This window comes from Pseudomonas sp. GL-B-26 (assembly GCF_019947405.1).
GTDB lineage: Bacteria > Pseudomonadota > Gammaproteobacteria > Pseudomonadales > Pseudomonadaceae > Aquipseudomonas.
Genome location: NZ_JAGYGJ010000041.1, coordinates 1 through 57671, shown reverse-complemented (window position 1 = coordinate 57671; position 57671 = coordinate 1). Strand labels below are relative to the sequence as shown.

Below are 57671 nucleotides of genomic sequence, written 5' to 3'. Positions count from 1 at the left end.
ACGATCCAAGGTCTTGGGTCCTCAAGCTACTGCCCGTGGAGCCGCGGGGCGTAGCAAACGTTCGATGGCTCCACTCACCAGACACTCCAACAACTCAACGCGCTCTCGCTCATCCAGTGAATGTTGCGCCAACCAGCCGGGTGCGCTGTTGAGTAAGTTTGCGATTGCATGTCCGGCGGCCAACAGACCCTGTTCACTGAAGCGGGACCGGGCCCCGAGCATCAGCAGCAATTTGCGCTCGTATTGCTCGCGCAGCTGCCGAACCCGTTCCTGTTGCTCTTCATTCAGGCAGCCGCTGTCGCGTTCTGCCAGACGAAAATGCCAGGGCATCTCCTGATGCAGGTTCAAATGCGCTCGGATAAGGGCATGGAGTTTGTCGCGTTTTGCCGGCGCCTTTTGCTCGATCCGCCCCAAGGTTGCCAACAGCTCTTCGTAGAACTCTTCGATCAGGTCGAGCAGCAAGTGCTGTTTGCTGGGGTAATGGTGATACAACGAGCCGGGAGCGAGCCCCAGGCAGGTCGCGAGCTCACGCATGCCAACCTGTCCGAAACCCTTGCAGGCGAACAGCTCCAGCACCTTGTCCCGGTACTCGGCAAAGCGCGAGCAACGCTCAGGCATAGGCATGGAAGCCACGCCCCGTTTTGCGCCCCAGGTAACCGGCGGCGACCATTTCCTTGAGCAGTGGAGCAGGGCGGTATTTGCTGTCGTTGAAGCCGTCGTAGAAGGCTTCGAGGATCGCCAGCACGGTGTCCAGACCGATCAGGTCCGCCAACGCCAACGGCCCGATCGGCTGATTGCAGCCCAGGCGCATGCCTGCGTCGATGTCTTCGGCGCTGGCCAGGCCTTCCTGAAACACCAGGATCGCTTCGTTGATCATCGGCACCAGAATCCGGTTGACCACGAAACCCGGACGGTTGCCCGCGGTGATCGCGGTTTTGCCGAGAGTGGTCGCCATGTCCAGCGCCAGGGCGTGGGTGGCGTCGCTGGTTTGCAAACCGCGAATCACCTCGATCAGGCCCATCACCGGCACCGGGTTGAAGAAGTGCAGACCGATGAACCGCTCAGGCTGGCTCACGCTGGCCGCGAGTTGGGTGATGGACAGCGAAGACGTGTTGGAGGCAATCACGCAATCGTCGCTGACCTGCGCGGCGATCTGTTGCAGCACGCGCAGTTTCAGCTCGAGGTTTTCGGTCGCGGCTTCGATCACCAGTTGCACGTTCTGCAGGTTGCTGTAGTCGGTGCTGGTGCGGATCTTGTCGAGGGCGGCGAGCTTTTGCTCTTGCGTCAGCGTTTCCTTGGCAACCTGTCGATCGAGGTTTTTGCCGACGGTCGCGACGGCCTTTTGCAGGGCGCTCTCGGAGATGTCGAGCAAGGTCACGTTAAAACCGGCCAAGGCGCAGACTTGCGCAATGCCATTGCCCATGGTGCCTGCGCCGATCACGCCAATGTTTTGCAGATTCATGTTCTGTCCTTCCGATCAAATCCCGCGATACCTTGGCCGCCGTAGTGGCCGAAGGCGTACTATTGGCCGCGAGTCTAGAGCCGGCGGGACGGTTGTCCTATGCCGAAACTGTTCAACGGCACTGGTGTTTTTTGCCATTCGGGTGATGGGGAGAGAAGCGTTCACATGCGGGAAAAGGACTCGGTTTCCGCCTACTTCGTGCAGGCAATGATCCATGGGCTGGGCAACAATCCGCAACGTCAGAGGGCTGCGCTTGAACAGGCCGGCATCGATCCGGCGTTGATGGAGCAGCCCACCGCGCGTGTACCGGCGAGTGCGTTTGCGGCGTTGTGGCTGATCCAGATCCGCGAGCTCAACGATGAGTTCTTCGGGCTCGACTCCCATGGCATGCCGCCGGGCGGTTTCGCCCTGATCTGCCGGGCATTGATTCAGGAACCTGACCTGCACAAAGCCATGCGCCAGTGCCTGGCCAATTTCGCGCTATTCCTCCACGACTTTCGCGGCACGCTGACGGTACGCGGAAAACGTGCGGTGATCAGCCTGCAGAACCACTCGCCAAACAGCGACGTCAGTCGTTTGGGCGAGGAGACGTTCCTGGTGTTGATGATCAGTCTGCTCTGCTGGCTGGGTGGGCGGCGCATCCCCATCGACCGCGCAGATTTTCGCCATGAACGTGTGTCGCTCAGCGATGACCGTTTGCTCTGGGGACCGAACCTGACCTTTGGCGCGGAGCGCACCGAAATCGAATTCGCCAGCCACTATCTGCGTCTGCCGGTGGTTCAGGATCTGGCCTCACTGAAAGTGTTTTTGCGCACCGCGCCGCAATGGCTGGTGATCCGTTTTCGCAATCAACACGGCCTGGCGTCGCAGGTCCACCAGCGCCTGCGTAACAGCCATTACAGCCAATGGCCGACCTTGCAGGCCTTTGCCCTGGAACAGCACCTGAGCCCCAGCACCTTCCGCCGAAAGCTGGAGCGTGAAGGGTGTTCGTATCAGGAGATCAAGGACGAGGTGCGGCGTGGCGTTGCCTTCGAACAGCTGCGCAAGAGCCGAGCGAGCATCAGTGACATTGCCGAGCAGCTGGGCTTTCAGGAGCCGAGTGCGTTCCATCGGGCGTTCAAGAAGTGGACGGGAGAAAGTCCGGGACGGTATCGGGCCCGGTATCAGGGGGAGCTCACGGAGTGACCCCTGTTCTTGATCGTTTCACCTCGTTACTCGACCAGGCGAGACGCGCCTTGCTGCTGGTCTGGGCAACGTCTCGCGGACTGTTTCTGGGATTGGTGCTGGCGACGCTGATCGCCGGGGTGCTTCCAGCGCTGGCGGCCTGGTTAGGCCAACGTATCGTCGATGCGGTCGTCACCGCCATGCAGTTGCACGCACAACAGGGCAGTGCGCCGTTGTGGCCGGTTGTGCGTTACGTGCTGTTTGAAGCGGGCGTACTCGCGTTGCTGTCCGGGACTCAGCGGGCGCTGTCGGTCCAGCAATCGCTGTTGCGGGTGCAGTTGGGGCAGAAGGTCAACACGATGATTCTGGAGAAGGCCCAGACGTTATCGCTGGTGCAGTTCGAGAATTCCGAGTTCTACGACAAGCTGGTTCGGGTGCGCCGCGAGGCTTCGACCCGGCCGCTGGCGCTGGTGATGAAGTCGTTGGGGCTGATCCAGAACCTGATTGTGTTGATCAGCTTCGGCGTGTTGCTGGTGCATTTTTCGCCTTGGGCACTGGTGCTGCTGGTGGTCGGTGCACTACCGGTATTCTTTGCCGAAGCGCATTTTTCCGGTGATGCTTTCAGACTGTTCACTCGCCGCGCGCCGGAGAGTCGACAACAGAATTACATCGAAACGCTGCTCTCCCACGAGGGCTACATCAAAGAGGTCAAATTGTTCGGTTTCGCGCCGCTGCTATTGAAGCGTTATCGCGAGACGTTCGCTCGGCTCTATGCCGAAGACCGGCGCCTGACACTACGTCGGGATGGCTGGGGATTTGTCCTCGGTCTACTGGGCACCGGCGCGTTTTATCTGGCGTATGCCTGGGTCGTGGTCGATACCGTCCATGGCAATATCAGCCTCGGGCAGATGACCATGTACCTGGTGTTGTTCAAGCAGGGGCAGACGGCGGTGAGCAGCAGCCTGAGTGCCATCAGCGGTCTCTACGAAGATGGCCTTTACCTCTCCAGCCTTTATGAATACCTTGCCGAGCCTGTTGTGGCGGATACCGGCAGCCTCACCGTGGGTGCGGTCCCCGGCGATGGCCTGCGTTTCGAGAACGTCGGTTTCCGTTATCCAGGTGCCAGTCGCGCCGCGCTGGAAGGCATCGATCTTCACCTTGTCCCCGGGCACAGTGTGGCGCTGGTGGGGGAGAACGGTTCGGGCAAGACCACGCTGATCAAATTACTGACGCGGCTGTACCGTCCTGATCAGGGGCGTATCCTGCTGGACGGCAGCGATCTGCAAGCGTGGGAAGAAGACGCGCTGCGGCGGCGCATCGGGGTGATTTTTCAGGATTACATCCGCTACCAATTCTCCGTCGGCGAGAACATCGGCGTCGGTGACACACTGGCGTTCAACGATGAACAGCGCTGGCAGGCCGCTGCCGCCGAGGGGATGGCCGCACCCTTTATCGAAGGGCTGGATCGAGGGTATGCCACGCAATTGGGACGGTGGTTCGCCGGGGGGCAGGAGCTGTCCGGCGGGCAATGGCAGAAGATCGCGTTGTCACGCGCCTACATGCGGCGCAACGCCGATATCCTGATTCTGGATGAGCCGACTTCTGCACTCGACCCGGCGGCGGAAGCGGCGGTGTTTGAGCATTTCAGTGAGCACACCGAAGGCCGGATGACGTTGCTGATCTCTCACCGGTTTTCCAGTGTGCGCAATGCCGACCACATCATCGTGCTGGACCAGGGCGCGATCCTTGAGCGGGGCGATCACGACAGTCTGGTGGCCGCGGGCGGGCGCTATGCGCAGTTGTTTGATTTGCAGGCCCGCGGTTACCGATAGCGCTCAAGACTCCCGAGAAACCCGCATCACTGTCGGGCCGGCCATCTGGGGTGGTTTTGTTTTCATCAAGCCGTCGAGTGCCTGGCGATACTGGCTACCACCCAGGCTCATGCTGTTGTTGTGCGTACCGCCGGGTACCAACAGCAGACGCTTGGGTTCGCTGGCGGCATTGAACAACTGCTGGCTGAACCGCGATGGCATGAACGGGTCGGCCAAGCCATGAACCACCAGCAACGGCATGTTGATGTCGACGATCTTGTCGATGGAATCGAATTTCTGCGACAGCAGCCAGCGCACCGGCAACCATTTCACTGGCAGGTTGCTGTCGGCCACTTGCGCCACGGCATCGCCCAGCGAGGTGAAGGTGGACTCGATCACCAGACCGCGCACCGGCACCACGCCATGGTCCTTTTTCGCCTGTGCGGCCAAGTCTGCCGCCAGGTCGATAGCCACCGCGCCACCGAGGGAGTGGCCGTAGATCAGGCGCTTGTTGGCGTCCGGTTGCATCTGGATGAAGCGCTCCCAGGCGGCTCGCGCGTCCTCGTAAACACTGGCTTCCGATGGCAGATCACCCTTACTCTGGCCAAACCCGCGGTAGTCGATGGCCAGTACCGAATAGCCCATGGCGCGCAATTGCTCGATGCGGAACGCCTGGCCCGTCAGGTTCCAGCGCACGCCATGCAGATAGAGGATCGACGGCGCATCGCGACGCGCGGCCGGCCACCACCAGGCATGCAGGCTTTGCCCGGCCTTGAAGCTGGCGGGCTTGATGTCGAATTCCTGAACGTCCTGCGGCAGACCGCGATACCAGCCAGCGTTGCCCGGCTCAATACGAAACAGCAGCTCGCGCTCTGTGTACTTGAGTACGCCGCAGCTCACCGGCACGCCGACGAGTAGCACGGCCATGCACAGCAGCGGCAGCCAGCGTCGGCTTAAGCGGCTCATCACATTCGAAAACATGCAGGGGTCCGGAGGATGAAAAGGAAAGCTCGGGTTTTAACAGAAGCGTGGGGAACGGTGGGGATAAATTCGACAGTCGTATGAATGGCCCGGCGCAGTGCCGGGCGATGACTTACTGGCAACTGCCACCTTTATGGTGCGAGCCGGTGCCGCCGACGGGGTGCGTGCCTTTAGGGCATGCCTGGGCCATCAGTGGGCTGGTGCAAAGAATAACGAGCAGGGTAAGCAGAGATAGTTTTTTCATGGATCCTCCGTGATAGCCACGACGCGTGGTGTCGCAATGATATCACTTCGTCCCGGTTTCGGCGGTGCTGCTTCGGGCCTCATCGTCGGAACGCCGCCCGGAGCAAGCTCGCTCCCACAGGGGAACGCATTTCAATGTGGGAGCGAGCTTGCTCGCGATGGCGTCGTTCCTGCCCACACATCTTTAAAGCCGTGCGCAAAGCCATTCGTCTTTGCTTCATACACCACGCAACAAAAAAGATTGAGTAATCACACAAAATGTTATTTAAATAACAAAATAAAAACGCCTCAAGGTGAAATAGCAATGAGCAAGATCGCAATCATCGGCAGCAACATGGTGGATCTGATCACCTACATCGACCGCATGCCGGCCCAGGGCGAGACGCTCGAAGCGCCGGGGTTTGCCCTCGGTTGTGGCGGCAAGGGCGCCAATCAGGCGGTTGCCGCCGCCAAGCTTGGGGCGGATGTGTTGATGCTCACCAAGGTCGGCGATGACCTGTTTGCCGACAACACCCTGGCCAACTTCCAGCACTTTGGCATCGACACCCGTTACGTGCAGCGTGTCCCCGGCGAGTCCAGCGGGGTGGCGCCGATCTTCGTTCAGGCCGACTCCCACAACAGCATCCTCATCGTCAAAGGCGCCAACGCACATCTCCTACCGGCGGATATCGACGCGGCCGCGCAGGCGTTGCGCGAGTGCTCGTTGATCGTTCTGCAGCTCGAAATCAACGTCGACACCGTTTACTACGCCATCGAGTTCGGCCGCGCACACAACATTCCGGTGTTGCTCAATCCGGCGCCGGCCTTGTCGGGCTTGAGCCGTGAACACCTGGCGCAACTGGATTTCCTGGTGCCCAACGAGTCCGAGCTGGCGTTGATCACCGGCCAGACCGTGGACTCACCGGAGATGGCCCATAAAGCCGCCCAGACATTGGTCGCCAGCGGCATCCGCCACGTCATCGTGACCCTCGGCCAGCAAGGCGCGCTGTATGTCGGCGAGGAGGGCGAGTTTCAGATTCCCGGTTTGTGTGTTGCCGCGCGCGACACCACCGGGGCAGGAGACGCCTTCATCGGTTGCTTCATTCATCACTGGAGTCGCGACCGCGATATCCGCGCCGCCATGACCCAGGCCGTGGCGTATTCCGCCTGCTCAGTCACGGGCCTTGGCACCCAGACGTCCTACCCGGACGCCACTGCATTCGCTGAATTCCAGCGCCAACTCGACGCCTGACGTCGAGCTGATTCACCACTCAACACTCACCACGGAGAACAACAATGACAAAGCCTCCGCTCCAACAGACGCCCGATGGTTTCTACCTGAACCGCACGCCCTGGTTCGCCTTCATTTTGCTGTGCAGCATCTTCGCGCTGTGGGCGGCGGCCGCGAGCATGAACGACGTGCTCATCGCGCATTTCAAGAAGGCCTTTCTGCTCAGCGATTTCCAGACCGCGTTTGTGCAGTCGGCGTTTTATCTGGGCTATTTCTTCGTGGCGATTCCGGCCGCGCTGGTGGTCCGCCGTTTCAGTTACAAGACCACCATCCTGATCGGCCTGATGCTGTACATGTTCGGTTGCCTGTTGTTCTTCCCGGCGGCATCGACCGCCAAGTACGGCATGTTCCTGCTGGCGCTGTTCGTGATCGCGGCGGGGCTGTCGTTCCTCGAGACCGCCTGCAACACCTATTCGACGTTGATGGGCCCGCGTGAAACCGGCACCCGTCGACTGAATATTTCCCAGACTTTCCACCCCTTCGGTGCGATGGCTGGGGTGTATGTCGGCAGCTTCGTGATGTTCAAGGACACCGACGCCACCCACGAGCAACTGACGCAAATGAGCGCCTCGGACGCGGCGATCCAGCAACTGCAAATGATCCAGTCCACGTTGCTGCCGTACAAATGGATGATCGCGGTGCTGGTGCTGATGTTCATCCTGATCGCCATCACCCGGTTTCCCGCGTGCAAAGGCAACCAGCCGAGCAGCAAGAAAACCGCCAGCCTCGGCCAGAGCCTGTCGCGGCTGTGGCGTAACAAGCGGTTTACCTTTGGTGTGTTAGCGCAGTTTCTGTACGTGGGGGCCCAGGTCGGTGTCTGGAGTTTCACCATCCGCTTGGCGATGCAGTTGGGCGGCATGAACGAGCGCAGTGCCTCGTGGTTTCTGCTGACAACGTTTGCCGCGTACTTTGTCGGCAAGCTGATCGCCAACGTGCTGATGCGCAAACTGCACCCGGCCAAGGTGCTGGCGGTGTACGGCATGCTGTGCATCGCGTTGCTGGCCTACACCATTCTGGTGCCGAACATCACGGCGGTATACGCAGCCGTTGGCGTGAGCGTGTTCCTCGGTCCGTGCTGGCCGACTATCTACGGCCTGACGATTGACGGCTTGGGTGAAGACACCGGTGTCGGCGGTTCGCTGCTGGTAATGAGCATCGTCGGTGGCGGGGTGATTCCGATCTTCCAGGGCCTGCTGTCTGACTACAGCGGCGGCAACATGCAATTGGCCTATAGCGTGCCGCTGCTGTGCTTCATCGTGATCGTGATGTACGCGGTGCGTTGCCTGCGTCATTCCGACAGCGAACGGGCACCGGTGGGTGCGGTGGTCGCGTCATGAATACGCGGATCAATCTTCATCCGTCGCAGTTCGGCGAGGGGCGCAAAACCTTGCTGGAATCCGAGGCCTTCACCGTCAGCGCCTGGGTCTATCCCAATGGCGTGCTGGCCGTGGAATTGGCCAACGGTCGCGGCAGTCTGGTGGTACTCCCTTATCAAGGCCAGATGATCTGGTCCGCCGTGTTCGACGGTTGCGACCTGACCATGCGCAACCTGTTCAGCCAACCCAAACCCAGCCCGACGGTGATCGGCACCTATGGCTGTTTCATGTTTCACAGTGGCCTGCTGCGCAACGGTTGCCCGAGTCCCGAGGACGATCATCCGCTACACGGCGAGATGCCCTGCGCGGCCATGGATCGCGCCTGGCTGGAGGTCGGTGAAGACAGCGTGGGTCAATACCTGCGATTGGGTGGCGAGTGCGAATACGTGCAGGGTTTTGGTGACCGTTATCGGGCCAGCCCGAGCGTGACTTTACGGGCTGACTCAGGGCTGTTCGACATTGCGATGCAGGTGACCAATCTCGCGGGCAAACCGATGGACCTGATGTACATGGCGCACATGAATTACGCCTATGTCGAGGGCGCTCGTTTCATCGAACCTTTGGGTTTCGAGCGGGTGCGCTTGCGCAGCAGCGTGCCGGCCCACGTGAAACCGGCGCCGGTCTGGACGGAATACATGCAGGTGCTAACGAAAGACCCGGAGCAGTTCACATGCCTGGATCGACCCGCGCTTTACGATCCCGAGATCGTGTTTTTCTTCGACGGTGTGCGGGCGGATGACAGCGGTCATGCGCATTTTCTGCTGAGCCATCCGGACGGTGCGGCGTTCTACACCCGCTACCGTCCCGACCAGTTCGAGCATGCAGCACGCTGGATTTTGCACAATGCCGATCAACACGTGGCGGCGTTCGTGTTGCCGTCCACTTGCGAGCCGGAAGGCTATCGCGCCGAGTTAGCCAAGGGCCACGTGCGTTCGCTGGCGGCAGGGGCGACGGCTGATTTCAGCGTCACCACCGGTTACCTGAATGCAGTGGAACAACAGGCCCTGATCAGATGATCAACTGCGCGCCGCTGGCGGTAATGGCGTCGCGGTAGGCCTTGGGGATTTTCTTGTCGCTGACCACGAACTGAAAGTCTTCAAGGTTGGCGAAATGCGCAGTGCGCACCGTGTCGAACTTGCTGTGGTCGGCCAGCAGCAGCCGTTGTTGCGCCTGACGCAAGACTTTCTGCTTGACCTCTACTTCATTGAAGTTGAAGCAGGTCACGCCGAAGTCCTGACTGATGCCGGCAGCGGAAACGAAAGCCCAGGTCAGGCGTACGCTGTCGAGGATGCCGGTTTCGGTCTGATTCTCGAACACCTGGTTCTTGCGGTGGAACGTGCCGCCGCACATCACGATGTGGCAGTTGGGCTTTTGCGAGAGTTTGAGCAGCACGTTCAGGGAGTTGCACACGGCCGTGAACTCGAGTTCGTCGGGGATGAAGTCGACCACGAAAGGCGTGGTGGTGCCGCAGTCGAAGAACACCGTGTCGCCCGGCTGGATAAACCCGGCGGCGAGTTTGCCGATGCGACGCTTTTCTTCGACGTGGCGGGTGTCCTGTTCGGCCACGCGGTAATCGCCGGGCTCGCTGCCGTCGTGAATTTTCGTGATGTAGCCACCGAGCAGCCGCAGGTGGTCGGTGTACTTGCTCAGGTCGCGGCGCAGGGTCATCTCGGACACGTCCAGCAACGCCGCCATCTCGCGCAGATGAATGGCGCTCTGGTCTTGCAGAGCTTGTTGAATCAGCTTGAGACGCTCGGCTTTTTTACTGTCCACAGGCATTCCGGGGTTGATTGTTGGTGTTGTTTAAGTAACATTATTTGTTAGTTTTGTAACGTTTTTGCGCGAATCACCCTCGATTGTGGCGCAGGGGCATTTGAATATACAAACAGGAGTTTTTGCGATGGCACACCTCGAACCCCAAGCGTTGGCGCAGTACATCGATCATACCTTGCTGGCGCCTGATGCTTCCCGCGAGCAAATCGCAACGTTGTGCCGCGAAGCAGTAGAACACGGCTTCTATTCGGTGTGCGTGAACTCGGGGCAGGTCCCTCATGCGGCTCAATGCCTTACAGGGCAAAGCGTCAACATCTGCGCAGTGGTCGGCTTCCCGCTGGGCGCCGGTCTGAGCGAGACCAAAGCCTTCGAAGCTGAGCGGGCGATTGCCGCCGGTGCCGGGGAGGTCGACATGGTGTTGAACATCGGCGGGTTGAAAGACGGTTTGTTCGATCAGGTGCGGGACGACATCGCCCAGGTCAAACAGGCCTGCGGCAGTGTGCCGCTGAAAGTCATTCTGGAAAACTGCCTGCTCACCGACGCCGAAAAAGTGAAGGCCTGCGAGATTTGCCGTGAGCTGAACGTCGCTTTCGTCAAAACATCGACTGGCTTCAGCCGCAGCGGCGCCACCGTGGAAGATGTCGCCCTGATGCGCCGCACCGTCGGCGCGGTCATCGGGGTCAAGGCTTCCGGTGGCGTACGCGATTACCCGACCGCGCTGGCGATGATCGAGGCCGGCGCCACCCGACTGGGCACCAGCTCGGGCATCGCGATTATCAGCGGCGCCCAGGCGGTGGGCGAGGGGTATTGATCAGTTAGACCTGCGGCATACCGCTCGTGTACGAGTGGTTATTGATGAAATTGTCGCGGTGTTTTCTGGCACTCGGGACTAAAGCTAAAGATCGCAGCCTCGTTTCACTCGACAGCTCCTACAGGGATTTACGTACACCTGTAGGAGCTGTCGAGTGAAACGAGGCTGCTATCTCTTGATCTTTATGGCATTTCCGGCAGCTCTTGGGGCCGCAGGTCAAACACCAGCACTTCGGCATCCACGCCGTTGCTCAGGGCCAGTACCTGTTCATCGCGAACCCTCACACCATCACCTTCCTGCAAAGGCACGCCGTTGAGTTCAACACTGCCGCGGGCCACATGCACATAGGCATAGCGATTGGCGGCCAATTCCAGCGTTGCGCTTTCCTTGCCGTCGATCAACGCGGCATACACCCGTGCATCCTGACGCACCTTCAGCGAACCCTTCGCCCCGTCGGGGGAGATGATCAGTTGCAGACGGCCGCGTTTCTTCTGCGTGCTGAAGTGCTCTTGCTGATAACGCGGTTTGGCGCCGCTGACTTGCGGCACGATCCAGATTTGCAGGAAGTGCACCGGCCGGGTGGTCGAGTGGTTGTATTCGCTGTGCGCCACGCCGCTGCCGGCGCTCATCAACTGCACGTCACCGGGGCGGATCACCGAGCCGGTGCCCAGAGTGTCTTTGTGTTCCAGCGCACCTTCAAGCACGTAGGAGAAAATCTCCATGTCGCGGTGCGGGTGCTGGCCGAACCCTTTACCGGCGGCAACCCGGTCATCGTTGATCACCAGCAGGTCGGAAAAACCCTGCTCTTTCGGGTTGCGATAGTTGGCGAAGGAAAAGGTATGGAACGACTTCAACCAACCGTGATTGGCCGCGCCGCGATCCGAAGCTTTGCGAAGGGTCAGCATGATGAAACCTCCTGTGGGGACGTTGATTCGTCCGAGTGAGGAGAAGGTTAATGGTTACTGGCTGATGCAATAAGTGGATGGAAACTGAAATACTGTCCCTTTGAGGTTGACAGTAATCGACGCGCAATCAGGTATTCTCCTCAGGCGCTGGCGCCACACTTGGCCATAATGCACAGCATCCTTCTGATACCGACACCAAACCCTGTGGGAGCGGTGTTTGGCAGATGGATTTTCTTTTGACTTCAGTGATTTTGAACCCATGAAAACCGTGGCTATGGTGTTGTTTCCGGACTTTCTGCTGCTCGATATGGCCGGTCCCATGGAAGTGTTTTCCATCGCCAATCGCTATCTGGCAGCGGATGAGCATTATGTGTTGTCGACCATTGGCACCGAGCATGGCGCACTGCGTGCGTCCAACGGCGTCAGCGTCCAGGCCGATTTGCACATCGATCAGGCGACGCAACGTTTTGACCTGTTGCTGGTGCCGGGTGGGCCGGGGGCCTACAACGAAAAACATCCACCCCTGCTTGGCTGGCTCAAAGGTGCGGTCAATCAGGCCGAGCGTTATGGCTCGATCTGCACCGGTGCGTTTGTGCTGGGACATGCCGGTTTACTGGATGGTTATCGCGTCACCACCCACTGGCACTACACCGAACGCCTGATCAAGGGCTTTCCCAAGGCCACCGTCGAGACCGATCAGATTTACGTGCAGGACCGCAACCTCATCACCTCCGGCGGCGTCACTGCCGGCATCGACCTGGCACTGTCGGTTGTCGCCGAAGACCATGGCAAGAAAGTCGCCCAGGACGTTGCCAAGGTATTGCTGGTGGTCATGAAGCGACAGGGTGGGCAGGCGCAGTTCAGCCCGTTGATGGCCGCCGTCGCACCGCAGGAAACGCCGATCACTCGCGTGCAGAACTATGTACTCGAACATCTCGATGAAGCCTTCAGCATCGAACGCATGGCCAGCCTCGCGAACATGAGTGCGCGGCACTTCGCCCGGATGTTTGCCCGGGAAGTAAACATGACACCTATGGAGTTTCTGCAAAGCGCGCGAATTGATTGCGCCAGGAATTTGCTGGAAACCAGCGACTTGCCGCTCAAGACCGTGGCTTTCAAAAGTGGCTTCGGCAGCGTGCGGCACATGCGCTTTCTGTTCAGTGAAAAGCTCGGTTTGACCCCGACCCAATACCGCGAACAGTTCAGCTAGAGCCTTCTTGTCCGTTTTGCGCACCGTGATGGCTGTGACGCTCCCACCGTGGCAGTTGTACCGTCACTGATGCCTGCCAAGATAGCCTGAACGCTTTGCAATGGAGGTGCGGGAGCCTGGAAGGCGGGTGCAAGGGATGTTGTTGCACTGTGAGCCGGGCCAGGTTTCAGCACGTGAATGTGCATGAACAGCCTCAGAAATTTAAACAGCGATGCGGTGCTGCGATTCGGCCCCTATGCATTCCACCTGCGGCAACGGCTGATCCTTGACGGTGATCGACCGCTGCGCATGGGCGGTCGGGCACTGGATATCCTCCAGGTGCTGGTCGAGCGCGCCGGCAACGTGGTCAGCAAGGACGAACTGATTGCCCGCGTCTGGCCGACGTCCGTGGTCGAGGAAATCAACCTGCGCGTGCACATTGCGGCCCTGCGTCGGGCGCTTGGCGACGGGCAGAATGGCCAGCGCTACATCGTCAACATTCCCCAACGCGGTTACAGCTTTATCGCCCCGGTGCAGCCTGCGTCCGCGGGCACGCAGGTCTTGATCGAGACCGTTCAAAAAAATCAGCACAACCTGCCCGCACGACTCACGCCGGTGACCGGCCGAGATTCGATGGTCGGCAGTCTCGTCCGGCAGTTGCCGGTTCGGCGTTTCATGACGCTGGTTGGCCCCGGCGGCGTCGGCAAGACCACGGTGGCGTTGCGTGTCGCCGAACTGCTGTTGCAGCACTATGAAGATGGCGTGTGGCTGGTTGATTTCGCGGCGATCGATGACCCTACGCGAGTGGTCGATCATCTGTCCCAGACCCTTGAACGGGAGATCGGCACGACGCTGGACGGGCTGGCAAACCGGCACACGTTGCTGGTGCTCGACAACTGCGATCACCTGCTGGAACACTGCCAACGCCTGGTCGAGGCGTTGCTGATGTCGGCGCCTCGGTTGTCCATTCTGGTGACCAGCCGCGAGCCTTTGCAGGCAGCAGGGGAAGCGATCCAATGTGTGCCGTCTCTGGCGGTGCCGCCCGTGTCGGCGTTGCACAGCGTCGCCGAAGCCATGGGGTATTCGGCGGTGCAGTTGTTCGTCAGTCGTGCCCGAACCCGTCAACAAGGGTTTGCGTTGCGCGAACAAGACCTCCAGGCGGTCCGTGAAATCTGTCGGCGGCTCGATGGGTTGCCACTGGCCATTGAACTGGCAGCGGCGCAGATCCACGCGCTGGCGTTGGTCGGTTTGCAAGCTCAGCTGGATAACTGTCTTCAGCTGCTGACCCAAGGTCGGCGCACGGCGGTGCCCCGACATCAGACGCTCAAAGCTGCGCTGGACTGGAGCTATGAGCGGCTGAGCCTGCCGGAACAAACCGTGTTGCAGCGCCTGTCGGTGTTCAAACTGTCCTTCACCCTCGATGCCGCGATTGGCGTGTGCAGTTGCGTGGAGCTGAAGCCCGATCAACTGGCGGAACTGGTGAAGCGATTGGTCGCCAAATCGTTGCTCTCGATGGATCAGGTCAACGGCACAACCCGTTATCGCTTTCTCAACACCACGCGCACGTATGCCCTTGAGAAGCTCGAACACAGCGGCCATCTGCGGGTGTTTGAGCGGCGCTATTCGCACTACATCAGCAGAGCGCGCTGGGTCTCAGGCGTGCAGTTGCCCATGGAGCTCGTCGAGTAATCGACGGACTTTGCTCAGGTCCGGTGTAGAAAATCCCTCGGTGAACCGATGGTAGATCGGTGCCAGCAGCTCATGAGCTTGCTGATACAAGCCCTGACGCTGCCAAAGTTGCGCCAGCGAGGTGGCGCTGCGCAGTTCCCACGCCAGGGCGCCCTGATGTTTCGCCACGTTTAATGCCCTGATCAGCACGGCCTCGGCCGCTTCGGTTTTCAGTGGGCAATTCTCGGCCAGCAACGCATCAGCCCGGGCCCGCAGAACTTCCGCCGTACTCCAGCCGGCCGTACCGGTGTCGGCCCGTTGCAACAGGGCGTCATCGACGAAACCGCTATCCAGCGTGACCATGATGTCCTTGATCAGCCCCACGCCTGGCTGAAGAGGCAAGTGCGCCTCGGTGCGGTCGATCACCTGCGCATAGTGCCGGGCCCAGGTGTAGAACAGCAGCACCGAATGTTTCTGTGCTTGTTCCAGCAGCAGGCGCAAGAGTTCACGAGCGGTACGGGTATCGCCGTTGTAGTGAGCGATCAGGCAACCGGCCAGTGCCAGGGTGTAGCAGATGGACGTGCCGTGGTTGATCTGGATCGCAATGTCCAGCGCTTGCCGGGCGGTGCGCCAGGCTTGTTCCGGTTGCCCCTGCAACCAGAGGATGCGCGCCAGAATCGTCAGGGCGGCGACGCTCTGATCGTAGTGCACGCCAAAACCGTAAGTGAAACGGTTGAGGTGGCCGCTCTGGGCCATGCGCTGAAGGACCTGTTCGGCATTCATCCGCGCCTGCTGCTGGTCCCCGGCAAAGTGCAACGCCAGCACCCGCAAGCGATGCGTGCTAAGGGACACCACCGCATCGCCGTGCAGCCCCAACCGATCGAATTGCCGGCTCTGTTCCAGGGCCATTTGATAGTTGGCGCAACAGAGGTTGACCGCCATGTGCCCGGACACCGCCCGCAACTGACCGGCCAAATCGTTGCAATGTTTGGCCAGGGTTCTGGCGCTGACGAACGCCTCGATGGTTTCCGCCGTGCCGACCTGAGTGTGATAACAAGAACTGCCGAGGGCGAGATGCAGGGCTATTTTCAGCTGCGGGCAGGGATCGGATGTTGCATCGAGCAGTGACAGCGCCTTGCGCACGTACAGGCCGTGCTCCTTGAGCAGCGACAGTTCCTGCCACAGCGGCGTGGAAGCTGCCGTCAGGCGGATCGCCAATGCCTGCGGTCCTTGTGCGTTCAAGCCCCAGTCGAGGGCCGAACGAATGTCTTCCAGATTGCGGGCATAACGCTCGATCCACGTGCTTGTCGGGATCAGCTCCCACTCGTGCTGGGCCTGATTCATCAACGCCAGGCAGCGTTCGGCGTGACGTTTGCGGGTATCGGGCCGGTCGGCGGCCTGGTCGAGTTTTTCCAGGGCATAGCTGCGGGTGATGTCGAGCAATCGGTAGAACACCTCTTCGTCACCCACTTCCACGTTCAGCAGCGATTTGGCCACTAGTTGCGTAATCGAGCCAAACACAGCCTGCGGTTCGATGTGTTCGCCGACGATCACCGCCGCCGCCGATTCCAGGGTGAATCCGCCTCTGAACACACCCAGTCGGCGCAGACAGGTTTGTTCGCAGGCACTCAGTAGCTCGAAGCTCCAGTCCAGCGTGGCACGCAGGGTTTGGTGTCGGCCCAACGTGGTCTGGCAACCCTGGGTGAGCAGGCGAAAACTGCCTTGGAGTTGGGTCAATAATCCGTTTAATCCGAGGCCGCTGACTTGCGCGGCCGCCAGTTCGATCGCCAGTGGAATACCGTCCAGACGCCGACAGATTTCAATCGCCAGCGGCAGCTCGTCATCGGTCAGTTCGAAGCTGTCGTGGCCGGCCATCGCGCGTTCGACGAACAACTGCAGGGCGGAAAATGTAAGGGCCTGAGCGCGGTCTGGTACGGCGATGGGGGGAGGGCAGTCCAGCGACTCCAGGCGCTGAACACATTCACCTTCGGCCCGCAGGCTCTCACGGCTGGTGGCCAGGATGTGCACCTCTGGAGCGGCGCGCAGGATGCTTTCGCTCAACAATGCGATGGCGTCTACCAGGTGTTCGCAGTTGTCGATCACCAGCAGCATCTGCCGGTCGCGCAAGAACGCGGCGAGGCCGCTCATCGGCTCGGCGTCGTGCAAGGACAGTTCGAGCAATGTCGCCAGGTGAACCGTGATCATCGACGGATCGTTGATCGGCGCCAGGTCCAGCAGACGAATGCCATCCCGGTAGCGCCCGATCAGTTGTTCGGCGACACGCAGGGCCACGGTGGTCTTGCCGATCCCACCGGGGCCGACCAGGGTAATGAAACGCTGGCGTGACAGCTGGACCATCAGGTTATCGACGAGGGACTGGCGACCGATCATGCGGGTTCGACGAACGGGCAGGTTGTGACCGCTCGGCGCGGGCGCTTCGCTCCCTGGAGGGTGCTCGATGTGCTCCAGCGAATAGGGCGCCACAAAGCTGTACCCGCGCTGCGCCACGGTGACGATGTAACGCTGGCCGGCCTGGCCGTCACCGAGGGCCTTGCGCAATGCGGCCATGTGCACCCGCAGGTTGATGTCTTCCACCACGCTTTTGGGCCAGACCCCGGCGATCAGCGTTTGTTTGCTGACCACCTTCCCGGCGTGTGCCAAAAGGATCAACAGAATGTCCATGGCACGCCGACCCAGGCGCAGGGGCTGGTCGGCCTCCATGACCAGACGTTGTCCGGGATAGATCCGGTAGGGGCCGAAATGGATGGCTTGTTCGGGGGGAAGGGTCAACGTGTCACTCCTGCTTGCCGCCGTCTGGTACGCGGTTTCCGAGCATATTCGTCAGGTTTTTACGGCCGCGCAATGCGCTGGCCGGATGACGCTGCAATGTCCGCCTGGACCGCTGGTTTGCGGCCACTGTTCATGAGTTCCGTATTTATTGGGCGCAGCGGTCTTGAAGGTATCGCTGAGGCTTTTGGCGCACCAGGGAAAATTAACAACATTTAACTCGTCCTGCGTCTGGTCTACGCCCAAAACTCTCCTACAGGGATTAAACATGTCATGAGGACGCCGGAATGAGCAACGTGGTGGTGGTCTTTCACAGTTCTGGGCGAACGAGTGGCGCGGCTGGCTGAACGCATGAGCCACTCACCGGTTTGATTCACCCCAACACTCACTAAGGAGACAGCGCATGAGTACGTTCACGACCCGAGACGGCACCGAGATTTATTACAAGGACTGGGGCACCGGTCAGCCTATTGTCTTCAGCCACGGCTGGCCATTGAACGCCGACAGCTGGGAATCGCAGATGATCTTCCTGGCCTCCAAAGGCTACCGGGTGATCGCCCATGATCGCCGCGGTCATGGCCGCTCCAGCCAGCCATGGACCGGCAACGACATGGACACCTACGCCGATGACCTGGCGCAGTTGATCGAGTTGTTGGATCTGCAAAACGTCGTGCTGTTCGGCTTCTCCACCGGCGGCGGCGAAGTGGCGCGTTACATCGGTCGTCACGGCACCGGGCGCGTTTCCAAGGCCGGGCTGATTTCTTCGGTGCCGCCGCTGATGCTCAAGACTGAAGCCAACCCCGGGGGCCTGCCGATCGAAGTGTTTGACGGCATTCGCGAGGCATCCCTGGCCGACCGTTCGCAGCTTTACATCGACCTCGCAAGCGGTCCGTTCTTCGGCTTCAACAAACCGGACGCCAAGTCATCTCAGGGCATGATCGACTGGTTCTGGATGCAAGGCATGACCTCCGGCCACAAGAACGCATATGACTGCATCAAGGCGTTCTCCGAAACCGACTTCACCGAAGACCTGAAGAAGTTCGACATACCGACGCTGGTGGTGCATGGCGATGCCGACCAGGTGGTGCCGATCGAAGCGGCGGGCATTGCGTCTGCAAAACTGGTGAAAGGATCTACGTTGAAGATCTACCCTGGCGCTCCCCATGGCTTGACGGATACCCACAAGGATCAGCTCAACGCTGATCTGTTGGCGTTTTTGAAGGACTAAGCGTTAATCCCTGGCCCCCCGATCCTATGCCATGGAAGCTCTGTAGCAGCTGTCGAGCCCCGGCGAGGCTGCGTTCGGCTGCGAAGCAGTCGTGAGTTCAGCACCCCGGTGTTTCAGGTAGGCCGCGCTCTCGCATTTTGCGACTGCTTCGCAGCCGAACGCAGCCTCGCCGGGGCTCGACAGCTGCTACAGGAAATGTGTTGGCGGGTCTACGGCGCGTGAAGTTGAGCCGTGTAGGCGGGGCGTTGGGGCAGGGCGCGCACAGCGCGGCAACGCCACGCAAACGGAGTGATGCCTTCATTGCGAGTGAAGATGTGGCAGAAATGCGCCTGATCGCAGAAGCCGCATTCGAGACTGATTTGCGTCAGCGTCAGGTCGGTGCTCTGGATCAATTGCTTGGCGCGGGCGATGCGCTGGTTGCGAATCCAGTCTTGAGGTGAGAGCCCGGTGCTGCACTTGAACGCGCGGGAGAAATGACTGCGCGAAAGGGCACAAGCGCGGGCCAGTTCGGTCACTTCAACGGTTTCACCAAGGCGCTCGAGGATCAGTTGCTTGACCAGGCTTTCGCGCCACGGGGTCAGGCCACCGGTGTTTTTCTTTCGCGTTTCAGTGGCCGTCGCGCGGTCGACGTTTTGCTGAGAATGGGCCATGACAAATGTCCGTGTCGGTGAGCTTCATTTTTGGCCGCAGGGCTCTGGCAGGCGAGTTAAACGTTGTTAATTCCGTCCATGTGCGGTGGTAACCAACAGCGCTAACTCAGCACATTGCTGCAATTTCTACGGGGGCGAGCCGTGCAAAATCGAGGTCATCTGGCGGCGTGGTGTGTGGCCGCTCTTCTGACTCGACCAAGGTGGTGGCATGAAACATTCTCTGGTTTGCACGTTGGGGCTCGCGGTAGCGCTGGCGTCCGGCATTTCCTCGGCTCAGGCCCCGGCGCAAGTCGGCACACAAGTGCCGGGTTACTACCGGTTGGCGGTGGGCGATTACGAGGTGACGGCGTTGTTCGACGGCTACAACGATCTGTCGCCCAAACTGCTCAAGGGCCTGAGTCAAAGTCAGATCCGCGCGCTGCTGGCTCGCCGCTCGATTGAAACGCCGGGCGTACAAACCGCGTTCAACGCTTTTCTGATCAACACTGGCAAGCAGTTGATCCTCGTCGATACCGGCGCCGGCCAGTGCATTGGTGCTACAGCCGGGATGCTGTCAGACAATATGAAAGCCGCCGGTTATGAGCCTGCGCAGGTCGATACGATTTTGTTGACCCACCTGCATTTGGACCATGTCTGCGGACTGGTCGACGGCCAACAGAAACCGATTTTCGCCAACGCCACGGTCTTTGCTGCGAAGGCAGAAGCCGACTACTGGCTTGATCCCCAGGCCCTCGCCAAGGCGCCCGAGGGTGCCAGGCCGTACTTCAAAATCGCCCAGGACTCGACCGCGCCCTACGTCGCGGCGGGTCGCTTCAAGACGTTCGATGCAGGTCAGTCGCCCGTGCCGGGTATGGAGGCGGTTCTCGAGGCCGGTCACACGCCGGGCAGCACCACGTACCGCTTCACCTCGCAGGGGCAGAGCATTTTGTTCATGGGCGACCTGGTGCATAACCTCGCGGTGCAGTTCGAGCACCCTGAAGTGTCGATTGGCTTTGACGTCAACAGTCAGCAAGCGATCAAGAGTCGCGCCAAGGTTTTCAGCGATGCAGCGGCGAGCAAAGTCTGGGTAACGGCGGCGCATTTGCCGTTTCCGGGCATCGGCCATATCGCCGCAGAGGGCAAGCATTTCCAGTGGGTACCGGTGGAGTACGGTCCTTACAAACGTGCGGCCAACGTACCGCTGATCGAATGAAGTCCACCGCTTGGTACCTGGCTGAACACACGAGGGAATCTGCCTGTGAACCGTAACGATTTGCGCCGCGTCGACATGAACCTGCTAGTGATTTTCGAAGCGTTGATGTTCGAAAAGAACCTCACCCGTGTTGCTGAAAAACTATTCATGGGGCAGCCGGCGGTGAGTGCGGCGCTGGGGCGGTTGCGGGATCTGTTCGACGATCCGCTGCTGTTGCGCAATGGCCGCGGGATGGAGCCGACGGGGCGGGCACTGGCGATCCTCAAGGAGCTGCAACCGGCGATGGATGTGATTTCCGGGGCGGTGAGCCGAGCTAAAGAATTCGATCCCGCTACAAGCTGCGATGTGTTCCGCATTGGTTTGTCGGACGACGCAGAGTTCGGTTTGTTTCCGCCGTTGTTGCGGCAACTGCAGGAAGAGGCGCCGGGGATCGTCGTGGTGGTGCGTCGCGCCAACTATCTGCTGATGCCGGCATTGCTGGCCTCGGGAGAAATTTCCGTGGGGGTGAGCTACACCACGGATTTACCTGCGAATGCCAAGTGTAAGAAGTTGCGGGACATCCCCTGCAAAGTGCTACGTGGGGACAAACGACCGGGGAAGCTGACGCTCGATGAATACTGCGAACGACCGCATGCCATGGTGTCGTTCTCCGGCGACCTGAGCGGCAACATCGATCTGGATCTGGCCAAGGTCGGCCGCAGCCGCCGCGTGGTATTGGGCGTGCCGCAGTTCAGCGGGTTGCGCGCGTTGCTTGCCGGCACTGAAATGATCGCCACCGTGCCTGATTATGCGGCGTGCGCGCTGGTTGAAGGGTGTGCGTTGCGGTCTGAAGATCCACCGTTTCCCATCGATGCGGCGCAGCTGTCGATGGCCTGGAGCGGGGTGCATGACAACGATCCGGCAGAGCGGTGGTTGCGGTCGCGGATCAGTGAGTTCATGTCAAAGCCTTTGCCTGTTTCGGCTTGAACATGGCGACCTGACAGCCGATCTGCAATTCACTGTAGATCGGCGCGCGGTCGCAAAAAGAGCACGTACATCCAATTTTTCCCCTCCCCGCACCGGCACTATCGAATGACGTTCCGGCACATCGCTGCCGGTGGTTTTTCATTAGTGCAGGTAGCCCATGAATGCTTCGCGATGGGATGAGCGAGCCCAGGATCTCGGGCTGTTTTTTTTGCGGGTCAGCGGTGGTTTGTTTCTGCTGTGGGTGCACGGTTTGCCGAAACTGCTTAACTACAACGCTCAACTGCAAGTCATCGAAGACCCTTTCCACCTGGGCGCGAACGTCACGCTGATGCTGGCGATTTTTGCCGAGGTGCTGTGTCCGTTACTAATCGTCGCCGGGGTGTTTGTGCGTTTGGCGTGCCTGCCGATTCTGTGTGTGCTGCTGATCGCGCTGTTGATTGTGCATCCGCAATGGAGCCTCGATGAAGGGCAGTTCGGCTGGCTGCTGATGATGTTGTTCACCAGCCTTCTTATCGCCGGGCCGGGACGGCTGGCGCTCAATGTCCGTTTCCCTGGAGCTTTGCGTTATGCCTGAATCCAATCGTTTCGAGGAAGTCGTGACACTGGTCATCAAGCACAGGGTCAAGGCGGGGTTTGAAGTGCCCTACGAAGCCTGGTTGCGCAACATTGTCAGCGTCGCCGGGCAACAGGAAGGGCACTTGGGTGTCGATGTGATTCGCGGCAAGAGTGCCGGTCTTGACCTGTACACCTGCGTGCTGCGCTTCTGCTCGACCGAATCGATGCAGCGCTGGCTCGATTCGCCGCAACGGCTGGGACTGGTCAACGAAGCCACGCCGATGCTCGCTGACGGCGACCAGACCGAGGTCAATCCGGTCAACGAATTCTGGTTCGCGCCGCAAGCCGACGCCGCTTCGCCGCCACCGCCTCGCTGGAAGCAGGCCGTGGTGACGTTGTTGGTGATTTTGCCGCACACCTTGTTGGTGCCGCTGATCTGGGGGCCGCTGCTGCAGCTCAATACCTTCCTGTCCAATTACGTGGTCGCGACGTTCCTGATCACACTAACCATCGTCGTTTCGGTGGTGTACCTGTTCATGCCGATGGCGACGCGGTTGTTCGCGCCCTGGCTGTCCTCTTCCACTCAGCCCAAGGAAACGCGATGAACGCCGATCTGATTTTATTCAATGGCCAATTTCATACCGTTGACCGTGAAAATCCACGCGCCAGCGCTGTAGCGATCAGCGACGGTCGCTTTGTCGCAGTCGGCACCGACGCCGACGCCATGGCCCTGCGCGGTTCGGGCACACAGGTCATCGATCTCAAGGGTCGCTGCGTCATTCCCGGCCTCAACGACTCGCACTTGCACCTGATCCGTGGTGGCCTCAACTACAACCTCGAACTGCGCTGGGAAGGCGTCCCCTCACTGGCCGACGCACTGCGCATGCTCAAGGATCAGGCCGACCGCACGCCGACGCCGCAATGGGTGCGCGTGGTCGGTGGCTGGAACGAATTCCAGTTCGCTGAAAAACGCATGCCGACCCTTGAAGAACTCAATCAGGCCGCGCCGGATACACCGGTATTTGTCCTGCATTTGTACGACCGCGCCTTGCTCAACCGTGCCGCGTTGCGCGTGGCTGGTTACACCCGCAACACGCCGAACCCGCCGGGTGGCGAGATTGTGCGCGATGCCAACGGTGAGCCGACCGGCATGCTGGTCGCCCGGCCCAACGCGATGATCCTCTACTCGACCCTGGCGAAGGGGCCGAAGTTGCCGCTGGAGTATCAGGTCAACTCCACCCGCCAATTCATGCGCGAGCTCAACCGTCTCGGCCTGACCAGCGCCATCGATGCCGGCGGCGGTTTCCAGAATTATCCGGACGATTATCAGGTGATCGAGCAGTTGGCCAAGGACCAGCAACTGACCGTTCGCATCGCCTACAACCTGTTCACCCAGAAGCCCAAGGAAGAGCTGACCGATTTCAAAAACTGGACCAGCAGCGTGACCCTGCATCAGGGCGACGATTACCTGCGGCATAACGGCGCCGGGGAAATGCTGGTGTTTTCAGCGGCGGATTTCGAGGATTTCCTTGAGCCGCGTCCGGACTTGCCGCAAACCATGGAAGACGAGCTGGAGCCGGTGGTGCGCCACTTGGTCGAGCAGCGCTGGCCGTTCCGTTTGCACGCCACGTACAACGAATCCATCAGCCGCATGCTCGACGTGTTCGAGAAGGTCAATCGCGACATTCCGTTCAACGGTTTGCCGTGGTTTTTCGACCACGCCGAAACCATTACACCGCAGAACATTGAGCGGGTGAGGGCGCTGGGTGGCGGTATCGCGATCCAGGATCGCATGGCATTCCAGGGCGAATATTTCGTTGAGCGTTACGGCGCCAAAGCCGCCGAAGCGACCCCGCCGATCAAACGCATGCTGGCCGAAGGTATACCGGTCGGCGCCGGCACCGATGCCACGCGAGTGTCCAGCTACAACCCCTGGACTTCGCTGTACTGGATGGTCAGCGGTCGCACGGTCGGTGGCCTGGAACTGCATGCCGAGGGCTTGTCTCGTCAAACCGCACTGGAGCTGTTCACCCACGGTAGCGCCTGGTTCTCTTCCGAGCAGGGCAAGAAAGGCATGATCAAGGTCGGCCAACTGGCTGACGTCGCAGCCTTGAGCGCGGATTTTTTCAGCGTCGACGAAGAAGCGATCAAGTGGATCGAGTCGGTGTTGACCGTGGTCGGCGGCAAGGTGGTGTACGCCGCCGGTGACTTCGAAAAACTCGGGCCGGCCAGCGTACCGGTGCTGCCGGACTGGTCGCCGGTGGTGAAAGTGCCGGGGCACTGGCGTCCGACCTCACCGATGCAGGCTCAGGTTCACCATTGCAGCGGGCCGTGCGGCGTGCATTCCCATAGCCATGAAAAGGCGCGGTTGTCGAATGCGCCGGTCAGCGATTTCGCGGGTTTCTGGGGCGCGTTTGGCTGCTCGTGCTTCGCCTTCTGACGATCAAAAAAAAGCGCCGACCCTTCGCGTCGGCGCCGTATGTAACACCCATCCACCGAGGAGTTTCACATGAGCAACGTTCCGTACAAACGCCTGAACAAAGATGACGCCGTTGTCCTGTTGGTCGACCACCAGACGGGCCTGATCTCGCTGGTTCAGGATTTCTCGCCGAACGAATTCAAGAACAACGTACTGGCCCTGGGCGATGTGGCCAAGTTCTTCAAGTTGCCGACCATCCTGACCACCAGCTTCGAAAACGGTCCGAACGGCCCGATGGTCCCCGAGTTGAAAGAGCAGTTCCCGGACGCGCCGTACATCCCGCGTCCAGGCCAGATCAACGCCTGGGATAACGAAGATTTCGTCAAAGCCGTTAAAGCCACTGGCCGCAAGCAACTGATCATCGCCGGTGTAGTCACCGACGTTTGCGTGACGTTCCCGACGCTGTCGGCGCTGGCTGAAGGGTTTGAAGTGTTCGTGGTGACCGATGCCTCGGGTACTTTCAACGAAACCGTGCAACAAGCAGCCTGGGCGCGCATGGCGGCGGCCGGTGCTCAACTGGTGAATTGGTTCTCGGTGGCCTGCGAGCTGCAGGGCGACTGGCGCAACGACATGGAAGGCCTGGCGAACCTGCTGTCACCGCGCATTCCGAACTACCGCAATTTGATGAACAGCTACTCGGTGCTGTCTTCGAAGTAAGTTTGCTATCGCACAAAAAAATGCCCGCGAATGCGCGGGCATTTTTGTGTCTGGCGAATGAGCTTTTTGTAGCAGCTGTCGAGCCCCAGCGAGGCTGCGTTCGGCTGCGAAGCAGTCGTGAAATCAGGCGATGCGGTTTTTCAGCAAGACCGCGTATACAGGTTTCACGCCTGCTTCGCAGCCGAACGCAGCCTCGCTGGGGCTCGACAGCTGCTACAAAGGCAGGCAGCCTCGCCACGCATTTCTGTGTGGCGAGGCGAGGGGGCTCAGTTCAGATGCGTCTTGAGTTCCAGTGCCGCCTGGCGAACCGCTGCTTTTACTTGCGGAATCTGGCTCAGTGGGTTGAGCAGACCGAAGTCGTGAATCATGCCGTTGTAGCGCACGGCCGTCACCGGCACCCCGGCCGTGTCGAGGTGGCGGGCATAGGCTTCGCCTTCGTCACGCAACACGTCGAACTCGGCGGTTTGCACCAGGGCCGCTGGCAAACCTTTGAGCTGTTCGGCGCTGGCTTGCAACGGCGAGGCATGGATCTGCGCACGCTCGGCTGTGTCGGTGGTGTAGCTGTCCCAGAACCAGTTCATCATGCCTTTTGTCAGGAAGTGGCCTTCAGCAAATTGCCGGTACGACCCGGTGTCGAACTGTGCGTTGGTCACTGGCCACATCAACAGCTGGAAGCGCAGCGTCGGAGTTTTCTGTTCCTTGGCCATCAAGGCCACGACCGCCGCCATATTGCCGCCGACGCTGTTGCCGGCCACGGCCAGGCGTTTGCCATCGACGCCGATGTCCTCGCCATGCTCGGCCACCCAACGGGTCGCGGCGTAAGCCTGGTTGATCGCAGTCGGGTAGTGCGCTTCCGGCGACGGCGTGTAATCGACATACACCGCGACAGCACCGGAGCCGACCACCAGGTCGTGGATCAGACGCTGGTGAGTCGGGTAATCGCCCAACACCCAGCCGCCACCGTGAAAGAACATGAACACCGGCAATTCACCTTTGACCTTGGCCGGCCGCACGATTTTCAGGTTGATGGTTTGCCCATCGACCTTGATCGCGCGGTCGTTGACGTCCACACCCGCCAGATCAACCTTCACTGAGTTTTGCGCGCCGGTCAGTACTGCACGGGCCTCTTTCGGGCTCAGTTGCTCAAGCGGCTTGCCACCGCCAGGGCGAGGAGGGACGCGGTCAGGGTTTTTTTCACGATGTTCATGGTTAATTCCTTTTTAATTGTGTGTTCGGTTTGGGGTTAGAAGCAGCGGCTGTCGCTGCAGCGTGGACACAGATTAATAAGGTGTCTAAAAAGGAAAAAGCGGCTATAAAATGTTTGACTGTCAACCAAGGCGTGACAATGAACCCATTCGAAGATATGCGTATTTTTTGCCAGGTCATGGACTCCGGCAGCTTCACCGCGGCGGCCGATCAATTGGGCCTGTCCAAGCAGTTCGTCAGCCGGCGCTTGATGCAACTCGAAGAGCGTCTGGGTGTGCGTCTGCTCAATCGCTCCACGCGGCGATTGGACGTCACGCCATTGGGGCAGAGTTATTACGAGTCAGCCTTGCGCCTGCTGGGTGAAGTCGAGCAAGTGGAGCAGGGCATCGCCGGCCAGACCACCGAGCCCCGCGGCACTATTCGTATCAGCGCGCCGTTGTCGTTTGCGGTGGCGCATTTGGGCTGTTTGCTGCCGGTGTTTTTGCAGCGTTATCGCGATGTCACGGTGGAGGTCGACCTCAGTGATCGGCCGGTGGATTTGCTCAGTGAGGGTTATGACCTGGCGCTGCGCATTGGCATTCTGGAGGACTCGACGCTGATCGCCCGACGCATCGCTTCCATCCAGCGGGTGTACTGCGCCAGCCCGGTTTACCTGGCCGAGCGCGGCACGCCGCTCAAACCCGAAGACTTGCACAGCCATGACTGCCTGCCTTACGGCCACGGGCGTCAAGTGCAATGGCGTTTCGAAGGGCAGGGCAAGCCGTTGGTGGTCAATGTCACCGGGCGGATGCGGGTCAACAATGGTGAATTGCTCAGGGACGCGGCGATTGCCGGCATGGGGATTACTTACTTGCCGACCTTCATTGTCGGTTCGGCGTTGAAGGACGGCAGGCTGGTGCCGGTGCTGGATGAATTGCGTCCGCAGCCGCTGACGTTATCGGCGGTGTATCCGCAGCACCGCCAGAGTTCACGGCCGGTGCAGGCGCTGATCGAGTTTTTGCGGGAGCGGCTGGACCAGGCTTAGGGTGGGTTGTAAGGAGGTCGGCCGTACCCCGTGGGGCATCGACTCCACAGACCTCACTACCGCGTCCCCTGAACGTGCTGACACCCCCGGGTTACAAGATTTGAACAAAGACTCAATAGGGTTTTTCAAAACCCTGATCTAGACTCGTGCCGGTCAATCAAGACCCCAGTCTGGAGCGCGCAATGGAAATGCCGACAAAAGAAAAAGCCATCGCCAGCAACCGCGATGCGTGGAATGACTCCGCCCGACACCACAAAGACACCCCCGAATGGCGGGACCGTTTGACGGCAGTTGGTGACAGGGATTTTTGCTGCATGGACGACACCCTCCGAGGTTTGCTGGAACAAGTGGGTGTCGACGGCAAAGACGTGGTGCAACTGGGCTGCAACAACGGCCGCGAAAGCCTTTCGTTGTTTGCGCTGGGTGCCCGCAGCGTTGTAGGCGTCGACCAGTCCGAGGCCTTCCTCGATCAGGCGCGGGAACTGGCGTCACGCTCGCCCCATGCGCCCGAGTTCATCGAGGCAGACATCCATCACTTGCCGACTGAACTTCATGGCCGCTTCGACGTGGCCCTGATCACTATCGGCGTGTTGAACTGGATGCCGGACATCGGCGAATTCTTCCGCCACGTCGCGCAAACCCTCAAGCCCGGTGGCAGCCTGGTGGTGTACGAAACCCATCCCTTCCTCGAAATGTTCGACCCCGAGTCAGCCGATCCGTATCGGCCGGAAAGTTCGTACTTTCGCAGCGAACCTTTCGTGCAGGACCAGCCGATCGTCTACGAAGGCAAAATCGACCAGCAGGCGGCTTCGTCCTACTGGTTCGTCCACACCCTGGGCGCCATCTTCACCGGCGCCATCGACGCCGGATTGCAGATCAGCCACTTCAAGGAGTACCCGCATTCCAACCGCGAGGAACTCTATGATCGGTATGAGCAGCAAACGGCGCAGTTGCCGTTGTGTTTTACGTGGGTGGCGGTGAAGCGATAGGTTCCAGGATCGGGACCAATTCGCGGTGCTGCTGCCGTCCGCTATCCTTGCTCCACGCACATCGAACGGTTTTCCCCATGCTTTCGGTCCAAGGCGTCTTCAAAAGCTACGCCACTCCCCAGGGCCCGCTGCCGGTTCTGCAAGGTGTCGACCTCACCTTGAAACCCGGCAGCAGCCTGGCGTTGATGGGGGAATCGGGCAGTGGCAAGAGCACTTTGCTGCACCTGATTGCCGGGCTGGACAAGGTCGATCGCGGCAGCATCCGCAGCGGCGAACATCGGCTGGAGCAGATGAGCGAAGGGCAACTGGCGAACTGGCGGCGGACCGAAATCGGCCTGGTGTTTCAGCAGTTCAACCTGATCGGCAGTTTGCGCGTGGAGGACAATCTGGCCTTTCAGGCGCGACTGGCGGGGCGCCATGATCCGCGCTGGCAGGCGCATCTGGTGCAACGTCTGGGCTTGGGTGATTTGCTGCAGCGTTATCCGGAACAACTGTCCGGCGGCCAGCAGCAACGGGTCGCGCTGGGCCGTGCCTTGGCGTCGCAGCCGAAACTGCTGCTGGCCGACGAACCCACCGGCAGCCTCGATGAAGCCACCAGCGATGAGGTCTTGAGGTTGTTGCTGGAGTTGCTCGACGACAGTCCCACCACCTTGTTGATGGTCACCCACAGCCCACGGGTTGCCGCGCGGCTGGCCGAAAAAGTGGTGCTCCACGGTGGCCGTCTGGCTGGCGCGGACGAGCGCTGAGGTGCAGGTCTTTCGCGAGACGCTGCGGGCGCTGCTCAGTCATTGGCGGCAGCATCCGGTGCAATTTTTCAGTGTGCTGACCGGACTCTGGCTCGCCACCAGCCTGCTGACCGGTGTGCAGGCCCTGAACAGCCAGGCGCGGGAAAGCTATGCCCGGGCCAGTCAGTTGATTGGCGGCGAACCCCAGGCCAGCCTCAGTTCACCCAGTGGCGCAACCTTCTCCCAACACGTGTTTGTCGACCTGCGCCGTGCGGGGTGGCCGGTGTCGCCGGTCCTGCAAGGTCGGGTGACGCTCAAGGGCCATGAAGACCAGCGCTTGCAGCTGATGGGGATCGAGCCGGTGTCGCTGCCCGCCGGTTCCTCAGTGGCCGGGCAGGCGTTGGCGATTGAGCAGGTTGTCGAGTTTTTCAGCCCGCCGGGCAGTACCTGGATTTCGCCGCAGACGTTGCAGGCACTGGGTCTGCCCGAAGGCGAACGCCCAGTGAGTGTGAGTGGTCAGGCATTGCCACCGCTGCATGCCCAACCCGATATGGCTCCCGGTGTGTTGTTGGTGGACATCGGCTTCGCCCAGCAGATTCTCGGCCTGCCGGATCAGCTGTCACGCCTGCTGCTGCCGAAGGATTTCACCGCGACCCTGCCTGATCAATTCAAGGGGCAACTGCAGCTCAAAACCCGCGGCGAAGAGAACAATTTGTCGCGCCTGACCGAAAGCTTTCACTTGAACCTCGATGCGCTGGGTTTTCTGTCATTCGTGGTCGGCCTGTTCATCGTCCACGCCGCGATCGGCCTGGCGCTAGAGCAACGCCGTGGCTTGCTCAGAACCCTGCGCGCCTGCGGTGTCAGTGCACGGATGCTGATTGCCTGTCTCGCGGTTGAATTGGGTGGTCTGGCGTTGATCGGCGGACTGCTCGGCGTCGCCAGCGGCTACCTGCTGGCCAGCGTGCTGTTGCCCGACGTCGCCGCCAGCCTGCGCGGGTTGTACGGCGCCGAAGTGGCGGGGCAGCTGAGCCTCAGTCCGTGGTGGTGGCTCAGTGGCGTCGGCCTGAGCCTGCTCGGTGCGTTGTTGGCGGGGGCCAACAGTTTGCTGCGGGCCGCGCACCTGCCTTTGCTGGCTCTGGCCGACCCGCAAGCCTGGCATCAGGCTCACGCGCGCTGGTTGCGGCGCCAGGGTTGGGTTGCCGTGATTGCTGCGGTGATCGCGCTGTTGGCGTTGATCTTTGGCGACAGCCTGAGCAGTGGCTTCGTATTGATGGCGGCACTGTTGATCGGCGCTGCGCTGGCATTGCCGGTGGTGCTCAACTGGGTGTTGAACCTGGTGCTGCATCGCAGTCGTTCGGTGCTTGGCCAATGGTTTCTCGCCGATTGCCGTCAGCAACTGCCGGCCCTGAGCCTGGCGCTGATGGCGCTGTTGTTGGCACTGGCGGCGAACATTGGAGCGGGCAGCATGACGGCCGGTTTTCGTCAGACCTTCAGCGATTGGCTCGAACAACGCCTGACCGCCGAACTGTACGTTAATCCGCGCAATCCGGCCCAGGCCAGAGAGCTGCAAACCTGGCTCAAGCAGCAACCCGGACTCACGGCAGTGCTGCCCAACTGGCAAGTGTCGATCCAGTTGCAAGGCTGGCCGGCGGACGTCTTCGGCGTAATTGATCACCCGACGTATCGCCAGCATTGGCCGCTGCTGGAAGCCTTGGGCGACAACCCTTGGGACCGACTGGCCAAGGACGACGCACTGATGCTCAGCGAACAATTGGCCCGTCGGCTGAAGGTGCGCCTTGGCGATCACCTGACGATTGCCACACCCAATGGCGCCTGGTCGCCACGGATCGTCGGCATCTACGCCGACTACGGCAATCCCAAGGGCCACATTCTGGTCAACGTCAACCATCTGCTGCGCGGCTGGCCGCAGCTGACACCCAGCCGTTTCAACCTGCGCATTGACCCGACGTTGATCCCTGGTTTCCTGACCGCGCTGCAAACCCGCTTCACGCTGGAGGACAGCCGCATCGTCGACCAGGCCCGGCTCAAGGGGTGGTCCACGCAAGTGTTCGAACGCACCTTTGCCGCGACCGCCGCGCTCAACAGCCTGACCCTCTGTGTGGCGGGCGTGGCGCTGTTCATCAGCCTGTTGACCCAAAGCCAGAGCCGTCTCGGGCAACTCGCCCCCCTGTGGGCGCTCGGCGTGACTCGCCGGCAACTGATGCTGCTCAATCTCGGCCAGACCTGGTTGCTGGCGGTGCTGACCCTGGTGCTGGCATTGCCGTTGGGGATCGCGTTGGCGTGGTGCCTGGACACGGTAATCAACGTCCAGGCCTTCGGTTGGCGCTTGCCGCTGCGGGTGTTCCCGCTGCAACTGTTGCAGTTGATGGGGCTGGCGCTGTTGGCGACTTTACTGGCGTCGGCGTGGCCGCTGTATTCGCTGTACCGCACGCAACCGGCGGATCTGCTGAGGACGTTTGCTCGTGAAGATTAAGGTCGGCGTGTTGCTATTGGTGTTATTGAGCGGGTGCGATAACTCGGCGCCTGTTGAGAAAGGCTTCGCGGGGCTGGGGCATCAGGCCGCCGCGTTTACGCCGGTGGTGCCTGGTCGGGTGTTCAGCTTTCCGGCGGATCACGGTCCTCATGACGGTTTTCGCATCGAATGGTGGTACGTCACCGCCAACCTCAAGGACGATCAGGGACGCGAGTTCGGCGCGCAGTGGACATTGTTTCGCAGCGCCTTGAAAGCGACGCCCGAAGTGGCAGGCTGGGGTAATCAAATTATCTGGCTTGGCCACGCGGCCGTGACATCGGCGACAGTGCATCACGCCGCCGAGCGTTACGCCCGTGGGGGCGTTGGTCAGGCTGGCGTGAGTCTCGCGCCGTTCAACGCGTGGATCGATGATTGGCGTTTCAGCAGTCAGGGCTCCGACCCTATGGCGGAGCTTCAACTCAGCGCCCGGGACAAGGATTTTGGCTATCGACTGCGGCTGACCTCCACACGTCCCTTGGTGCTTCAGGGCGACAAAGGCTTCAGTCAGAAATCCGAACAGGGGCAGGCGTCGTACTACTACAGTCAGCCGTTTTTTCAGGCCAGCGGCACGCTGGAAATCGATGGCAAAAAGTATCAAGTCAGCGGCCCGGCCTGGCTCGACCGGGAATGGAGCAGCCAACCGCTGACCGCCAACCAGACCGGCTGGGACTGGTTTTCCCTGCACCTGGACAGCGGCGAGCAGGTGATGCTCTACCGCATGCGACAGAAGGACGGCGCGCCATACCTCACCGGCACCTGGATCGACGCTCAGGGTCAGACGCAGCAATTGCACGCCGCCGACATCAGCCTCACCCCGCAAGACACTGCCAAAGTGGCCGGGCGTTCGATGCCGGTGCGCTGGTCGATCAAAATCCCCGACAAACACCTCGACATCTCGATCAGCGCGCTCAACCCCAATGCGTGGATGGCTTTGCGCATTCCTTATTGGGAAGGGCCGGTGCAATTGAGCGGCAGCCATGGCGGGCAGGGTTATCTGGAAATGACCGGGTATTAAGGCACCTCTGTAGGAGCTGGCGAAGCCTGCGATCTTTTGACGTTGATCCTGATCTCCCCGAATTCCCGCCGGAACTCCTCGCGAAGCCCAACCCTCTACCGTGAGAGCCCCGCAGGAGTCCACACATGAGCGACGACCTAAAACCACCAGATCTTGCCTCGTGGCAGCGCCTGTTCGAAGACAAGGCCTACTGGCAACAATCCCCCGACGCCCATTACGCCGAACTGCTGAGAGTGGCAGACGACTTGCTGGGGCAGGGCGCCATCGACCTGGAACAATGGCAAGCCTTGAAGGCCAAGGCCGATCAATCCCATAAAAATTCGCCTGCCGTGAACGTCGCCCAGGAGGTTGACGATCCCGAGGCTTGAGGAGTTCTCCAAGAAATTGCGAACACTCCCGGATCAGCGTCTATGCTCATCTGCGCAGAGGGCGCTGGACGGTGGTTCAGCGATCGTTGCTGCCTACAACTCACAGGGAATGTACCGCTTATGAAACTTCACGCACTGACCAAAGCCATCACCCTTGCGACCCTGCTGTCTGCCGCCAGCCTTAGCGCCATGGCTGCGGACATCCCGCTGTCTGCCGTGGTGGAGGCGGATCAGGTCACCACCAAAGTTGTCTCGGTCGATGCTGCCAATCACCGGGTCGTCTTGGAGGGGCCGGAAGGTCGCCAGGTCCATGTGCAATTGACCGACAAGGCCAAAAACCTCGGCAACTTGAAAGTCGGCGACCAAGTCGACGTCACGGTTACCAGCTCTGTCGCCGCCTACCTCGACACCGATGTCGACAAAGGCCTGCCAGGCACCGTCGAACGCGCTGGCGAAGTCCGCGCAGCCCCCGGCAGCGACAACCCGGGCGGCGAAGCCTACCGTCAGGTGCAGGTCCAACTGAAAATCACCAAAATCGACGTGAAGAAAAACCAGGTAACCTTCGAAAACCCCGCCGGTCAGTCCAAGACTGTTGACGTCGTAAGACCCGAAGTTCAAGCGAAATTGAAAGACCTGAAAGTTGGACAGAGTGTCGTTGTCACCTATACCGACATATTGACAGTGACCAGCAAGCACTGAAGTTGAGTATTAGCTCTATATGATGATTGTTCTTGTACAATTTTTCTGTATAAGAACAATCAGTTTTAATGGTCTAACTGGTGAGTTTGCTGGTCTGTAAAATAGTATTTGGGCCGACATTTAATCGAAAGTTGTTTCGATAAATTTCATGTTCATACACGCGGACATATTCGAGAACTTCAATTAAAATACTTCCCGTTCGCCCAGTGTCAGGGCTCTTTACCGGTGCATGGATTGCCAGGCCATTACACTGGGCGAACACCTTATCGACGTGCGATACACACCTGAAGCAATACGTTAAGATTCGCGGCATTTTGCAGAGCAAGGAAGAAAACGGCTGCCGCCGTTCTGACACGGATGAAACCACTCTCCCTCTACCACCCGGCGCTCTACTGGCTTCGCGTGTGGCAAAAAAGACTGTTCCGGCAATTGGCCTGGCGCTTCTCCCGCAAGCAATACGCTGTTTCGCTGAACACCGTCTCCCGACTGCCATTCCGCTATCTCAAGCACACCTCCAAACTGATCCGCAAACTCGGCAACTCCGATCTTGCCCTGCAACACAACAAAGTCATCAACCTGAAACTGGCCGTCGCTTCGATGAATGGCGTCGTCATCGGCCCTAGCGAGTACTTTTCATTCTGCCGCCTCGTGGGTCGGCCCACCCGCAAACGCGGTTATGTCGAAGGCATGGAGCTGTCATTTGGTGAAGCCCGCAGCGGCATCGGCGGCGGGATCTGCCAACTGAGCAACCTGATTCACTGGATGGCGATTCACTCGCCATTGGTCGTGGTTGAGCGGTCGAACCACAGCTTCGATCCCTTTCCTGACGAAGGGCGGGTACTGCCATTCGGCTCCGGGGCCGCGATCTTTTACAACTACATTGACCTGGTGCTGCATAACCCGACCGATCGCCATTTTCAGTTGAAACTCAATGTCGCCGAGCATCAGTTGGAAGGGGAGTTGTTGTGCGATCAGGTGAGAGAGTTTCGGTATCACGTTTATCAACTTGGGCATCGTTTTGTGCGAGACGGTGGGCGGGTTTTTCGCGAGAACGAGATATGGCGGGAGGTCAGAAGCAAGGGGCAGGAGAGTCAGGTGTTGAAGAGTGAGCGGCTATATAAGAATCGGGTGGTGGTTAAGTATGAGGTTGAGGAAAGTTTGCTGACATGAAGTGCATAAAAAAAACGGGTGATCGTTAGATCGCCCTTTTTTTTGGGGCGTCGGTTGGATAATTTTTCATGGTGAAGCTCTTGAATCAACGGAACCGCAAAGCGGCTTTTGCATGACTTGATCGTATTCGGTCTGTCAAAACTGCTCGCTGAGATTGCAGCGGCAGTATTGCAACAATATTGACGGTTCAGTTCCTGAAATAAAGCTCATCCAGTTGTCGTCTCCGAATCAGCAGGTATTCCTCCCAGACCTTGGGGAAATCCTCATCCTTGGTGAATGGGAACGTCAGATAAATATGCTTGCCTGTCACGCTTATGTACTGGCGCGCGCGTTTGAAGGCAGGTTGTTCGTACATCGAAATGCTTTCATCGTAACCGTCGTGGCGGTGAGAGATCGTTACCCGATGTGGAGCGATCATGCCTCGCGCAAAGTCAATCACCCAGCCGTGATCCAGTCCCGTGGTCAAATAACCGTAAACGCCGTCGCTTGAAAGGCGGATACACGATTTGGCCTGAGAGCCGTCGTCGTCATTCACGACGACGATCTTGTCTTTGAAGTATTGGACGCTTTTTTGATTCGGTCCTTGCAAAACCAGATTCCAGCCTTCGGCTGACATGCTGAATTCTCCTTGGCTTTCGAATTCGGCTATCCAGCCGTTTGAAAGGGTGATTCTATGTTTGTTCACAGGGTGTCCTAATCGTTGAATATCCCAAGCCGTTAGGTGTAAATATCATTTCAGGCTTTTATGTGGCCACTCCACGATCTATCCCTGGTTTAAAAATGAGCAACTCGTCTAACTCGCGATTCCTGCAGCGCTTAACAAATTCCAGCGCGGCGGTTGCGTTGGCCAAGTACAAGTCATAAGTAGCTCTATCAATCTGATAGTACTCATCGTAGTCCATCATGCGATTGCTCACGGGTATCGAAACGTAAGGTTTTCCTGATACCTCTTCGATGCCGATCGTAAAGCGCTCGCCTGTATTGATTTGTGTGTCGTTGAATATCATTTTTTAAATAATCCAATGGGTGTCCATTTTTGGTCCGCTGAGCTCCTCCGTCACCATGTTTTCCTAGTCGTGGTACTCGGCATAACTCGTTAAATACTTACCAGCCAAGTCTCGCACTGTTGCAGCTTTTCGTAATCGTTCATCGCGTGAGATATTTTCTTGTCGATCTCTTTGAGTTTACTTGGTTGGTTTTCTTGATAGAGCATTAACCAACCGTCTCTGCCGTCGTGTTCTATCATGTATTTTCTTTGGTCTTTTCTGACGTTTAGTGACCAGGAAGAAAAAAATCTGGATGATCCGAAAATACCATTACCGTACAGCCGCAACGACCCGCCATGTCATATAAACCGGATTGCTTCATTCGTGACCTCCTAGATGTGCATCAAATGGACCTAAAAGGGAATTTATTTTCGATCTTAACCAAAAGGGGACAGATTTATTTTCGTGATTGCGTGGAATATAAATCTGTCCCGTTTTTTTGCGTTCTTATTCTCTATTCTCTGAGAATTTAGTCTTGGTATTCAAAACTTCCTCGGTATGTAAAGAGATTATTTCTGATTTTAGTGTTTTTGGGGATTCCCGAGAACGAGTAGTCGTAGATTGCAACTATGGTGTCTATAGGCACTTCGGTCAGAGGGGTGTTTTTATTTTTCATGTCAGACGCGATGTCAAGGTCGTATGAGCACCCGTCAATTGCATCAATTAGAGAATTTGTTGGCTCGATTTTATCTGCTTCGACAGTGTCATCGTCAATAAAACCTAGTGAGAAAGCCTTGCTGAACTCAGAGCCAAGAAAGTCTTCGTCGTCAGAATACTCTGGGCTCATCACATCTCGAAGCGTAGACGGTTCCCAATCGGTGTTCGCCGTCCAAATGGAAACGATTTTGTTCGAGCCAATTTTTCTTTTCTTCTTAATTATTTTGGCTTAGTCGCATTGAGTAATAATATATACGTTGTTGTCAAAAGCCTTTGATGGCTGGCCGAAAAAGTACGATTCATTTTGATTGAAGAAGAAGTAATTTCTTTTTTTTCTGTCTTTTTCTCCGCCAAATATATTCATTTCTTTTTGTGGTGGGGCTGCGTCTGTAATGTCAAAAGTCTGGTCGCGTTTTACTTGGAGTAGAAAATCGAGACTTTCACCTTCGTAAGTGGACGGAGCTTCGTCTTCAAGTATCCATTTTGGAGGTAGACCAGCCCAGCCAAAGATTTCTCCATTTTCTTGGGTGGAAAACTCTAGATGTTGAAGTTTTATGCGAGAGGTTGTATTTAATGTTTGTCCTGTTTCTGTTCTAAATAAATATGTTTTGAAAAGCTTTTGATATGTTCTTAAAAAGCCGTTTGGAATAATTGCATTCTTCAGGTCCGTACTCAGCATTTCAGGTATCGTGAAATTTTCATCGAATTCATCTGTAGCACTGAAAAAACTTAACGTGTAGCCGCTGATCGCGTGCGTGGCAGGGAACTCAATGGTAAAGAAAAAAGTTAGTGGTACGTCGCTTTTACTTTTCGGCGCATCGACTCCTGATGGAAGTACAGGATTACCACCAATGTACGAGTTTGTTTTGATATCTGTTTTGACTATAAACATTGGTAGTGTCCTTCAGTTGTCAAATTCTTTGGTGAGTTTTGTGCCGTCTGAGAATTTAATTTTATAGATCAATTTGTACGGGCGAGTATCTTGCCCTTCATAAACTGCAGTCAAGCGGGCACTAGCGCTGACGTCATTTTCAGTTATATGTTCTGCAACACCTTTTTCGAACACTCTAAATTGTCCCCGGTTTACTGAGGGCGCTTGAGGGAAAATGTTGTCCAGCACAGTCCCTGGTCCACCTAGCTTGTTCCCTCTCGCATGTCCTGCGTCATCAGTTGCGTTCCCAAGCTCTCTTGCATGATCCCGAGCGGCCTGATTCGTCGCGCTACCCGTTCCTATGTCATCCGGAGTGACATCAAACTCCCAGTCTGTGATTCTGCCTTGTGCATCTCGAGTGACTTTGGGGCAATTTCCAACTCCGCAGGCCAACCCCAACGGATCCACCCACCCCGTAGGGTTAGGCACGTACTGGTAGTTGTTCAACCCACCCGCAAGCTTGATCGGATCCGGCGTCAAATACCGCCCAGTGCCCGGATTGTAGTAGCGATGCCTGTTGTAATGTAAGCCCGTTTCCGCATCGAAGTACTGACCCTGGAAGCGCAGCGGGTTATCAATTTCCGCAATGTCGAGGGTGGCGAGGTTACCGTAGGCGCGGTATTTCGCCGACCACATGATCTCGCCGCTGTAGTCGGTGAGTTCCTGCGGGGTGCCGAGGTGGTCGAGTTGGTAGTAGAACGGCTCGGCTTTTAGCGGGCCTTCACCATCGAGCATCGCCAAGGGGCGGAAGGTGCCCGGCTCGTAGATGTAGCTGCGATAGCGGTTGTCCGCGCTTTCGGCGATGAGGCGTTCGCCTTGCCACAGGAATTCCGTGGTTTGACCATCGACGGTTTTGGCGATTCGACGGCCGAAGGCGTCGTACTTGTAGCTTGCGACGCTACCGCCGGGAAGGCTGACCCCGATGAGACGGTGTTGGCAATCGTAACGGTACTCGGTGACAAGTTTTTGCCCCGTGCCGCGGCGTTCGCGGATCTGGTTGCCGTAGGCGTCGTAGTCGTAATGACGGTCGCCCTGCATTAGCAGGCGGTTGCCTTTTACGTTGGCCAGGTTCGTGGTTGCCTAGTCGCCTTGGCCGAGGAGGTTGCCTGCCGGATCGTGGGCGAAGCTTTCCGGGGTGGTGCCACGAACATTGAGGATACGGCCAGACTCAGACTGCCGCTTGGCACCACGGACCACAAGACATCGCCGCGGGCACTATCACGCAAACCGATCATTAGCTTGTATTCGGGCATCACCGCATATTGAGTAATGAGCCGGCCAGCGGATACACATGCGATTGCCTCCTCCCAAGGAATATAGCGTGGTGCGGCACCTTTTTTAGGTACGAACACAACCTCACGGCGTTGTCGGTTAAAGCGGATAGGAGGGTGAATAGTGATCTGACGGACGGCATAGCAAAAAATACAACGTATACGGCGGTAAGACACCAGATGAATCCTTGGACAAAGGCGTTTGTAAAAAAATCTATCCAACTAGTCCAAAAAGGTTGCACGTCTCTTCTCAGCCACGAACCAAAGCCGGATACAAAAAGGAAGAAGAGGGTGATGAACATTACCGAGCCGATGCCTGCACGAGCCATGAACTCAAAATTTGCGCGCCCGACAGCGAAGTCTAGATAAACGTCGTTGGTATCTCTATGTAATTGGCGGGCACTGAATGGCGGCATACCTGTAGGGACTGGCTTCGGTGACAGGTAAACAGTCTCTACACCGGACCTGATTTCAGAGTCTCCGGCATGGGGTAGTCGATTGTATTTATGCCTCGTGGACACGGCTAATCAGCTCCGTTCAATCATTTGTTGATTCTTCTGCCTTGGTTTCGTTTAGGTTGGCCTTAAAGTACGTCATGAAATCCTGTCCTTGAGAAAAGGCTTTTTCGATCTTCATGCTTTGCTCATTCAAAGCTGAGCTCGGTTTGGCCCATTGCTCAGACGGTAAAGGTTTGGACCACTCAGCAATAGATGCAGGTAGAGATTTCATGCTGAAACGGTGATCCCATTCTGCTACCCAGTACGGAAATCGCCACAAAGTGATTACATGAGAAAAATACCACCAGCCAACGCTCAGAGCGGAACGCTCGTTGTGTTGGTACCCCTCTAGCATATCTGCCCGCTCTTTATCGAAAGTATGGCGACCCTCGTAAGGTGCTTTATCTGGGCAGTATTGCGTTCCCTTTTCCATGTAAACGCGAATTGCTTCCCACTTACCCAAGCCATGAGTTGGGGTCATTACACCTTGGTTTACAAAGTGCACGGTATCGGCTTTCAGGTCGTCGAAAGCCATGCCGAATGTATAAGTGCTCATGACGCCTACTCCGGTAACACCGGTGCTGACCGAGAGCCAGGACACCATCCCTTCCCAAGGCTGAATCACAGGCTCATCAGATCCGTCCGCAAAAAAGCAGACCTCACGCCGTTGCCTATTGAAGCGAATAGGACGGCTTTGAGATTTTTTTCGTGTCGTGCTTACAACGACGTACAAACCAAGGGCCGCGAATGCTGTTCCCCCCCATCCGGAAATATATAAACCCGACTCAAAGAATTCGCTGAAGTACCAAGAGAAATCACGGCCAAATGGATTGTTGAAGGTCGAAAAACCCATGATAGTAGGTAAAATAAATAGGCAGGAAATTATAAAGCCCATACAAAGGCCGATCATCGCTCTTGCCTGAAATGCCTTGCCAAAGTTGCTGCTACCTACATCGAGATAGGTTTCATTGACCTCGATGAAGCTACCCCCCAGATCCATTGGAGTGCTACCCGTAGGTACGGGAAGTGGAGAAAAGAAAACAGCCTCTCCAGTCGCAAAACTACGAGTTTCACCGGATGCAGGTCTTTTTTTGCTCAGTCCAAGCATATCGTCGCGAGGTGATTGGTTCTGTAAAGGCATCAAATTTCACCGAGGCGTTGGGTGGAGCCAGGCACGTTGAGAAGATCAGTAGTCACGAGCAATGATGGCGTACTGGCATTGCGGACGCGTAGCGCGGGAATAGAAGGAATCGTTTTTTCTTTCCCTGAAAAGCAACAAAAGGGGACACCCATTAGCCGGTCCCAACTCAAGGCTAATGGGCGTCCCCTTTTCCTTTGGTGGCAAAACGACGAGTTTCACCAACGATAGGGCGCTGCTGTTGTATATCGAACTTGTCTTACTGCGGAGAGGTTGGTGTCATGCAGAAAGCCATAAAGTTTGTTCAGTTCTATTCAATTATTTGTTGATTCTTCTGCCTTGGTTTCGTTTAGGTTGGCCTTAAAGTACGTCATGAAATCCTGTCCTTGAGTAAAGGCTTTTTCGATCTTCATGCTTTGCTCTTTCAGAGCGGCGCTTGGTTTGGCCCATTGTTCCGAAGGTAAAGGTTTGGACCACTCAGCAATGGATTCAGGTAGAGATTTCATGCTGAAACGGTAGTCCCATTCCGCTACCGAGTACGGAAAACGCCACCAAGTGATCAGGTGTGTCAGGTACCACCAACCAACTCCTAAAGCGGAACGTTCGTTGTGCTTGTATTCCTCGTGCATGTCCTGTCGTTCTTGATCGAAAGTGTGGCGACCCTCGTATGGTGCTTTACCAGGGCAAAACTCCGGTCCTTTTTCCATGTAGGCACGTATGGCTTCCCATTTGCCTAGTCCATGAACAGGAGTCATGACCTCCTGTGTAAGAAAGTGCACCGTATCGGCCTTGGGATTATCTATGGCCATGCCAAAGGTGTAGCTACTGATTACGCCTACTCCGGTGAATCCTGTGCTGACTGAGATCCACGCAACCGTGTCTTCCCAAGGCTGGATCACGGGTTCGTCGGAGCCCTTCGGGAAGTAACAGACCTCTCGGCGTTGACGGTTAAATCGGATGGGTCGGGCGCGGGCTTTGCTTCTTGTGGTGCTGATAATCGCGTACAGGCCAAGCAGCGCTGCTCCCCCTCCACACCAGAGCGCTAGTGATATTCCGAACTCAAAAAAATCGTTGAAGTAAAACCAAAAGCTTCTGCCGAATGGATTTATGAATGCTGCGAAGCCCATCAAGGTTGGGAGAACAAATAGACAAACGATAACTACGACTGTAGGGAGTGATACAGCTAATCGTGCTTGGAAAGACTTGGTGAGATTGCTGCTACCCAAGTCCAGATAGGTGTCGTTGACGTCAACAAAACTTCCGCCGAGATCCATTGGAATCTGTCCGGTAGGAACAGGTAGAGGTGAGAGGAACAACACTTCGCTAGTGGGAAAACGACGAGTTTCCCCGGCGACGGGGCGCTGCTGTCGAATATCGAACTCGTCGTACTGCGGAGAGGTAGGTATCATGCAGAATAACCATTAAGTGCATCTCCGGCATGAGGTAGCCGATTATATTTATGCATCAAGGACGCGGCTCATCGTTTCCAATCAATTATTTATCGCTTCTTCTGTCTTGATTTCATTTAGGTTCGCCTTGAAGTACGTCATGAAATCTTGTCCCTGAGCAAATGCCTTTTCGATCTTGGCACTTTGCTCTTTCAACGCTTGGCTCGGCTTGGCCCACTGCTCAGTCGGTAGAGATTTTGACCACTCAGCAATGGAATCAGGTAGAGATTTCATGCTGAAACGGTGGTCCCATTCAGCAACCCAGTACGGAAAGCGCCATAAAGTGATTACATGAGTGAAATACCACCAGCCAACACCTAACGCGGAGCGCTCGTTGTGTTGGTACTCCTCAAGCATATCTCCCTGCTCTTTATCAAATGTATGGCGGCCTTCGTACGGTGCTTTACCGGGGCAGTGTTGTGGCCCTTTTTCCATGTAAACACGTATCGCCTCCCATTTACCCAAACCATGAACTGGAGTCATTACTCCCTGGTTCACAAAATGAACGGTATCAGTTTTAGGTTCGTCAAATGCCATGCCAAAGGTATAAGTACTCATGACGCCGACCCCAGTTACCCCCGTACTGACAGAAAGCCAGGAAACCATTTCTTCCCACGGTTGGATGACCGGTTCGTCAGACCCATTAGCAAAAAAACAGACTTCGCGGCGTTGCCTATTGAAGCGTATAGGGCGGGTACGGACTTTGGCTAGAGTAGTGCTGATGACAACATAGAGTCCCAAAACTGTGGCTCCTGCTGCTCCCCAAGCGCCGATTGCAGCGCCGGTGGGGAAAAACTCTATGAAAATATGTGTAAATGTTCTGCCATAGGGATCACCAAAACTCATTAGCCCGGCGATGAAGGGGCCGATTATCAAACTCACAATCAGTATGAGCATACTGCTTGCGATCATGACCCTGGTTTGAAATGCCTTATTGACGTTACTGCTACCGACGTCTAGGTAAGTGTCGTTGATATCAAGAAAGCTTCCCCCCAAATCCATTGGGATCTGGCCGGTAGGGACGGGTAGTGGCGAGAAAAACACTGCTTCGCCAGTAGTAAAACGTCGAGATTCGCCAGCGACGGGGCGCTGATGCTTGAGATTAAATTCATCGTTATTTGTTGATTTGGATGACATGTGATTCAACCGAAAAGTGGTGAGTCGGGCAGCTACAGGAAGTCGCTGTTGACCAATAGCCATGGGGCATCGGTTTTGCGCGACTTTAAAACAGAGACAGCTGAAAATAGCTTGCCATTTTGCGCGTTCAACGTCGTAGTTTCGAAGCGTTTCTCTCGGAAGGATTTATCGCCAGCAATGGGGTGATAGCGCAGGACGATAGCCAAACCATGTTGGGCGTTGGCTTCGTGTTGGAAAATGTCCATGCCTAATTTAAGCGGTTCATCCGGAGCACTGAGCAGGTTGAATTGATAAAGCAGCGGCTCGCTCCATGCCTCCCAATCATTTCGTTGGTGGTTTGTCAGCCAGTAAGCGCTCACGCCAAACTCTACATCATTTAGTTCACGAGCCGTGATTCCCGGTATGCGCAGTACCGCCATAGCCTTGTTGTTTATCGTCTGCAACGCTACCTGCGGTGCTGCCGTTATGTCGGCAAGCAGCAGGCGCTCCTCAATCAGACTGCGGTTGGCGCTCTGCTTACCCCAAGGGCCTTTTTGCAACCAAGTATCCAAAGCTGTTTTGTTGTTTCGGTTGTACAGCCACTCTCCGCCCAATTGCAGACCAGTAAGCACCAGGCCAATCAAGTTGGCTTTGGCAGCAATGCTCAACAGTTGACCACCCGCTTTGACCCAAACCAGTGCACGTGCCTGACTTACGGTGGTAAACGCCTCATAAATGGATTGGCCACTCCTGGCGAAGGCCCATCCATTGAGCGCAAGTTGTCCAGAGTCTCCAGCTAATGTCATGCTGGCGCCTGTCAACTTGGCACCATTCCCTGAACGTAGCGCCTCTGTCCATTTGGCAGCCGATCCTTTTTCACCATACATACCTGTTCCTGCGGCAACTGCACTGAATATGTAGGCAAATGGGCTCAATGCTCCGGTGATTTTCCCTAGCTTAGCGGCCAATTTAATTTTGCCGGCGGCGCTTGTGTAATTTTTGATAGCGACAGAAAGACTTGTAATGGCAATACCCTGTGCAGCAGCCAAACCGCCTCCTACCGTAGAAAATAGGGCGTTAAAGAAAGATAGGGTATCTGCGCTATCCCACACTGCTTTAGAACGTGCTTCGATAAAAACCTGGTAGAAATTTATCGTTTGCATGACAAATGCAGCCGAAGCAAACACATCGCCACCCACTGATTTGAAAACTTCTCCAGTCAAACCTTTATACGGACGCTTGAGCCGATAGTCATCGGCCATCCGCTCAAACTCAAGCACCTGAGCATTGTTAAGCCCTTTGATCTTAAAGGCAGCCTTACCCGGTCCGTCACCAACAGGACTCATGGCCTGAGCTACCCTCCCCTCAAGTGGAGCGACAGTTTGTTGAATGGCTTTGCGGCGAGATACCAAGGTTTTGTAACCGCCTTTTGGTGACCGGCCTTTACGTTCATCAGCCAGGGTTTGCCGAATCTGATTTTTCAGCGAGGTCATTTGCTGGCGCAGATCTGTCAGTTTGGCTATATCAGCTTTGAACGCAGCAATTTGATTCGCAGAGGCAAACTCCAACGTAATACCTCCCTTACCAAAGGCACGCAGAACATCTATCCAGGCCGAGCCAGGAATCCGGCGCAATACTTTTGCCGGATCTAGCGGCTGGCCACTGCGTAGCGCTTGCATGGCCTCATCCAGCGCTCCTGCCAGGCGCAATTGCTTTGCCGGCTCATACGCCGTATTGCGCAACTGACCGAGCACAATGCCGTTTTCACTCAATTGCATTGCTGCTGAGAGATTCTGAGTGAGCAAATTGCCAAATTTTCCGCTGAGTGCTTGGGCTCCCTGATAGTCGTCCTTGACCATATAGGTATCGCGCAGGGACTTGATGAAAGATGTGACCTTGGCGTGCATGTCCTTCTGATCAGTCAAGCTCAATGTGAAGAAGGTTGGTACCGTAAAACCCGGATGTTTCTCGATCAGATCGGCAAGCTTTTCAGTCGCTTTATCTGTCCGGCAAATGTCTCTCATACAGGCATATTCAGTAGCGAGAGTTGTGTCGAGTTGATCGCCAAATTTGGGGTCGAAATACCAGGCTGAGCGTTGGAAGCGTTCTTCACTGATCAGATTCGCGCGATCGTCACTGATCAGATCTAGACGTTTGTTCCAACGACTGAGTTGGGCGCGTTGCTGTTTCAGAAAGGCTTCCATAGCGGGCCGATCGATCAGATCGTTGATGCCCTGTTGTCCCATTTTTGCGCCGTCGAGCGCGTCATCCGCGTTGTCTTCGATGGTCTCGATCAGGTCTTCGTACTTGGAATGCAAAGGTCCAAGACTCGTACGCATCCGCGACTTTGAAGCTGCAATAGCCCCACTATGCGTACCTGCACCGGAATATTGGGTTTGATTTTTAACGTTGACGTAGTCGACGATCGACTGCCGCTGCTCTTCGCTTGTTTCGTCCTTGAGTTTGGCAAAACGAGGGTCGCTTTGAGCGGCATTCAGAATGGTTTCGCCAGTTACGGTGTACAACGATTCGATGTAGCAACCAAACACATACTTCTTTTGATTGGCTTCAGCGTCGCTCCAGTCACTGATCCAGCCTGTTACCAAATCCTGATGCTCAGCGAGATCGCGCAGCACACCGATGTCATCCTGTATCACCACATACAGATGGTCACGCTCGTTTTCTGCCTTGACTTGCTTTTTGAGCGTGCCCAACTGAGTTTTTTTGAAGTGAGGTGTTTGCTCCCAGAGATAGTCTTTGCTTTCCTCAGGTTTGGCACCCGTAACCGCCGGCTCTTTACTCGGCTGCTCCGCAACCTCCGCAATCCATTTTTTCGCCTGACTTGGCGTCAACAGATTGGCCGCGCCTTTCTCCGGATCAGTCTTGGTCAGGTCCACTGCCTGCATGAAGTATTCACGTTCAGACTTATGCTTGATGACCTGCGCGCATTTGGCGGCGGTCCATTGCACTTCGGAGTAGTTGACGTAGAGCTTGCTCAAACGCGGGAAGACCAGCACGGCTTCGCCCACGTTGCTTTCGCGTTTGTTGGCGGTGATTTCGCCTTTTTCCCACAGCAGTTGGGTCACGATGCCGTTCTGGATACGGTATTCGTGCATGACGGCTTGAGGTTTCTTGTCGACAATGACGTAGAGCCAGCCGTCGCGGATCAAGCGAATTCCCAGAGGACGTGAGGTGGTTTTGTACGGCATGGCCAGTGCACTGGATGGGTCGAGTCGTTCGACCAGGCCATAACGGAGAGGGATGAGCTGGATTTTGGCCTTCATCAGCGAGCAGCCGCCCAGGGCACACTTGCCGTCGTCCCGGCTTTTTGCAACGTTGTTCGGGCTTTTGCCGGTCGATGTGGGCGTTGTCATCCTTGGCTCCTTAGCAGGGTTTCAGCCCGTTCCTGGGCAATATCAGCGACGCGTTCGAGTCGCTGAGAGGGCGTTTGTTCCGATGGCGTTTTAAGTATCGCATCCAGGTCCGGATGTTCTTCCAGCGCTCGTTCACCGAGAAACCCGTGAATGTTGGCGTAGAGAGTGATGTCGAGTTCGGTGTTGAAGCCGCGATCATACGAGGTCGAGGCCAATGCGTGCAGGTGTTCCCAGCGCTGCAACGGCGTCGCTTGCGAGTGATAGGACGGAAAGTATTCGCGCATGTGTTGGTCGAGGCGCAGGACGATGCTGCGGAAATTCACTTCATCCAGTTGGCTGAGTTGCTCGTCGCTCAAGCGGTAGCGTTTGCAGTGGTTCGGCTCGGGGGCTTTGCCGGGGCGCTGGTTGATGTGCCAGCAGCCCAGTGCCGCGTCGGCGGTGACGATCTGCGAGCACGGGCCGAACAGGGTAGGGTCCTTGATGCTCTCGGCGTGGCTGAGCAATGCGTAGGACACGGCAGGGTCGGCGACGCGCAGCAGGACTTCTTCACCCTGAGGGTGCATGACGCTGGTCAGCCAGCGGAAGTGCTCGACCATTTGTGCCCAGGGTTGATCGCTGAACACGAGGTAGCCCCATTCTTGGCGAGGCTCAGCCAGAAACTTTGCCAGGATGGGATTGTTCTGCGCCTTTATCTGAACCAGACATGGCGAAACGTCGCCCAATTCAGCCCACCGGGTGCCGAGGTAGAGTGGCTCGAAAACCGGATTATCCGACCATTGATAAAGGTGTTGAGGCAGATTCTCGACGCTGACGCCATCCAGTAGCAAACTGACGGTGCCATTCCACGGCAGGCCTTGAGGCAACCCATTTTCCAGCGGCCACTCGGACTTAAGCATTTTGCGCCTCCAGTTTGGCCTTCTCGCAGATCGCGCAGATTGGCTTCTTCTGCATCAACGCTTGCCGCTGAGCGGGCACCAACAATTGGCCGGCCTTATCCGCATCCGCCTGCTTCAACGGTCCCGGCAACAATGGCGCCGCCCCCGTCCCATTCCCCGGACTCCCGCCGGAGTTCATGTTGATTACCTGCCCGCTCATGGTCACGCCGCTTGCATCAATCTTGATGAAGCTGCCGCCGCCCTTGAGGGTCAGCTCACTGCCCGCTTCGAGCACGACTTTCATACCGCTGCTCAGGTGGATTTCCTGGCCCGCTTCAATGAATTGCCCAGTGCCGACCTTGATGTGCTGGTTGACGCCCACGGTCAGGTGGTCGTTGGCGCGGGTTTCGACTTTACGGTCGGCGTAGACGGTGTGGTGTTCTTCGGCCTTGAATTCGCTGTAGCTGTTTTGCTCGACGGTGTCGTGGCGTTCGTTGCCGACGCGAATCTTCTGGTCGTGCTCGACGTTTTCGTCCCAGTCGCGTTGGGCGTGCAGGAAGATTTGTTCCTGGCCCTTTTTGTCTTCGATGCGCAGTTCGTTGTAACCGCCGCCACCGGGGGAACTCAGGGTTTTGAAGGTGCTGCGGGTTTTGTTCGCCGGCAGGGCGTACGGGACGACATTTTCCTTGTGGTACAGGCAGCCGCTGATCAGCGGTTGGTCGGGGTCGCCTTCGAGGAAGGTGACGAGCACTTCCATGCCGATGCGCGGGATGGCGATGCCGCCGTAGTGGGCGCCGGCCCAGGCGGAGGAGACGCGCAACCAGCAACTGGTCTTGTCGTCGGCCTGACCTTCGCGGTCCCAGTGGAATTGCACTTTGACGCGGCCGTATTGGTCGCAGTGGATTTCTTCACCCTTGGGCCCGGTGACCACGGCGCTTTGGCTGCCGAGAATGCGCGGTTTCTTTTGCGTCAGGGGCGGGCGGTTCGGCACATCCCACGGGGTGGCCTGGAAGCGGTTGCGGTAGCCCTGGTGGAAATCGTCTTTCAGGTTGGTGGTGTTGCTGGTGACCGACTCTTCCAGTACTTGCGGCTGTTTGCCTTCGTGGAGGATTTCGGTCAGCAGCCACAGGTCGTTCCATTTGGCTTTTGGGTGTTGGGTCAGGGCCAGGAAGTGGCCGCTGACCAGCAACGGCTGATCGCTTTTGCCTTCGGCGAGCTGGAAGTCACTGCGGTGACGCTCGAGGGCGCGTTTGGCCAGGTGCTTGCCGCGTTCGCGGTCGATGAAACGGCCGGGGTAGTCGTAGTCTTCGAGGTCGGGCAGGGCGTCGCCACGGTTTTCGCTTTCCAGGGTCAGGCGCGGTTTTTCGAAGTCGTAGTCGCGGCGGGTGGTGCGGCTGGTGCGGGTTTCCAGGCGCAGGTCGAAGCGCTTGATCACCGGGTTGTTGGCGACCATGCCGGAGTCTTGCTGGTAGGCCACGGCGGCGAGTTTCGGGAACACCGTCTGGTCATCGCCGAACACCAGCTTGTGGGCGTTGGCGCTGTGCTGAAAGTGGTAGTGGATACCTTCTTCCTCGCACAGACGCTGGACGAACTGCAGGTCCGATTCATCGTACTGAACGCAATAGATGCGCTCGGGATAAATCGCCCCGACTTTGAATTCGTAGGCATTGCTTTGGATGCCGTGCTCTTCGAGGACGCTGCCGATGATTTTCGGCACGTTGAGGTTCTGGAAGATGCGTTGGTTGATGCGGTGCGCCAGGTAAGACAGTTGCGGGCGCAGGGTCACCGCGTAGCGGGTCAGGCGTTTGCCGGAATCACCCTGGGCGGCGCGGTAGATCTGGCCATGGATGCCACTGCCGTCAGGCGAGAGCTGCAAGAAGGCCGGTTTGTGCAGCAGGGTCTCGAGGTCCAGGGACGGCTGTTCACTGACCAGCTCCACCTCAAACACAAAAGGCTGGCTGATGGCTTCCCGACCTTGCAGGGAAAAAACCTGGAAGTCGCTGGAAAGACCTTCGATGGTCAGGGCAAAGTGAGTTTGATTGGCCGGCGCGAACATCCCTTGTTCCTCGTGCAGTGCTGCGGCGCTCGCCTGCACCCAAACGGGCGCTTGCGGACGCGAAAATTCCTGGAAGGCGCAAATGACATCGACCAGCAGAGCTGGCCGATGTTTGGAACCGTCAGCCGCGATTAAGCGACTGGAACACGCCAGTCATCGGAACCCGAAGTACCGGATACTTCGTGGGTCCAGGTGATTTTGCGGTAGGTGAATTGCACTTCTTCCAGGTGAGTGAAGTGCGAGTTCGCCGGGTCCTGGCAGTTGTGCATTTTGTTGTTGATGGCGACGATGATCGCGTCTTCCAGTTTGGTGGTGTAGTAGTGCTCTTGGGTACCTTGAGCCGAAGTGCGGTACCACTGGATAACGATTTCGCTCATGCGCTCGCCGGAGGTCAGCGCCGCTTGCAGCAGTGGCGAAGACTTGTCGTATACCTTGGTGATCACGACTGGCTTGTGAACGCGCTGACCGGTCGGTTGGCCGGACTGTGGGTCACGCGGGATGATCACGTCGTGGCTGAAAGCCTGAACCATGACCTGGTCTTCGTGACCTTCCTGGTAGGTGTTGCCAACCGAGTCGGCGGTGAACGCGCCGGCAGTGATCAGACCTTGTTTTTCGCCAGTGACGGACATGTACGCTGGTGTAGCCATGGATGTGCTCCTTGCTAAAAGTTAGGGTGCCCGGGAGGCGGTATCGCCCGGTGGGTGGCTGACTGTTATCAAGGTCCGTGCCAGAAACGGTGAAGGCTATATAAATCAGGTGGTTGAGAGGTTTTTCGGTGCTCGCGGAGAATCTTCGGCAGAGATCGCCGGTGAATGTGCGCAAGAAGTTGCGCAGTACTGCGCAACTTCTTGCGCACTTGGCTGGGGGCCTGACAGGCCGGGCGATCAGTCACCCGGGAAGGGCTTTCGCAGTGATGAGTGCGCAACTTCTTGCGCATCAAGGCGGTTAGCCATCATTCGGTGACCCATCGTCTGATTGGCCGAAAACCGGTAGCAGAACCGCTAGGGTGACAGGTGCAACGAATGCTGCAGCCTGGAGGTCAAACTCAGCGCCGAGATGAATGAACATCTGCGAACTCAAGGAGAACGACATGAAAATCCTGATGGTTCTAACGTCACACGATCAATTGGGTAACACGGGCAAGAAAACCGGCTTCTGGCTGGAAGAATTCGCCGCACCGTACTTTGCCTTTAAAGACGCCGGCGCTCAGTTGACCCTGGCCTCACCCAAGGGTGGTCAACCACCGCTGGACCCAAAAAGCGACGAGCCTGACGCGCAAACCGCGGCCACCGAGCGCTTTCGCAAAGACCCCCCCGCCCAGTCCGCATTGGCGTCTACCGCTCTGCTGAGCAGCGCGAGGGCTGAAGACTACGACGCGATTTTCTATCCGGGCGGGCATGGCCCGCTGTGGGATTTGGCCGAAGACAAAATTTCGATCGCTCTGATCGAGGCGTTTTACAAGGCAGGTAAACCGGTCGCGGCCGTCTGCCACGCACCGGGTGTGTTGCGTCACGTCAAGGGCGCGGACGGTCAGCCGCTGGTCAAAGGCAAGCGCGTGACGGGGTTTACCAATTCAGAGGAGGAGGCTGTGCAACTGACGAAGGTTGTGCCGTTTCTGGTGGAGGACATGCTTAAGGAGAAGGGTGGTGTCTATTCCAAAGGTGCTGACTGGGCGAGTTATGTACTCACTGATGGTTTGCTGATTACCGGTCAGAATCCGGCCTCGTCCGAGGCTGCTGCTGAGGCGTTGTTGGCGAAGCTGAAATAGGATCAAAAGATCGCAGCCTGCGGCAGCTCCTACACCAATCTCTGTAGGAGCTGCCGCAGGCTGCGATCTTTTCAACGTGTCATCGCGTAATAGCGGCGAAACATTCCTCGATCGAGCGCCGCTGCGTCTCGGCATACAACGCCAATTCATCAATCGTCGATCGCCCCAGCGCCTTCTCGAACACCTGCTGGTTCGAATGCACGCCATAGTGGGTTTGCGCTGCATCCCCCAGGTTCGACTGAAAAATCCCCGCAGCGCTAACCGGCAGAAAATCTTCGTACACCAACGGTTCAACCCGCAAATACCCGCCGCTGAGCAGATCCTCCAGGGACCACGATTTCAGCTCATCGGCCCCCAAGCCTTTTTCCGTGACGAAGTAGCGAAAGTACGCCAGTTCCTGTTGGCGCATGCCCTCAACGGTGTCAGGGAATTCTGCAAAGTGCTGCACCATCAGCGCGTTGTAGCGAGCGGCGTTGGCTTCATTGGGGAAGTCTTTCAATTCATCCCGGGCCGCGTTGAGCAAACGGTCGTAAAGCGCCCGGCCTTTGGGGGTGAGCGCGGCGCCGCGTTGCTCGATTTCGCCGAAACGGGCACTGTGGCTGCCACGATTCTCGGCTTGATCGGTGAAGGCGACAGGCTCGTCCAGCGCCTTGAAACTGGTCTGGCGCAGCAGAATCGGGCACTGACGGCGGGGCGGGCCTTCGATCACCGCTTTGGGGGTGATGCCGTGGGCAGGCATTTGCGCCTGGACGATGTCGATGTCGAGGGTGCGCGGCGTCAGGTGGTTGATATGCGGACCGGTGAACGCCACCACGTCGGCGATCAGGCGATGCTGGGCGCTGAGTTTGCGGTACTGCTCGGCGGTCACGGTGGCGGTATGGTGCCAACGGAACGTTTCCAGCGCCTGCTCGACGAAGTCCTGGGCCTCCTGTTCGGTGAGGCCGCCCTGGGTTTCGGCGCGATCGATGAGGGTCAGCGCAGCGGGCGTGAAGATCGAACGCTTGTCCAGCACCGATTGGGCGAACGCTCGCAGTTCCAGCTCTTCGATCAGTTCCAGGCGCAGCAGGGAGGTGAATACCCGAAACGGGCTGACCTGCAACGCCGCCTCATGCACCGCGCGAAAAGCCGTGGAGTGCACCGGTACGCCGGCCGGGGTCAGGTCGTAATAACCCACCGGCTGCATGCCCATCACCGCAAACAGCCGGGCGAGGGTGGCCAGTTCATCGGCGGTGCCGACACGGATCGCGCCATGTCGCTCCAGGTCCAGGCGCTGGATTTCACCGGTGCTGTTCAACTGTCGGGCGATCTGTGGATCGCTGTCCAGCACGTGACGGTTGGTCTGTTCCACCAGTTCCATCAGCGCGCCGTACAGCGGCACTTCTTCGCGGTACATGTCGGACATCGCTTTGGAAAAGCGTTGGCGGATCAGGTCAGGGCTGACGAAGTTCGGGTGACTCATTAAAGAATTCCTGATGCGGTGACGTAAAGGATGCGGGAAAAGATCGCAGCCTTGTGCGGCGCCGACAAACGAAGAATCTTACGGACTTCATTCTGCAAAGGACTGCTGGTTGTAGCAGCTTGTAGCAGCTGCCGAGCCTGCGAGGCTGCGTTCGGCTGCGAAGCAGTCGCAAACCCTGTATGCACGTTCCTTCTGACACACCGCAGTGGCTGATTTCACGACTGCTTCGCAGCCGAACGCAGCCTCGCAGGCTCGGCAGCTGCTACACAGGAAGTTCCGAACGCAGCGATGCCAAAAATTCCCGATACAGCCGCGCCGTGTTCGTTGGTTGCTCCACCATCGGCATATGGCCGGTGTGGTCCCAGACTTCCACTCGCAGATCGGCGATGCCTTTGCTCCAGATCGCCACGCTGCTGACATCGATCAAGCGGTCCTTGTGTCCCCACAGCAACAGCGCCTGGCACTTGATGTCGGGCAGTTTCGGCTCCATCGGCGGGCTGGCGCGCAAGTCCCTGAACATTTCTTCCAGCTCCTCGCGTTGCTGTTCATAGCGCTGAGCGATGGCGTCCAGCACCACCTTGGGTACCCACGGTGGTTCGGCCATGGTCATGGCATAGAAGCGCTGGAATTCTTCCCGTGAATGAATCAGGAACGGGTTGTGGCCCTTGGCCAAATGCCGCTCCAGGTCGCTGGCTTCGGGGGCGGTGACCCCCGCCGGGTCGATCAGGGCCAACGAAACAATTCGATCCGGGTACGTGGCCGCCAGCCACGCTGCCATGTAACCGCCCATCGAGTTGCCGATCACATGGACTTTCTCGACGCCGCAGACATCGAGCAACTGGATCATCCGCTTGGCCTGCAAGGGAATGTCGTAGCCGCCTCCCGCTTTGAAGCCCGTTTCGCCATGGCCGGCGATGTCGGGGATGATCACCCGATAGTTGCCGACAAAGTGCCGGGCAAAGCGCAGCCAGATGTTCTTGTCGGCGCTGTAACCGTGGAGCATCAGCACGCTGCTGGACGCTTCATACGGCCCGCCTTGCCAGGTCGAAACGGTCATTTCGGCGATCGGCACGACAATTTTGTGCAGTCCATACAGCTTGGCTTCTATCGACATGTTCAAGTCATAGAGCCAATGACCGATGGCCGGGTAACTCAACCAGCTCCAGGCCACGAAAACTGCGATTGCGACAACCAACAAAAGCATCAGGCATCTTCCTTTTACGTGATCAGGACAGAATGTGATCGGCGGGTTTCAGCGCCCTGGTCAACCGGTGATAGCTGAAATTGAACCCCGGAAACATCGCAATCACATGACCGCTCTTGCTTTGATACCAACTGTGGCAGCCCCCGGACTTCCATACGGTGCGTTCCATTTCCCTATGGATCATTTCAGTGTAGGTACGTTCTGCTTCGGGGCGTACTTCGATGCTGCGCAAACCGTGTTCTTTTAACGTGCGGATGCAATCGAGAATGTAGTTCATCTGAGACTCGATGATGAACAGCGCCGAGGTGTGGCCGATGCCCGTGTTGGGGCCGGTGACTGGCCGCCAAAACCGCTGCCGATGATCAACACTTGAAAGGTTTGCATGGGCCTCCTTTTTATCGTTATTGATCGAACCCTCCTTTCATGTATAGCCAAACATCGGGCGCTCGCCTCATGGCTATGCCTTGGTATTCAGACCGCCAGCCGGTGATGGCTATTTGCCGTTGCCCTGATAGACTCTCACCACACTTGAAACCCTTGTGTTTTCAGGTTCCGTTCTGTGGCGCAGAGGCCTCTATGGAAAAAACGGGAGGAAAAGGACTTTCACTGGCCAGGAGGCTCTATACATCGCGAACCCTGGGCTTGGCTTTGGGGCTGTTGCTCGTGAGCGCGGCGATGTATCCACTCAACCCTGCACCGTGGGTCTGGGTGGTGATGCTGCTCAACGCCATACTCTGGCCGCACCTGGCTTATCAATGGGCGCGCCGCGCGCCAGTGCCTTATCACGCCGAACACCGCAACCTGCTGGTGGATGCCTTCCTCGGCGGCTTCTGGGTCGCCGCCATGCACTTCAATCCGCTGCCGAGCGCGACGACGCTCGGCATGATGGCGATGAACAATGTGGCCATTGGCGGTTTGCGTTTCCTGTTGGCAGGAACCGTGGCGCAGATTCTCGGGATGGGCGTCGGACTGCTGATTTTCTCCCCTGCCTTCATCCCGCAAACCAGCCAACTGCAGATGTATGCCTGTTTGCCCTTGATGTGTTTGTATCCGCTGGCGTTGGGTTGGATCTGCTTCCGCCAGGCCCACACCCTTGGCCGACAAAAGCGTGAATTGCTGGCCCTGAGCCGCACCGACAGCCTCACCGGCCTGCTGAACCACGGCGCCTGGAAGGATCAACTGGAAGTCGAATTCCAGCGTTGCAAACGTCAGCAGCAGGGCGGGGCGATTGCGCTGATCGACATCGATCATTTCAAATCCATCAACGACACCTACGGCCACGTTGCCGGGGACATCGTCTTGCGTCAGTTGAGCAAAATGCTCAAGCAGAACTTACGCGCGGCGGATGTGGCCGGGCGCTACGGTGGCGACGAATTCTGCGTGATCCTCCCGGACCTTCCGCTCTCGAGCGCTGCGGCCGCCATGGATGCCCTGCGTGATCGCTTCGCCACCTTGGGTTATGAGCAGAGCCCGGCGCTGACAGTCAGCCTGAGCATCGGCCTGGCCGCTTTCAACCCGGCCCACACCGACGCAACCCAGTGGCTCAACGACGCCGACCTGGCGCTCTACGAGGCCAAAGCCACCGGTCGCAACCGCGTCATCTGTTGCGGCGAGGACGAACCGCATCGCGAATTACTTGATTCGGTGTGAAACGTGATCGGTCTAGAGCCTTGCGCCGTAGTCAGGTAGGGTGTTTTTCACCCCGACACGAAACAAGGATCGATTCATGACGTTCAACCGCCCTCGCTCCCTGCTGGCCACCAGCCTTGGCCTGACCCTCGCCCTCGGCGCTTTCGCTCCCGCAGTTTGCGCCGAACCGCACAAACAAGTCCTCGCCGATTCCGAACAGTACAAGGGCGAAGCCCTGAAGTTACTGGAACGTTTGGTGAACATCGACTCCGGTTCCGGCTATGAACCGGGCCTGACGAAAGTCAGCGACATCGCCATCGACGAACTGAAAAAGCTCGGCGCGACTATCGAGCTTGTGCCCAATACCCCGGACAAAAGCAGCCATGTGATCGCGACCCTGAAAGGCACTGGCAAGGCAAAAATCCTGCTGATGGCGCACATGGACACTGTCTTCAAGGAAGGCTCGGCCGCCGAGCGTCCGTTCTACATCAAGGACGGGCGCGCCTACGGACCGGGCGTGATGGATGACAAGGGCGGCATCGTTGCCGGGATCTACGCGCTGAAAGTCTTGAAAAACCTAGACTTCAAGGACTACGCGCAAATCACCTTCCTGCTCGACGCCAGCGAAGAAACCGGCTCGGACATCGCCACCGACCTGATCAAGAAAACCGCCAAGGCCCACGACGTCACCCTCAACCTCGAACCCGGCCGCCCGGCGGATGGCCTGGTGGTGTGGCGCAAAGGCAGTGCCACCGCAGTGGTCGAGATCAAGGGCAAGGCAGCTCATGCCGGTGTCGCGCCAGAACTGGGACGCAACGCCGCCATGGAAGCGGCGCACCAGATTCTGCAGCTCGGCAAACTGGGCGACGCGGAGAAGAAAACCACCATCAACTTCACCGTGCTCAAGGCCGGCGACCGCACCAACGTCATTCCGGATCAAGCCACCGCCAAGGCAGACGTGCGGGCGGCGGTGCCGGAAGAGTTTGACCGGATCGAGAAGGACCTGGCGCGGGTTTCGAAAGACAAGCTGATTGCTGACACAGAAGTCACCACCACACTTCAGCGCGGATTGCCGCCGATGCCGCAAACGCCGGAATCCGATCGGTTGATGGCCATGGCTCAGGGGATTTACGGGGAGATTGGCCGTAAGTTGACGGAAGAGGGTAGCGGTGGTGCGGCGGATGCCAGCTTGTCAGCGGGTGTGGGCACGCCGACGCTGGATGGGTTCGGGATTGTTGGCGGCAATATTCATACGCCGGAGGAATACGCGGAGGTTGAGAGCGTGGCGCCGCGGATTTATCTGTTGTCTCGGATGATTATGGAGTTGGCTAAGGCTCACTGAATCGTGTGCGATTTGGGGGTGGTGATGGGTCAGTTGGATCGACCCCTCACCCTAACCCTCTCCCCAAGGGGGCGAGGGGACTGACCGAGTTGTTTTGGCTATTTACTGCGACCTGAGAGATTGAGTCGAACTTGGATTCGGCCAACAGCAAATCACTTAAAAATCGCATTCAACTCGGTCGTTCACGTCGCCGGATTCCTCAAGAAACCCACGGTCAGTCCCCTCGCCCCTCTGGGGCGGTCCGACGTTTCGGGAGGGTTAGGGTGAGGGGTGTTTCTCAAGCCGGACACCGCCGCCAAAACCACCCCACAACTTTCCAAGACGTTTCCTACAACGTACCCTGTTGCCGCGTTTCAGCATCGACCCTTATAGTTGCGTCTCGCGGCAACTCTCCGCGACGATCTTGGCCGGTCGAACACCAGGAAAACTCATTAATAAGGAGCTACCAATATGTTCGACCAAGTCATGCCCCGTTACCTCCCCATCGACACCTACGACGCCGAAACCCCGGTGCTCTTTATCAACACCCACAAAGAACTCAGCGACATCGCCGCTTGCGCTGCGCATCGCTTCACCGTGGTTCGCGATCTGGCTGACACCTTGTCCAGCCTGAACCTCAAAGACATTTCCGATTGCGATCTGATACGCGTTACCCGGGCGTTTCATCTGCTGATGCGCGAAGGCTGCGCGATGCTGAATGTGGTTCAGGCGCGGGCGTTGCAGCGGGAGGTGGAGTTCAAAACCGCGGTGTAGGCAAGATCAAAAGATCGTCCGAACGCAGCCCGAACCTGCGGCAGCTCCTACAGGGTGTACGCCATCTCAATGTAGGAGCTGCCGTGTAGTGGTCGAATATTTTTGGACCATGATGTAGGAGCGTCGACTTTAGGAATCATCATGGGATATCGGGTTGTTACATCTGAGGAAAAAGCGGAGGCGATCCGTTTGGTTGTGGAGATGGATTACT

At 57.7% G+C, this 57671-nt stretch carries 48 protein-coding genes and 3 pseudogenes; 27 read left to right on the top strand and 24 right to left on the bottom strand.

All coding sequences use genetic code 11. The features are described 5' to 3' along the window. Positions 1–21: 21 nt before the first annotated feature. Positions 22–624 carry a TetR/AcrR family transcriptional regulator gene (locus tag KGB23_RS23005; protein ID WP_223432718.1) on the bottom strand — a complete coding sequence of 201 codons (603 nt, stop codon included), beginning with the start codon at positions 622–624 and terminating at the stop codon, positions 22–24. After that, positions 611–1462 carry a 3-hydroxybutyryl-CoA dehydrogenase gene (locus KGB23_RS23000; RefSeq protein WP_076030546.1) on the bottom strand — a complete coding sequence of 284 codons (852 nt, stop codon included), beginning with the start codon at positions 1460–1462 and terminating at the stop codon, positions 611–613. Before KGB23_RS23000 ends, KGB23_RS23005 begins: the two co-directional genes overlap by 14 nt. Positions 1463–1627: 165 nt before the next feature. Between KGB23_RS23000 and KGB23_RS22995 the strand changes: the two genes are divergently transcribed. Together KGB23_RS22995 and KGB23_RS22990 are read left to right on the top strand one after the other, a co-directional pair. Then, positions 1628–2647, top strand: a complete 1020-nt coding sequence (locus tag KGB23_RS22995) for an AraC family transcriptional regulator (protein WP_223432717.1) — start codon at positions 1628–1630, stop codon at positions 2645–2647. Beyond that, entirely contained in the window at positions 2644–4458 is a 1815-nt protein-coding gene (locus tag KGB23_RS22990; RefSeq protein WP_223432716.1) for an ABC transporter ATP-binding protein, read from the top strand. Before KGB23_RS22995 ends, KGB23_RS22990 begins: the two co-directional genes overlap by 4 nt. 3 nt (positions 4459–4461) lie before the next feature. On the opposite strand, the gene KGB23_RS22985 is transcribed toward KGB23_RS22990, so the two are convergent. Continuing rightward, on the bottom strand, positions 4462–5418 hold the full coding sequence (locus KGB23_RS22985; protein WP_223432715.1) for an alpha/beta hydrolase: 957 nt from the start codon (positions 5416–5418) through the stop codon (positions 4462–4464). 112 nt (positions 5419–5530) lie between these two features. Further along, the gene (locus KGB23_RS30175; protein ID WP_263288711.1) at positions 5531–5662 is read right to left on the bottom strand and encodes a hypothetical protein; all 132 of its coding nucleotides are present in this window, start codon (positions 5660–5662) and stop codon (positions 5531–5533) included. A 303-nt stretch (positions 5663–5965) separates the two neighbouring features. On the opposite strand from KGB23_RS30175, the gene rbsK reads away from it, so the two are divergent. The 3 genes from rbsK to KGB23_RS22970 are packed head-to-tail and all read left to right on the top strand — an operon-like array spanning position 5966 to position 9323. Then, complete coding sequence (gene rbsK, locus KGB23_RS22980; protein WP_223432714.1) at positions 5966–6892, top strand: ribokinase; 927 nt, start codon at positions 5966–5968, stop codon at positions 6890–6892. A gap of 44 nt (positions 6893–6936) precedes the next feature. Beyond that, complete coding sequence (gene fucP / locus KGB23_RS22975) at positions 6937–8268, top strand: L-fucose:H+ symporter permease (RefSeq protein ID WP_223432713.1); 1332 nt, start codon at positions 6937–6939, stop codon at positions 8266–8268. Then, entirely contained in the window at positions 8265–9323 is a 1059-nt protein-coding gene (locus tag KGB23_RS22970; RefSeq protein WP_223432712.1) for an aldose 1-epimerase family protein, read from the top strand. The genes fucP and KGB23_RS22970 overlap by 4 nt, the downstream gene beginning before the upstream one ends. On the opposite strand, the gene deoR is transcribed toward KGB23_RS22970, so the two are convergent. Next, complete coding sequence (gene deoR, locus KGB23_RS22965; RefSeq protein ID WP_223432711.1) at positions 9316–10086, bottom strand: DNA-binding transcriptional repressor DeoR; 771 nt, start codon at positions 10084–10086, stop codon at positions 9316–9318. The two genes, KGB23_RS22970 and deoR, sit on opposite strands and share 8 nt — an antisense overlap. Before the next feature lie 121 nt (positions 10087–10207). Between deoR and deoC the strand changes: the two genes are divergently transcribed. Beyond that, a complete protein-coding gene (gene deoC, locus KGB23_RS22960) occupies positions 10208–10891 on the top strand; it encodes a deoxyribose-phosphate aldolase (protein ID WP_223432710.1) in 684 nt (227 codons plus the stop codon). Positions 10892–11073: 182 nt separating this feature from the next. Here the strand turns inward: deoC and KGB23_RS22955 are convergent, their stop codons facing one another. Then, the gene (locus KGB23_RS22955) at positions 11074–11796 is read right to left on the bottom strand and encodes a pirin family protein (protein ID WP_223432709.1); all 723 of its coding nucleotides are present in this window, start codon (positions 11794–11796) and stop codon (positions 11074–11076) included. Between the two features lie 259 nt (positions 11797–12055). Between KGB23_RS22955 and KGB23_RS22950 the strand changes: the two genes are divergently transcribed. Further along, positions 12056–13006, top strand: a complete 951-nt coding sequence (locus tag KGB23_RS22950; RefSeq protein WP_150655418.1) for a GlxA family transcriptional regulator — start codon at positions 12056–12058, stop codon at positions 13004–13006. A 183-nt stretch (positions 13007–13189) separates the two neighbouring features. Then, positions 13190–14674, top strand: a complete 1485-nt coding sequence (locus KGB23_RS22945) for an ATP-binding protein (RefSeq protein ID WP_223432708.1) — start codon at positions 13190–13192, stop codon at positions 14672–14674. Here the strand turns inward: KGB23_RS22945 and KGB23_RS22940 are convergent. Continuing rightward, positions 14639–17443 (bottom strand): ATP-binding protein, encoded by a 2805-nt coding sequence (locus KGB23_RS22940; protein ID WP_223432707.1) that lies wholly within the window; start codon positions 17441–17443, stop codon positions 14639–14641. The two genes, KGB23_RS22945 and KGB23_RS22940, sit on opposite strands and share 36 nt — an antisense overlap. Before the next feature lie 400 nt (positions 17444–17843). On the opposite strand from KGB23_RS22940, the gene KGB23_RS22935 reads away from it, so the two are divergent. Continuing rightward, the gene (locus KGB23_RS22935; RefSeq protein ID WP_223432706.1) at positions 17844–18668 is read left to right on the top strand and encodes an alpha/beta fold hydrolase; all 825 of its coding nucleotides are present in this window, start codon (positions 17844–17846) and stop codon (positions 18666–18668) included. 209 nt (positions 18669–18877) lie between these two features. Here KGB23_RS22935 and KGB23_RS22930 read toward each other — a convergent pair whose 3' ends face one another. Beyond that, positions 18878–19318 carry a helix-turn-helix domain-containing protein gene (locus KGB23_RS22930; RefSeq protein WP_223432705.1) on the bottom strand — a complete coding sequence of 147 codons (441 nt, stop codon included), beginning with the start codon at positions 19316–19318 and terminating at the stop codon, positions 18878–18880. A 208-nt stretch (positions 19319–19526) separates the two neighbouring features. Between KGB23_RS22930 and KGB23_RS22925 the strand changes: the two genes are divergently transcribed. From KGB23_RS22925 to ycaC, 6 genes are all read left to right on the top strand, one after another. Beyond that, entirely contained in the window at positions 19527–20510 is a 984-nt protein-coding gene (locus KGB23_RS22925) for an MBL fold metallo-hydrolase (protein WP_223432704.1), read from the top strand. 45 nt (positions 20511–20555) lie between these two features. Further along, positions 20556–21476, top strand: coding sequence for a LysR family transcriptional regulator (locus tag KGB23_RS22920; RefSeq protein ID WP_223432703.1), 921 nt, complete (start codon positions 20556–20558; stop codon positions 21474–21476). A gap of 157 nt (positions 21477–21633) precedes the next feature. Further along, complete coding sequence (locus KGB23_RS22915; protein ID WP_223432702.1) at positions 21634–22050, top strand: DoxX family protein; 417 nt, start codon at positions 21634–21636, stop codon at positions 22048–22050. Beyond that, positions 22043–22636 (top strand): antibiotic biosynthesis monooxygenase, encoded by a 594-nt coding sequence (locus KGB23_RS22910; protein ID WP_223432701.1) that lies wholly within the window; start codon positions 22043–22045, stop codon positions 22634–22636. The genes KGB23_RS22915 and KGB23_RS22910 overlap by 8 nt, the downstream gene beginning before the upstream one ends. Continuing rightward, positions 22633–24471, top strand: coding sequence for an amidohydrolase (locus tag KGB23_RS22905; RefSeq protein WP_223432700.1), 1839 nt, complete (start codon positions 22633–22635; stop codon positions 24469–24471). The genes KGB23_RS22910 and KGB23_RS22905 overlap by 4 nt, the downstream gene beginning before the upstream one ends. A gap of 69 nt (positions 24472–24540) precedes the next feature. Then, positions 24541–25167, top strand: a complete 627-nt coding sequence (gene ycaC, locus KGB23_RS22900) for an isochorismate family cysteine hydrolase YcaC (RefSeq protein WP_045061273.1) — start codon at positions 24541–24543, stop codon at positions 25165–25167. A gap of 266 nt (positions 25168–25433) precedes the next feature. On the opposite strand, the pseudogene KGB23_RS22895 reads toward ycaC, so the two are convergent. After that, positions 25434–26374, bottom strand: a pseudogene (locus KGB23_RS22895) (alpha/beta hydrolase). Between the two features lie 138 nt (positions 26375–26512). Here KGB23_RS22895 and KGB23_RS22890 point away from each other — a divergent pair. From KGB23_RS22890 to KGB23_RS22855, 8 genes are all read left to right on the top strand, one after another. Further along, a complete protein-coding gene (locus KGB23_RS22890) occupies positions 26513–27397 on the top strand; it encodes a LysR family transcriptional regulator (RefSeq protein ID WP_223432699.1) in 885 nt (294 codons plus the stop codon). Between the two features lie 182 nt (positions 27398–27579). Beyond that, positions 27580–28386 (top strand): class I SAM-dependent methyltransferase, encoded by an 807-nt coding sequence (locus tag KGB23_RS22885; protein ID WP_223432698.1) that lies wholly within the window; start codon positions 27580–27582, stop codon positions 28384–28386. Positions 28387–28463: 77 nt separating this feature from the next. Further along, positions 28464–29132, top strand: a complete 669-nt coding sequence (locus KGB23_RS22880; protein WP_223432697.1) for an ABC transporter ATP-binding protein — start codon at positions 28464–28466, stop codon at positions 29130–29132. 1 nt (position 29133) lies between these two features. Beyond that, entirely contained in the window at positions 29134–31605 is a 2472-nt protein-coding gene (locus KGB23_RS22875) for an FtsX-like permease family protein (RefSeq protein ID WP_223432724.1), read from the top strand. Further along, positions 31595–32659, top strand: a complete 1065-nt coding sequence (locus tag KGB23_RS22870) for a lipocalin-like domain-containing protein (protein WP_223432696.1) — start codon at positions 31595–31597, stop codon at positions 32657–32659. The genes KGB23_RS22875 and KGB23_RS22870 overlap by 11 nt, the downstream gene beginning before the upstream one ends. A 125-nt stretch (positions 32660–32784) precedes the next feature. Next, positions 32785–33027 (top strand): hypothetical protein, encoded by a 243-nt coding sequence (locus KGB23_RS22865; RefSeq protein ID WP_223432695.1) that lies wholly within the window; start codon positions 32785–32787, stop codon positions 33025–33027. Between the two features lie 120 nt (positions 33028–33147). Continuing rightward, positions 33148–33726: a hypothetical protein gene (locus KGB23_RS22860; protein ID WP_223432694.1), complete on the top strand. Its 579-nt coding sequence runs from the start codon at positions 33148–33150 to the stop codon at positions 33724–33726. A 357-nt stretch (positions 33727–34083) separates the two neighbouring features. Continuing rightward, entirely contained in the window at positions 34084–34896 is an 813-nt protein-coding gene (locus tag KGB23_RS22855) for a VanW family protein (RefSeq protein ID WP_223432693.1), read from the top strand. Positions 34897–35083: 187 nt separating this feature from the next. Here the strand turns inward: KGB23_RS22855 and KGB23_RS22850 are convergent, their stop codons facing one another. The 12 genes and pseudogenes from KGB23_RS22850 to KGB23_RS22795 form a co-directional block, all read right to left on the bottom strand. Beyond that, positions 35084–35512, bottom strand: a complete 429-nt coding sequence (locus KGB23_RS22850) for a hypothetical protein (protein WP_223432692.1) — start codon at positions 35510–35512, stop codon at positions 35084–35086. A 127-nt stretch (positions 35513–35639) separates the two neighbouring features. Beyond that, positions 35640–35903 (bottom strand): hypothetical protein, encoded by a 264-nt coding sequence (locus KGB23_RS22845; RefSeq protein WP_223432691.1) that lies wholly within the window; start codon positions 35901–35903, stop codon positions 35640–35642. 508 nt (positions 35904–36411) lie between these two features. Further along, complete coding sequence (locus tag KGB23_RS22840) at positions 36412–36777, bottom strand: immunity 22 family protein (protein WP_223432723.1); 366 nt, start codon at positions 36775–36777, stop codon at positions 36412–36414. Positions 36778–36828: 51 nt separating this feature from the next. Beyond that, the gene (locus tag KGB23_RS22835) at positions 36829–37491 is read right to left on the bottom strand and encodes a hypothetical protein (RefSeq protein WP_223432690.1); all 663 of its coding nucleotides are present in this window, start codon (positions 37489–37491) and stop codon (positions 36829–36831) included. Positions 37492–37503: 12 nt separating this feature from the next. Then, a pseudogene (locus KGB23_RS22830) lies at positions 37504–38691 on the bottom strand (RHS repeat-associated core domain-containing protein); the annotation flags it as partial. 647 nt (positions 38692–39338) lie between these two features. Further along, positions 39339–40439 carry a DUF6708 domain-containing protein gene (locus tag KGB23_RS22825; RefSeq protein WP_317851629.1) on the bottom strand — a complete coding sequence of 367 codons (1101 nt, stop codon included), beginning with the start codon at positions 40437–40439 and terminating at the stop codon, positions 39339–39341. A 311-nt stretch (positions 40440–40750) separates the two neighbouring features. Then, positions 40751–41845: a DUF6708 domain-containing protein gene (locus KGB23_RS22820; RefSeq protein ID WP_317851628.1), complete on the bottom strand. Its 1095-nt coding sequence runs from the start codon at positions 41843–41845 to the stop codon at positions 40751–40753. Between the two features lie 81 nt (positions 41846–41926). Next, on the bottom strand, positions 41927–43084 hold the full coding sequence (locus KGB23_RS22815) for a DUF6708 domain-containing protein (protein WP_317851627.1): 1158 nt from the start codon (positions 43082–43084) through the stop codon (positions 41927–41929). Beyond that, positions 43054–46374 (bottom strand): toxin VasX, encoded by a 3321-nt coding sequence (locus KGB23_RS22810; protein WP_223432688.1) that lies wholly within the window; start codon positions 46372–46374, stop codon positions 43054–43056. The genes KGB23_RS22815 and KGB23_RS22810 overlap by 31 nt, the downstream gene beginning before the upstream one ends. Next, positions 46371–47270: a DUF4123 domain-containing protein gene (locus KGB23_RS22805; RefSeq protein WP_223432687.1), complete on the bottom strand. Its 900-nt coding sequence runs from the start codon at positions 47268–47270 to the stop codon at positions 46371–46373. The genes KGB23_RS22810 and KGB23_RS22805 overlap by 4 nt, the downstream gene beginning before the upstream one ends. After that, a complete protein-coding gene (gene tssI, locus KGB23_RS22800) occupies positions 47263–49305 on the bottom strand; it encodes a type VI secretion system tip protein TssI/VgrG (RefSeq protein WP_223432686.1) in 2043 nt (680 codons plus the stop codon). The genes KGB23_RS22805 and tssI overlap by 8 nt, the downstream gene beginning before the upstream one ends. Before the next feature lie 131 nt (positions 49306–49436). Further along, the gene (locus KGB23_RS22795; RefSeq protein ID WP_150655443.1) at positions 49437–49952 is read right to left on the bottom strand and encodes an Hcp family type VI secretion system effector; all 516 of its coding nucleotides are present in this window, start codon (positions 49950–49952) and stop codon (positions 49437–49439) included. A 443-nt stretch (positions 49953–50395) separates the two neighbouring features. On the opposite strand from KGB23_RS22795, the gene KGB23_RS22790 reads away from it, so the two are divergent. Next, on the top strand, positions 50396–51073 hold the full coding sequence (locus KGB23_RS22790) for a type 1 glutamine amidotransferase domain-containing protein (RefSeq protein WP_223432685.1): 678 nt from the start codon (positions 50396–50398) through the stop codon (positions 51071–51073). Positions 51074–51152: 79 nt separating this feature from the next. Here the strand turns inward: KGB23_RS22790 and KGB23_RS22785 are convergent, their stop codons facing one another. The 3 genes and pseudogenes from KGB23_RS22785 to KGB23_RS22775 form a co-directional block, all read right to left on the bottom strand. After that, the gene (locus tag KGB23_RS22785; protein ID WP_223432684.1) at positions 51153–52532 is read right to left on the bottom strand and encodes a VOC family protein; all 1380 of its coding nucleotides are present in this window, start codon (positions 52530–52532) and stop codon (positions 51153–51155) included. Positions 52533–52794: 262 nt separating this feature from the next. Then, positions 52795–53736, bottom strand: a complete 942-nt coding sequence (locus tag KGB23_RS22780) for an alpha/beta fold hydrolase (protein ID WP_223432683.1) — start codon at positions 53734–53736, stop codon at positions 52795–52797. A 22-nt stretch (positions 53737–53758) separates the two neighbouring features. Next, a pseudogene (locus KGB23_RS22775) lies at positions 53759–54073 on the bottom strand (NAD(P)/FAD-dependent oxidoreductase); the annotation flags it as partial. 239 nt (positions 54074–54312) lie between these two features. On the opposite strand from KGB23_RS22775, the gene KGB23_RS22770 reads away from it, so the two are divergent. From KGB23_RS22770 to KGB23_RS22760, 3 genes are all read left to right on the top strand, one after another. Continuing rightward, complete coding sequence (locus tag KGB23_RS22770; protein WP_223432682.1) at positions 54313–55386, top strand: diguanylate cyclase; 1074 nt, start codon at positions 54313–54315, stop codon at positions 55384–55386. Between the two features lie 76 nt (positions 55387–55462). Then, on the top strand, positions 55463–56707 hold the full coding sequence (locus KGB23_RS22765) for a M20/M25/M40 family metallo-hydrolase (protein WP_223432681.1): 1245 nt from the start codon (positions 55463–55465) through the stop codon (positions 56705–56707). A 450-nt stretch (positions 56708–57157) separates the two neighbouring features. Further along, positions 57158–57460, top strand: a complete 303-nt coding sequence (locus KGB23_RS22760) for a hypothetical protein (RefSeq protein ID WP_223432680.1) — start codon at positions 57158–57160, stop codon at positions 57458–57460. Positions 57461–57671: the final 211 nt, after the last annotated feature.

What these genes read in the sequence shown, in the direction of transcription:
- KGB23_RS23005 (WP_223432718.1), bottom strand. Translation starts at nt 624, where the DNA reads ATGCCTATGCCTGAGCGTTGCTCGCGCTTTGCCGAGTACCGGGACAAG.
- KGB23_RS23000 (WP_076030546.1), bottom strand. Translation starts at nt 1,462, where the DNA reads ATGAATCTGCAAAACATTGGCGTGATCGGCGCAGGCACCATGGGCAAT.
- KGB23_RS22995 (WP_223432717.1), top strand. Translation starts at nt 1,628, where the DNA reads ATGCGGGAAAAGGACTCGGTTTCCGCCTACTTCGTGCAGGCAATGATC.
- KGB23_RS22985 (WP_223432715.1), bottom strand. Translation starts at nt 5,418, where the DNA reads ATGTTTTCGAATGTGATGAGCCGCTTAAGCCGACGCTGGCTGCCGCTG.
- KGB23_RS30175 (WP_263288711.1), bottom strand. Translation starts at nt 5,662, where the DNA reads ATGAAAAAACTATCTCTGCTTACCCTGCTCGTTATTCTTTGCACCAGC.
- rbsK (WP_223432714.1), top strand. Translation starts at nt 5,966, where the DNA reads ATGAGCAAGATCGCAATCATCGGCAGCAACATGGTGGATCTGATCACC.
- fucP (WP_223432713.1), top strand. Translation starts at nt 6,937, where the DNA reads ATGACAAAGCCTCCGCTCCAACAGACGCCCGATGGTTTCTACCTGAAC.
- KGB23_RS22970 (WP_223432712.1), top strand. Translation starts at nt 8,265, where the DNA reads ATGAATACGCGGATCAATCTTCATCCGTCGCAGTTCGGCGAGGGGCGC.
- deoR (WP_223432711.1), bottom strand. Translation starts at nt 10,086, where the DNA reads ATGCCTGTGGACAGTAAAAAAGCCGAGCGTCTCAAGCTGATTCAACAA.
- deoC (WP_223432710.1), top strand. Translation starts at nt 10,208, where the DNA reads ATGGCACACCTCGAACCCCAAGCGTTGGCGCAGTACATCGATCATACC.
- KGB23_RS22955 (WP_223432709.1), bottom strand. Translation starts at nt 11,796, where the DNA reads ATGCTGACCCTTCGCAAAGCTTCGGATCGCGGCGCGGCCAATCACGGT.
- KGB23_RS22950 (WP_150655418.1), top strand. Translation starts at nt 12,056, where the DNA reads ATGAAAACCGTGGCTATGGTGTTGTTTCCGGACTTTCTGCTGCTCGAT.
- KGB23_RS22945 (WP_223432708.1), top strand. Translation starts at nt 13,190, where the DNA reads ATGAACAGCCTCAGAAATTTAAACAGCGATGCGGTGCTGCGATTCGGC.
- KGB23_RS22935 (WP_223432706.1), top strand. Translation starts at nt 17,844, where the DNA reads ATGAGTACGTTCACGACCCGAGACGGCACCGAGATTTATTACAAGGAC.
- KGB23_RS22930 (WP_223432705.1), bottom strand. Translation starts at nt 19,318, where the DNA reads ATGGCCCATTCTCAGCAAAACGTCGACCGCGCGACGGCCACTGAAACG.
- KGB23_RS22925 (WP_223432704.1), top strand. Translation starts at nt 19,527, where the DNA reads ATGAAACATTCTCTGGTTTGCACGTTGGGGCTCGCGGTAGCGCTGGCG.
- KGB23_RS22915 (WP_223432702.1), top strand. Translation starts at nt 21,634, where the DNA reads ATGAATGCTTCGCGATGGGATGAGCGAGCCCAGGATCTCGGGCTGTTT.
- KGB23_RS22910 (WP_223432701.1), top strand. Translation starts at nt 22,043, where the DNA reads ATGCCTGAATCCAATCGTTTCGAGGAAGTCGTGACACTGGTCATCAAG.
- KGB23_RS22905 (WP_223432700.1), top strand. Translation starts at nt 22,633, where the DNA reads ATGAACGCCGATCTGATTTTATTCAATGGCCAATTTCATACCGTTGAC.
- ycaC (WP_045061273.1), top strand. Translation starts at nt 24,541, where the DNA reads ATGAGCAACGTTCCGTACAAACGCCTGAACAAAGATGACGCCGTTGTC.
- KGB23_RS22890 (WP_223432699.1), top strand. Translation starts at nt 26,513, where the DNA reads ATGAACCCATTCGAAGATATGCGTATTTTTTGCCAGGTCATGGACTCC.
- KGB23_RS22885 (WP_223432698.1), top strand. Translation starts at nt 27,580, where the DNA reads ATGGAAATGCCGACAAAAGAAAAAGCCATCGCCAGCAACCGCGATGCG.
- KGB23_RS22880 (WP_223432697.1), top strand. Translation starts at nt 28,464, where the DNA reads ATGCTTTCGGTCCAAGGCGTCTTCAAAAGCTACGCCACTCCCCAGGGC.
- KGB23_RS22865 (WP_223432695.1), top strand. Translation starts at nt 32,785, where the DNA reads ATGAGCGACGACCTAAAACCACCAGATCTTGCCTCGTGGCAGCGCCTG.
- KGB23_RS22860 (WP_223432694.1), top strand. Translation starts at nt 33,148, where the DNA reads ATGAAACTTCACGCACTGACCAAAGCCATCACCCTTGCGACCCTGCTG.
- KGB23_RS22855 (WP_223432693.1), top strand. Translation starts at nt 34,084, where the DNA reads ATGAAACCACTCTCCCTCTACCACCCGGCGCTCTACTGGCTTCGCGTG.
- KGB23_RS22850 (WP_223432692.1), bottom strand. Translation starts at nt 35,512, where the DNA reads ATGTCAGCCGAAGGCTGGAATCTGGTTTTGCAAGGACCGAATCAAAAA.
- KGB23_RS22845 (WP_223432691.1), bottom strand. Translation starts at nt 35,903, where the DNA reads ATGATATTCAACGACACACAAATCAATACAGGCGAGCGCTTTACGATC.
- KGB23_RS22835 (WP_223432690.1), bottom strand. Translation starts at nt 37,491, where the DNA reads ATGTTTATAGTCAAAACAGATATCAAAACAAACTCGTACATTGGTGGT.
- KGB23_RS22825 (WP_317851629.1), bottom strand. Translation starts at nt 40,439, where the DNA reads ATGCCTTTACAGAACCAATCACCTCGCGACGATATGCTTGGACTGAGC.
- KGB23_RS22820 (WP_317851628.1), bottom strand. Translation starts at nt 41,845, where the DNA reads ATGATACCTACCTCTCCGCAGTACGACGAGTTCGATATTCGACAGCAG.
- KGB23_RS22815 (WP_317851627.1), bottom strand. Translation starts at nt 43,084, where the DNA reads ATGGCTATTGGTCAACAGCGACTTCCTGTAGCTGCCCGACTCACCACT.
- KGB23_RS22810 (WP_223432688.1), bottom strand. Translation starts at nt 46,374, where the DNA reads ATGACAACGCCCACATCGACCGGCAAAAGCCCGAACAACGTTGCAAAA.
- KGB23_RS22805 (WP_223432687.1), bottom strand. Translation starts at nt 47,270, where the DNA reads ATGCTTAAGTCCGAGTGGCCGCTGGAAAATGGGTTGCCTCAAGGCCTG.
- tssI (WP_223432686.1), bottom strand. Translation starts at nt 49,305, where the DNA reads ATGTTCGCGCCGGCCAATCAAACTCACTTTGCCCTGACCATCGAAGGT.
- KGB23_RS22795 (WP_150655443.1), bottom strand. Translation starts at nt 49,952, where the DNA reads ATGGCTACACCAGCGTACATGTCCGTCACTGGCGAAAAACAAGGTCTG.
- KGB23_RS22790 (WP_223432685.1), top strand. Translation starts at nt 50,396, where the DNA reads ATGAAAATCCTGATGGTTCTAACGTCACACGATCAATTGGGTAACACG.
- KGB23_RS22785 (WP_223432684.1), bottom strand. Translation starts at nt 52,532, where the DNA reads ATGAGTCACCCGAACTTCGTCAGCCCTGACCTGATCCGCCAACGCTTT.
- KGB23_RS22780 (WP_223432683.1), bottom strand. Translation starts at nt 53,736, where the DNA reads ATGCTTTTGTTGGTTGTCGCAATCGCAGTTTTCGTGGCCTGGAGCTGG.
- KGB23_RS22770 (WP_223432682.1), top strand. Translation starts at nt 54,313, where the DNA reads ATGGAAAAAACGGGAGGAAAAGGACTTTCACTGGCCAGGAGGCTCTAT.
- KGB23_RS22765 (WP_223432681.1), top strand. Translation starts at nt 55,463, where the DNA reads ATGACGTTCAACCGCCCTCGCTCCCTGCTGGCCACCAGCCTTGGCCTG.
- KGB23_RS22760 (WP_223432680.1), top strand. Translation starts at nt 57,158, where the DNA reads ATGTTCGACCAAGTCATGCCCCGTTACCTCCCCATCGACACCTACGAC.